The organism is Actinomyces urogenitalis DSM 15434, assembly GCF_000159035.1.
In the GTDB taxonomy this organism is placed as follows: domain Bacteria; phylum Actinomycetota; class Actinomycetes; order Actinomycetales; family Actinomycetaceae; genus Actinomyces; species Actinomyces urogenitalis.
In genome coordinates this window covers 303027-350727 of the sequence record NZ_DS999576.1, presented here as the reverse complement: position 1 = coordinate 350727, position 47701 = coordinate 303027, and the positions used below count along the sequence as shown (strand labels likewise).

Genomic DNA, 47701 nt, shown 5'->3' with positions numbered 1-47701 from the left:
CGCCTCCCAGGTCCCGCTCACGGTTCCGGACGACCCCTGCCGTGTGCTGCTCAGCGCCACCGGGCTGGTGGCCCGGGTGGCTGGCGCCGAGGCAGTCCCACGTACCGGGGAGCGGCAGCGTCACGACGCGCTGACCAGCCAGGTGCCGACGACGGCGCGCAGCCGAGTCGGCGTCGTCACCGACACGGGGCGGCTGGTGGTCATGGAGGTGCTCTCCACTCCCGAGGTGCCTCGTCTGGAGGGGGCGCCGTCACTGGCTGGGGGCCAGCCCGTGGGCCTGCTCGTGGACCTGGAGCCCGGTGAGACAGTGGTCGGGCTCGTTCCTGTGGGCGAGGCCCAACGCGAGCCCGTTGTGCTGGCGACGGCCGGCGGCGTCATCAAGCGGGTCAAGCCGGGCGATGAGCCCGCACGTGGCGAGAGCTGGGAGGTCATCTCCCTGGCCGACGGCGACCGTGTGGTCTTCGCCGGTATCGCAGCGGACACGGATGTGCTCACCTTGGTCACCGATGACGCCCAGCTCCTCCGCTTTGAGGCCTCAAAGGTCCGCCCTCAGGGACGCGGGGCCGCGGGCATGGCGGGGATCAGCCTGCACGAGGGTGCCCGGGTCATCGCCGGGGCATCGGTTCCGGCCGAGCTGCTCGCCGAGGCCGTCGTCGTCACGATCGCCGACGCCGAGGGGGCCCTGCCGGGGATGGACTCGGGCTCTGTCAAGGTCACTCCGCTGGACCGTTACCCGGCTAAGGGACGGGCTACCGGCGGTGTGCGTGCCCAGCGCTTCCTTCGCGGCGAGGACCAGCTGGTGGTTGCCTGGGTGGGTGTTGGCCCTGCGCGCGCGGTCGGCAGCGGCGGCCAGGGGGTGGCCCTGCCGGAGGTTGACGAGCGCCGAGACGCCTCGGGAACGGCGTTGTCCGCACCTGTGGCGGCTGTGGGGTAGCGCCGGCGGGCAAGACGGCGGGCGGGCAAGACGACGGAACACGGATTCACCTCTCGACCGCACTCAAACATGATCAAGCACTAGCGTCCATGACCTGAGTGCGCTAGACTGTACACATGTTCGAACCAGCGCGTGCATCTAGCCGCCAGTCTCACCCTGCTGAGGCTGGCCGAAGCAGCACGCCCCTGCTCGTCAGCTGCCATGGGTCAGAACGCCAGGATGAGGTCCTGGACGCATTGGCTCAGGTGCCGCACTGGCTGGGCTCATTGAACGGATCGTCTCCTGCGCCACCTGGCCGGACCATGCCGCCCGGGCAGGCGGTCCTGAGGCTCTCGACCTAACCACAGAGCCCGCCACCGGCGTCGACCCGGGTGAGACGGACCTTTTCCGCTCGGTCAGTCTTAGCCCTGGCCAGGCGATGGCCGCGGCTGAGGCGCTGGCGCACCTGAGCCTGGATGCACTCAGCGAGCTGATCGCTGCCTGCGGCCGGCTCGCCTCGTGGGCCTCCTTCACCCAGGCGCTCCTGATCGCAATGAGGGTCTGCTGGGCGAGCTAGTTCCAGGTCTGCCTCTTCCCGGCGAGCCCGATCCGGGCCGGCTCCTGCCCGATGGCGTGCCGCTTGAACCTCTCCTCGCGAGCCTGAGTCAGCTCGTCGGCTCGACGAGCCCCTGGTGGACGCCCGCTGGTCACCCACCCGTCATCTTTCCCCCAGGTCTCAAGGTCCATATCAACGTCATGGCCCCCATCGACCAGCTTGCAGCCGCCGCCTTGGCAGCAAGCCCTTGCCCTGCTGCTAGCCCACCGGGTGACGCCACGCTGGCCTCCGGCTCGCCCGGCTGGCCCAGCACGCCCAGCATCGGCAATATCGAGGCCAGTACCGTCATGCCCAGCGCCGCCACCCCCAACGCCACCACACCCAACACGGTCATGCCCAGCGCCGCCACACCTGATGCCGCTGCCTCTAGTGCGACCCTGACCGCCGGGGGACGCAGCACGCCCGTTCCTGCCGTGATCGCCGTTGCCTTGGCCGCTGGCGGTACCTGGCGACGCCTACTCACTGACCCGGTCACCGGCGTCGTCCTGGACGTCGGACGCACCCGTTACCGTCCTCCGGCCGCGCTCGCCGACGCCGTACGAGCCCGGGATCTCACCTGCACCCACCCTGGTTGTCAGGTTCCCGCAGCACGCTGCGACATCGACCATATCCAGCCCTGGAGCGAGGGCGGGACCACCAGCCTGGATAACCTCACGGCACTGTGCGAGGCCCATCACCGCCTCAAGCACACTCCGGCTTGGTCCCTCACCCGCACGCAGGAGGGCTCCCTGGAGTGGCACACTCCCAGCCGCACCAGGTACCGCCGTACCCCGAACGGCACCATCACCGTCCTTCCACGCCGTGTCGGTCCTCGGCACCATCACCAGCCGGCCATGATCCTCCCCACCGGCGTCTCGCAGGCGCTGACCGACGCCGTCATCAACGAGCTCGAACGAGGGCTGCTTCAGGCCGCGCCGCACTCACCCACCAGGCCGCCCCGGCTAGAGAGTCGCGGTCCACGTCCTGGCGAGCCCATCGGGGCCTGGAGCACCAGGCCTCTGCCACCTGTCCTCCATCAGCTCGGCTCGCAGCGCTACTGGATGAGGTGATTCCCTTCTGATCAGGTGATTGTCTCCTGCCAGACGCCCGATCAGGCCTCCCAGCTCAACGCCCAGCCAGACCGCTATCTAGACATCCAGACCGTAGAGAATCGAGCCACGCGTCGGGACGAACCCCAGCTCGCGATACAGGTCAACAGCCCCGGTCGGGTCATCAGAGTCGACCCCGGCGGCCGCGTACTCCATCCCGTCGCGTTGGTAGGCGCGCATGGCCGCCGTCAAGAGCGCAGGGGCGACCCCGCGGCTGCGATAGTCCGCCAGGGCTCCCAGCATGTCGGTGTAGCCCTCACGCCAGCCCAGCGCCTCCCAGTCCTGCTCGTAGCGTCCCGAACGCAGGTACCCGGCCACCCTGGCCCGGTCGCCAGAACGATCCACCGCGATGAAGCTCCACTCCGGGGCGAAGTAGGCACGCCCGGCACGCCATTCCTCCAGGCTCACCGAAGCGGCGCCAAAGCCCTCGGCATATGCCTGGTTATGGGCGCGGTGGGCGGCCTCGTCCAGCTCCTCGCTCCACGGCTCGATCGACAGGAACCCATCAAGATCCACCTCGGGGATCTCCACGTCCAGACGACGGCGCACCTCGCGGTACCACCGCCGCGCCGTGAAGCCCAGCTCGCGCATGTGCCCCTTCATGCGCTCATCGTCCTCCAGCACCGTGGTCACGACGTGGGCCGGCGCCGTCGCCGTCGTGCTCCCCGGATCCGCCCCGGCACGCTCAGCACCAATGAGGTGACGCGCCCGCTCCGCCTGCCAGTGAAGCAAGGCTCCGCCGATACCTCGACGGCGCCACTGCGGGTCGACGACCCCCGTCATCGAGGCGTAGATCTCGTGCGCAGGCCGAATACGAACCAGACCGAAGGCCCGCATGACGCCGTCGTCGTCACGCCCGGCGACCCCGGAGTAGGTGGGATCGAGAAAGTACTCGCTCGTCTCCTGCGCTGTCGTGCGGTAAGGAGGATCGTCCTGAGCCTCCGCCCGCGCGATCAGCTCGGCCAGCTCACCGTTATCCCCCAGCCCCAGAGGCAACCAGGTCAGCACCGAAGGCAGGGACGAACGGGGACCGGGGCGGAGCATGGACCAGGGGCCGAGCCCTGTGCGTCGCGACGTACCGTAAACGGGAACCATCTCGCCTCCTTCGCAGATCACGGGCCTGGGGAAACCTGCCGCCGAGGGCCGTCTTGACCCTGGGTTCAGCATGATGCCGCCGTGCACGAGGTCTCGACCAGGCCCTGGCCTGGGCACAGACCTCTCGCACGCGTGGAAGCAGGTTACCCGAGTCGTGTGTCGGTCCTGCTACGGCCCGGCCTGCCCAGACCGGCCCCGCCTCCCGATACCCGCGGGCCCGGCACCCGCAGTGCCGACCCACCGCCTCAGGCGTCGATGCGCTCGCGGTCGATGTCCTGAGCACCTTCAACGATGAAGTCTCGACGCGGCTCCACCGAGGAGCCCATGAGCAACTCGAAGACGTTCTCGGCCTCCAGCAACTCAGCCTCGTCACCCAGGGTGATCCTCCTGAGCGTGCGATGCTCGGGCTCCATCGTCGTCTCAGCCAGCTGGTGAGCGTCCATCTCCCCCAGGCCCTTGTAACGCTGAGGCTCCTTGAAACTGCGTCCCTGCTTCTCCAGCTTGCGCAACGTCCGGACGAGCTCGTCGTCGGAGTAGGTGTAGATCACTTCCTTCTTGCGCCGTCCCTGCGCCGAGACCTCGATGCGGTGCAGCGGAGGAACCGCCGCATAGACCCGCCCAGCCTCGATCATCGGTCGCATGTAACGGAAGAAGAGCGTGAGCAGCAGGGTGCGGATGTGGGCGCCGTCGACGTCCGCGTCCGTCATGAGAATGACCTTGCCGTAGCGCGCGGAGTCGAGGTCAAACGTGCGCCCCGACCCGGCTCCGACCACCTGGATGATGGCAGAGCACTCGGCGTTGCGCAGCATATCCGCCTGGGAAGCCTTCTGGACATTGAGGATCTTGCCGCGGATCGGCAGTAGAGCCTGGAACTCGGAGTTCCGGGCGTTCTTGGCCGTGCCCAGCGCCGAGTCGCCCTCGACGATGAACAGCTCTGAGGCGGCGACGTCGTCACTTCGGCAGTCCGCCAGCTTGGCCGGCAGGGTCGAGGTCTCCAGCGCCGTCTTACGGCGGGTGATCTCCTTGTGCATCCGCGCGCTGATGCGCGCACGCATCTCGCCGACGACCTTCTCCTGCAGCGCCCGGGACTGGGTCTTGAGGTCACGTTTGGAGGAGGTCAGCAGCGCGGTGAGCTCCTTCTCCACCACCTTGGCCACGATCTGACGGACCGGGGCGGTACCGAGCACCTCCTTGGTCTGTCCCTCGAACTGGGGCTCGGGCACGCGCACCGTCACCACGGCGGTCATGCCGGCCAGGATGTCGTCCTTCTCGATCTTGCCGTCGCGGGCGGTGACCTTGAGCGCGCGGGCGTTGGAGTCAATCTGCTTGCGCAGCACCTTGGTGACCGCCTGCTCGAAGCCGGTCAGGTGCGTACCGCCCATCGGGGTGGCAATGATGTTGACGAAGGAGCGCTCGATGGTGTCGTAGCCGATGCCCCAGCGCAGGGCGACGTCGACGCTGCAGGTGCGCTCGACCTCAACCGGCCGTAAGTGCCCGCTCTTCTTGTCCAGCTGCTGGACCGTCTCGGTGTAGGTCCCCTCCCCCGTCAGGCGGAAGGTGTCCGTCACCGAGGCGTCGGTCGCCAGGAAGTCGACGAAGTCCCGGGTCCCGCCCTTGGCCAGGAAGACCTCACTGCCCTCAGGCGCCTGGGTCTGCGAGGCGAACAGGTCGCTGGCTTCTTCCGTCGCGTTCTTCGCGCTGGCGCGCAAGGCGGGGTCGTCACCCGCGGCCCCCGAGCCCGACGGCGCAGCCTTCTCCGCCCGGGCGGCCTCCTCCGCGCTGCGCTCGTCAGTCAGAGTCAGGCTCAACCCAGGAACCAGGAAGCTGGTCTGGCGCAGCCGAGCCCGCAGCGCCGCGGCGTCGTACTCGCTCGGCCGAGGAAAGATTTGCGGGTCAGCCCAGTAGCGCACGCGCGTGCCGCTCACGCCCCGCTTGACCTTGCCGATCACCCGTAGCTCCGAGGCCTCGGTGTACTCGGTGAAAGGGGTATCCGGCCTGGGGTGAGCGGGATCGGGGTCGTCAAAGACGCCGGGGACCCCGCGGTGGAAGCTCATCGCGTAGGTCTTGCCGCCACGGTCCACGGCCACATCCATCCGCTCGGACAGAGCGTTGACCACCGAGGCGCCTACTCCGTGCAGGCCTCCGGCCGCGCCGTAGGAGCCACCGCCGAATTTTCCGCCCGCGTGCAGCTTGGTGTAGACCAGCTCGACGCCGGTCAGCCCGGATCCAGGCTCGACGTCAACAGGCACGCCACGTCCGTTGTCGCGGACCTCAATGGAGCCGTCCTCATGGACCGTCACCGCGATCGAGTCGCCGTAGCCCTCCAATGCCTCGTCGACGGAGTTGTCGATGATCTCCCACACGCAGTGCATGAGGCCCCGCTGGTCAGTGGAGCCGATATACATGCCGGGACGCTTGCGGACCGCCTCGAGCCCCTCCAGGACAGAGAGGTGACGGGCGGAGTAGGAGCTAGAGGAGTCGGCCACGTCCGAAACCTAGCCGATTGGCCCCCGCCCGTCTCACAGCCCGGCCTGCGGTGTTCGCCTCAGGCGCACCGCGTGCGCCAGGGGCGGAAAGCGGTGCCTCGTGGGGCAGAGCAGAAGGCGAGTGTGGTGTTGTAAGGACATGAGCCAGACAAGCACCCCAAGCCTGACGCAGGCACCTCAGGCCCCGGAGGTCCAGGATGCCTCCGCGACCGAGACGACGAGCCGGCGTCCCCTGACCACTGCAGACCGCTGTGACGTCTGCGGGGCCCAGGCCTTCATCCGCGTCGTGCTGGCCAGCGGCGAGCTGCTCTTCTGCGGTCACCACGGCCACGCTCACATGAGCGCGCTGGAGAAGCAGGCCCTGTTCATCCAGGACGAAACAAGCCAGCTGGCTGCCGACCTCTGAGTCGCAATCCGCTGCACGGGGATCACGACGCCGGCCAGACCAGCACGGTCCTGATCAGCACGGTCCCTCGGTCCCCAGTCATGATGACGACGGCGGGGCCGTCACCCGATCGGGTGACGGCCCCGCCGTCGTCTCACTGGCCGAGCCACTGGCCCAGCCAGTCCCGGTAGTCCTCAGTCCAGGTAATCGCGCAGCACCTGGCTGCGCGAGGGGTGACGCAGCTTCGACATGGTCTTGGACTCGATCTGGCGGATACGCTCACGCGTGACGCCGTAGACCTTGCCGATCTCGTCCAGGGTCTTGGGCTGGCCGTCAGTCAGCCCGAAACGCATGGACACCACGCCGGCCTCACGCTCGGACAGGGTGTCGAGAACCGCGTGCAGCTGCTCCTGCAGGAGCGTGAAGCTCACCGCGTCAGCCGGCACCACGGCCTCCGAGTCCTCGATGAGGTCACCGAACTCGCTGTCTCCGTCCTCGCCGAGCGGGGTGTGCAGCGAGATCGGCTCACGACCGTACTTCTGGACCTCGATCACCTTCTCCGGCGTCATGTCCAGCTCAACGGCCAGCTCCTCCGGGGTGGGCTCGCGGCCCAGGTCCTGGAGCATCTGACGCTGGACGCGAGCCAGCTTGTTGATGACCTCGACCATGTGGACCGGGATACGAATCGTGCGAGCCTGGTCCGCCATCGCGCGAGTGATGGCCTGGCGGATCCACCAGGTGGCGTAGGTGGAGAACTTGAAGCCCTTGGTGTAGTCGAACTTCTCCACCGCGCGGATCAGGCCCAGGTTGCCTTCCTGGATGAGGTCGAGGAAGAGCATGCCGCGACCGGTGTAGCGCTTGGCCAGAGAGACCACGAGGCGGAGGTTGGCCTCCAGCAGGTGGTTCTTGGCGCGCTGGCCGTCGTTAGAGATCCAGTGGAGCTCACGGCGGTACTTTGCGTCCAGCTCATTGCCCTCGGTACCCAGCAGGTACTCGGCATACATCCCGGCCTCGATGCGCTTGGCCAGCTCCACCTCCTCAGCAGCGTTGAGCAGGGCGACCTTACCGATCTGCTTGAGGTAGTCCTTGACCGGGTCAGCCGTCGCACCGGCGGTGACAACCTTCTGCGCGGGCTCGTCGCCCTCGTCGGAGTCCGAGACGGTGTAGGAACCATCCTTCTCCTTGGAGGAGGACTTGCGCTTGCCTGACTTCTTGGCCGCCGCCTTCTCGGCCTCCTCACGGCGCATGCGCTCCAGCTCACCGGTCAGCGCAGCGATCGAGGGGCTCATCTTGATGCCCTTGATGACCCAGCCTCGGAAGATGTAGCCGTTGTGGGTCAGGAAGTCACGGGCGACAACCGGCTCCTCCTCGTCAGGCACGACGAAGCGAGGCACCGGGCCGTGGCCGTAGGGTGCCAGGGTGATCGGGTTGTCCAAGGTACCGTCGCCGCTGATCTCCAGGCCCTCGACCGTCGTGCGCGAACGCACGTACAGCGTCGCACCGGGGGCCAGGCGCACACTCTTGAGACAGGCCGGGTTGTTGAAGGGGTGACGCTTGGAACCGTCACCGTCCTCCTCCAGCGTCACGTCCAGGTAGTAGTCGCGCAGCTCCGGGGCCGGCTCCGACTCAGACTCGTCCTCGTCGTCGGCCTCCGTCTCGGAGTCCTCCTCAAGGTCCTCGTCCTCATCGTCCTCGTCTGGGTCCTCAGCCTCGTCGTCGAACTCCTCGTCCTCGTCGAGGTCGAAGTCCTCGTGGTCCTCGGCGGTGTCGAGGTCGTCATCACCAAGGTCGCGGTGACGCGTAGCTGTGGAAGTAGCCACGGATTTCCTTTCACGTGGGCGGACGTCTCAGGCGGGAGCCGATGCTCGTGAGCTGCCTGCTCCCTACCGACGCTGCAGGCAACCGCTCAAGTGTAGCGTTTATTCCCATGAGCGATCTGTCTGACACGGCCCGCCTGGTCCGCGCGGGCGTCGACGCCCGCCTCGCCCAGGTCCTTCAAGAGCGCCGGGCACGTTATGAGGACCTGGGCGAGGCAGCCACCGAGCTGCTCGATGCTGCCGAGGTCCTCCTCAAGGGAGGCAAGCGAATGCGCGCCCTCCTGGCCGGGCTCGGGATCGCCCTGGACAGCCACGGCCCGGCGCGCACCGCCCTGCTGTCTAGTCCTTTGGTCGCTTCCGCCGGGGCGGCGCTGGAGCTTTACCAGGCCAGCGCCCTGGTGCACGACGACGTCATCGACGCCGCCCTGACCCGTCGCGGTGAACCGGCCGCCCACCGCCGTCTGGCGCAGGTGCACCGTGACCACGGCTGGCTCACCGAGCCACTGACCTTTGGTACCTCCGGCGCCATCCTGCTCGGGGACCTGCTGCTGTCGGCCTGTGGGGAGGAGATGGGCCACGCGGTAACTGAGGTGGGTGTGAGCCCTGCTGCCGCCACGGCTGCACGCCAGGCCTTTGACCGCATGACCAGCGAGGTCGCCGTCGGCCAGTACCTGGACCTGCGCAGCGAGGTCGTGCCGCTGCCGGGGCCCGAGGAGAACCCCGTCGAGGCTGGCCAGACCATGCACCGCAATGCCCTGGGGGTCGTGCGCCGCAAGTCAGCCAGGTACTCCGTCATGTACCCCCTGCTCATCGGGGCCCTGCTAGCGGGAGTCGACCCTGACTGTGCCCTGGCCGCCCGACTGGCGCAGTTCGGCGAGGAGGTCGGGATCGCCTTCCAGCTGCGCGATGACCTCCTCGGAGTCCTCGGCGACCCGCAGGTCACCGGCAAGCCGGTGGGCGATGACCTGCGCGAGGGCAAGCGCACCGTCCTGCTCGCACTGACCTGGCAGCGTGCTGGCCAAGAGGGCCGTGAGCTGCTGCGCTCCGTCCTGGCCAACCGCGAGGCCTCCAGCCAGGACATTGCCCAGGCCTGCTCTCTCATGCGCCAGTGCGGAGCAGTCCAGGCGCATGAGGAGGAGATCACGGCGCACCTGGAGGCTGCCCACGCCGCTCTGGACCGCGTCCCCGACGCCGAGCTGCCTGAGCCCAGCCGCGAGGCCCTCATTCAGGTAGCCCAGGCCCTGGGCACGCGCCAGGCCTGAGGGACCACGCCAGGCCCTGGGCACGCGCCAGGCCTCGGGACCCGCGCCGCGATCGCCTTCCACTGCCGCGTCCCACGCTCCGCGTCGCTTCAAGCCGATCGCGCCCAGTCATCGTAGACTCGCGGCGTGGTCACAGATCCCTTCATCGGTCGCTTGGTCGACTCTCGCTACGAGATCGTCGACCGTGTTGCGCGTGGAGGGATGGCCACCGTCTACCTCGCCCGTGACCGGCGTCTGGACCGGCGCGTCGCGCTGAAGGTGATGCACGCCCACCTGGCCGACTCCCCTGACTTCGTGGCTCGTTTCCGCCGCGAGGCACGGGCTGCCGCACGCCTGTCCAACCCCGGCGTCGTCGCCGTCTACGACCAGGGCACCGTCGACGGCCTGGCCTACCTGGTCATGGAGCTGGTCGAGGGATCGAACCTGCGCGTCCTGCTCGCCTCGGGCCCCGTCAGCGTCAAGGAGGCCCTGGAGCTGACGGCCCAGGTCCTGCATCCCTTAGGGGCCGCCCACCGCGCTGGCCTCATCCACCGCGATGTCAAGCCCGAGAACGTACTGCTTCCCGCCGACGGATCGGTGGCCAAGGTCGCCGACTTCGGTCTGGCCCGCGCCATCACCGAGGCGACCCAGACCACCACCGGCAACATCCTGGGCACGGTGGCCTACCTGGCTCCCGAGCTCATCACCAAGGGAGTGGCCACACCGCGCGCTGACGTCTTCTCCGTCGGCGTCATCCTCTATGAGCTGCTCACCGGGGTGCAGCCCTTCACTGCCGACTCCCCCATCCAGGTGGCCTACCGCACGGTCCACGAGGACGTGCCGGCCCCCTCGCTCCTCGTTCCTGGCCTGGCACCAGGCGTCGACGAGCTCGCCGCCGCGATGACCCGGCGGGAGAGCTCCTCACGCCTGGCCGACGCCGACGCCGCTCTAGCAGCAGTGCGAGAGGTCCTGGACTCCCTGTCCGAGGAGGAGTTAGCGGTGCGCCGCGGCGAGGACGGCACCGACCACAGCGACGCAGGAACCCGCACCGTCTCCCTGCCCATCGGTTCCATCGGCGGCGACGCCACCCGTGCGCTCGCGCGTGAGGCTGCCGTGACCCAGTCCCAGGAGACCGCCCCGGTCGCCGGTGCCCGCCGCACGCGCCGCCGCGCCGTGCTGGGGGCTGGCGTCCTCGTCCTGCTGGCCGGTGGCGTCACAGGTGCCTGGTACTTCGGTATCGGTCCGGGCCGGCGAGTCACCGTCCCTGACATCGCCGGGCTCAGCGAGGAGCAGGCCCGTGACACCCTCGTGGGCGCCGAGCTGGAGTGGGGCTCACCCGGCCGCGACTACTCCGACACCGTCCCGGCCGGAAGCGTCATCTCCGCCACCCCCGCCCCCGGCAGCTCCGTGCGCGTCGGGACGGCGATCACTGCCGTCATCTCGCGTGGGGTGGAGCAGAAGAAGGTTCCTGACGTCGTCGGCAAGCCCCAGGCGGAGGCCGAGAAGGCCGTCGAGGAGGCCGGGCTCAGCGTCGGAGCCGTCACGGAGGACTTCTCCGACGACGTCGCCGCCGGCGCCATCATCTCCTCCAGCCCGGCCTCGGGCGAGATGGTCAACCACTCCTCGGCCGTGGCCATGGTCGTGTCCAAGGGACGTCGCCCCGCCACGGTGCCGGACGTGACTGGCAAGAGCCTTGAGGAGGCGACCGCCGCCATCCAGGAGGCGGGCCTGACGCTGTCGGGTTCCACGGAGGCTTTCTCTGACGACGTCGCAGCGGGTCTGATCATCTCCTCCGACCCTGCCGCTGAGGCCGAGGGGTACTTCTACGGGGACTCCGTCAGCGTCGTCGTCTCCAAGGGACCTGAGATGGTCACGGTTCCTGAGGTCGTGTCCAAGAGCGAGGCTGATGCCAAGGCTGCTCTTGAGGCCGCGGGCCTCGTGGTCAGCGTCAACCGGATCCTGGGCGGGTTCTTCGGTACCGCACGCTCCACCGACCCGGCCGCGGGCACGAGCGTGCGCAAGGGATCCACGGTCACGCTCTACGTGGTCTGACCGCAGTGGTCTGACCCGACCACGTGGTCACCCGGCCTACTGCCGCAGCATCTCCGCGACCTCGAAGGCCATCTCCAGAGACTGCTGGTGGTTCAGGCGCGGGTCGACGAGGGTCTCGTAGCGCTCAGCCAGGCGACACTCGTCAATGTGCTCCCCGCCGCCCAGGACCTCGGTGACGTCGTCACCGGTGAGCTCGACGTGGATACCACCCGGTACCGTCCCCAGCTCACGGTGGACCTCGAAGAAGCCTCGCAGCTCGTCCATGATCGTGTCGAAACGACGGGTCTTGTACCCGTTGTCCGAGGTGATCGTGTTGCCGTGCATCGGGTCGGTCACCCAGGTCACCGGCCGCCCGTCCTCGCGCACCGCCTCGACCAGCGCCGGTAGGACCTCGCGGATGCGAGCCGCGCCCATCCGCGTGATGAAGGTCAGGCGCCCAGGATCACCCTGCGGGTTGAGGTGGTCGATGAGGTCAATGAGGTCCTGCGGCGTGGTGGTCGGGCCGACCTTGACACCGACGGGGTTGTGCACGCCCTCCAGGAGCGCCACGTGGGCGTCACGCGGCCCGCGGGTCCGCTCACCGACCCACAGCAGGTGCGCCGAGGTGTCGTACAGGCGGCCCGAGCGCGAGTCCTCGCGGATCATGGCGTCCTCGTACTCCAGCAGCAGCGCCTCGTGCGCGGCGTAGAAGTCGACCTGGCGCAGGGCGTCAAAGTCCACGCCCGCAGCCTCCATGAAGCGCATGGCGCGGTCGATCTCCTCGGCGAAGGACTCAAAGCGCTTGTAGGCCGGGTTGTCCGTGAAGCCTCGGTTCCAGGAGTGGACCTCGCGCAGGTCGGCGTAGCCACCCATCGTGAAGGCACGGATGAGGTTCAGGGTGGTGCCGGCACGCAGGTAGGCCTCGACCATGCGCTGGGGGTCCGGGACGCGGGCGGCGGACGTGAAGGCGTGGTCGTTGACGCAGTCGCCGCGGTAGGAGGGCAGGGTCACCCCGTCGCGAGTCTCCGTGTCCGCGCTGCGCGGCTTGGCGTACTGGCCCGCCATCCGGCCGATCTTGATAACGGGGGTCGAGGCACCGTAGGTCAGCACCGCCGCCATCTGGAGGATGGTCTGCAGCTTGAGACGGATGTTGTTAGCGGTGTTGTCATGGAAGGACTCGGCGCAGTCACCGCCCATGAGCACGAAGGCGTGACCGCGGCTGGCAGCGGCCATCTTCTCGCGCAGTGAGTCCACCTCACCGGCGAAGACGAGCGGCGGCCGGCTACGCAGGTCAGCAGCAGCGGCAGCCAGCGCCTCGGCGTCCGGATAGGGCGGCTGCTGGGCGGCGGGGTGCTCTCGCCAGCTGGCAGCGGTCCGGGGTACGTCGAGCTCATTCATCACGAGCGGCATCATACGTGCCCCACAGGCCAGGCCCCCGCCTCCCGCCATCTAGCGGGACGCAGGGGCCTGGACGCGCCAGAGCGGTCAGTCTCAGTGCTCGGGAGCGGTCTCGGCAGGATCGACCTTCTGGCCCAGCTCAGCCATGAGCTCGGTGAACCAGCTCTGGGTGATGTCGAAGGGCTTGGCTCCGGCGATCCGTGGGAAGGCGATCGCGCTGAGCCGGTCACCGTTCTCCTCGTCCTGGCCGATGACGCCGGACTCGCCCCGCAGGGCGCACTCCACAGCCAGGTCGCACATGGACTTGATGAGGTCCAGGTCCTCGGCGTTGGCATTGGTGGCACGCGAGTAGTAGCCAGACTTCTGCACCATGACCTTCTCGGCACCGATGAGGCTGGCGAAGCGCTTGGCGAACCACTGGCCGGGGTTGATGGTGTCGAGCTTGACGTGGCCGAAGGGGTCGCGCTGGACCTCCTCGCCGCGGGCCTCCATCTCCGCGATGATCTCGGGCACGCCGGCGCCCTCGGACAGGAAGATGTTGACGTTGCCCTGCTCGTCCATGATGGCCTTGAGACGCTCGGCCTCAGCAGCGAAGTCCAGCTTCATCTCGGGCAGGAAGACGGCGTGGACGTCCCAGCGCTCACGGGTCAGGCCCAGCGAGGGAGCCCACTTCTTGGTGTCCAGCAGCTCGTGGTAGCGCTTGGCGGTCTCAGCCGTGAGGTAGCCGCAGTTACGGCCCATGCACTCGTGGATGATGAGCATGCGGGGGTTGGAACGGTGCTCACCGATGACGTTGAAGGCGAAGCCAGCACCCTCCTCGGCCGCGGACCAGGCGCCCAGCGACTGACGGATCGGGATGATGTCGTTGTCGATGGTCTTGGGCAGGCCGACGACGGTGAGCTCGTAGTCGTGCTCGTGGAGGTAGGCCGCCAGGTCAGCGGCCGTGGTGTTGGTGTCGTCTCCACCGATGGTGTGCAGGACGTCCACGCCGTCCTTGCGCAGCTGCTCGGCAGCGAACTCCAGGGGGTTGACACCCTCGACCACCAGGCCGCGCTCCACCAGGTTCTTGGCGTTGGTGAGCTTGACACGCGAGTTGCCGATCGGCGAGCCGCCGAACTCACGCAGGATGCCGGCGTTCTTGCGGCCCTCCTCGTCGATGACGATGTAGTTGCCAGTGAGCAGACCGTGGTAGCCGTACTGGTAGGCGATGATCTCGACCTCAGGAGCGACCTCGGTGTAGCGCTCGATAAGGTCGCCGACAGCGGCGGACAGGCAGGGGGCGAAACCGCCCGCAGTGAGCAGGGCGACGCGACGGATCGACATCGAGAACCTTTCGGAGGAGGTAACGGTGACCCGTCCCGGGCACGTGCCACGGGACGGCAGGGCGCGGACCAGGCCGCACCAGGGCCATTCTACGCGGCCCCCGCGTCACTTACTCCTCGGACGAAGGGCCCGGCTGCGCCGTCGGCTCCTGGGGAGGCTCGGGAACCACGAGCTCAGGAGCCGGACGACCACCGGGAGCCGCCACCGGGGCGGCCGCCGGACGCCGCGCGGCCTGCTCGGCCAGCATCTGCGCAACAACCTCCTCGGCGCTGGCGTGCTCGGCGTCCATGGCCTTCTTCACGTCGGCGGCGTACAGGTCCACGTACTCCTGGCCAGACAGCGCCATGAGGCAGTACATGATCTCGTCGGTGATCGAACGCAGCACGAAGCGGTCGTTCTCCAGGCCGGTGTAGCGGGTGAAGTCCATCGGCTCACCGATGACGATGCCCACCCGGTGCCGGGTCGAGGGCACGGCCTGCCCGATGGGCTGGGCGAGGTTGGAGCCGATCATCGCCACCGGGACCACCGGCGCCCCCGTGGCCAGAGCCACACGCGCCACCCCGGTCTTGCCGCGGTAAAGCCTGCCGTCAGGGCTGCGGGTGCCCTCGGGGTAGATGCCGAAGAGCTCGCCAGCGCGCAGTCGGTCAATTCCCGCCTGGAGCGCCGCCTGGGAGGCGCGCCCGCCCGAGCGGTCCACCGGGATGGTGCCCACGGCCGTCATGAAGCTCTTCACGGCCCAGCCCTTGACACCTTTGCCGGTGAAGTAGTCGGACTTGCCGATGAAGGCGACCTCACGGTCGATGAGCAGGGGCAGGAAGAAGGAGTCGATCACCGCCAGGTGGTTGGAGGCCAGGATCGCAGGACCCTGGGCAGGGATGTTCTCCTCACCACGGATCCACGGCTGGTACAGAATCTCCATGGCCGGGCCGACTGCCGCCTTGATGCCTCGGTATCCCACGGGACCTCCTGTACTGGGTAAGACAGCGCGGTCCTGGACCGGCCGCTTGGTCGAGTCTAGCCTCAGAGCGTGGTCGCCTCCGAGATTCCGTCCTCCGCGTTCGCCGGCGCCACCCAGGCTTCCTTCGAGTCCATGGGCACGCCCCTGCAGGAGACGACCTTCGTCGTGGTCGACCTGGAGACTACCGGAGCCGGTCCGGGCTCCCACACCATCACTGAGATCGGCGCCGTGCGCGTGCGTGGCGGGCAGGTGGAGGACGAGCTGTCCACACTCGTCAACCCCGGGCGAGCCATCCCGGCACAGATCACCGTGCTCACCGGCATCACCAACGCCATGGTGGCCGGCGCCCCGCCCGTGCCCGAGGCGCTGGAGCGGTTCCTCCAGTGGGCACGGCTGTGGGAGGAGGAGACCGTCCTGGTGGCACACAACGCCCGCTTCGACGTCGGACACCTGCGTGGGGCGGCGCGTGCGCTCGAGCTCGACTGGCACGAGCCCCGCGTACTGGACACCCTCGCCCTGGCGCGGCGGGCCTGGACGCGCAGCGAGGTCCCCAACCACCGGCTGGCCACCCTGGCCTCCTTCGTCGGTTCCCCCACCAGGCCCACGCACCGAGCGCTGGACGATGCCAGGGCCACCGTCGACGTCCTCCACGCCGCCCTGGAGGTACTCGGCCCCCTGGGAGTGACGCATCTGGAGGACCTGGCCACAGCCACAGACCCGGTGCCTGCCAGGCGCCGGGCCAAGAGCCGGCTCGCCCAGGACCTGCCGACCAGCCCGGGGGTCTACCAGTTCCTGTCCGCCGCCGGGCAGGTGCTTTACGTGGGCAGCGCCGTCGACCTGCGCCGGCGGGTGCGCTCCTACTTCACCGCCGCCGAGAAGCGCACGCGGGTGACCCAGATGCTGGATACCACCGTGCAGGTGCGCGCCATCCCCACACCTACCGAGGTTGAGGCGCGTGTGCGCGAGCTGCGGCTCATCGCCGAGCTTGACCCGCCAGTCAACCGCCGGTCACGCTCCCCGCGCCGCCAGCCCTGGCTCCACCTGGTCAGAGGTTCCCACCCTCACCTGGCCGGGACCACCGTGCTGCCCACGAGCGAGGTGGGCAGCGCCGTCGGCCCCTTCTCCTCCCGGCACTCGCTCTCGCAGGCCCAGCGCGCGGTGGAGTGTGCACTCGGGCTACGCGCCTGGCACGACCAGGCCGCGCGCAGCCAGGAGATCCTTCAGGCGCTGGCGGAGCAGATTGATCTTGTCGCGGTGCCGGCGCTGGAGCAGGTCGCCCGGCTCTCGGCGGCCGAGCGCTACGAGGAGGCAGGTCTGTGGACGACGCGCCTGCGCAGCCTGCTGGCCGCGGCCCGACGGGCGGACCAGGTGCGGCCTCTTCTGAGCTGCCCGCACCTCATCGCCGCCCGACGGCGCAGCGGCGGTAGCTGGGAGCTGGTCTGCGTGCGCTGGGGACGGCTGGCGGGGTCCGCCGTCACGCCACCGGGCGCTGACCCGCGCCCCATGGTCGCCTCGCTGCGCGCCACCGCTCAGGTGGTCAGCCGTCCCGAACGCGTGGGGCAGGACACAAGCGTGGAGGAGACCCTGGTACTGGCTGACTGGGTGCTCGACGACGGCGCCCGGCTGGTCGAGGTCGAGGGGCCCACCGAGGTGCTCACCTGGCCAGTGGGCAGCGCAGCGCGCTACCGCAAGGTGCTGGCCTCGCGCGACTGACCCGCCGCTCAGCCCGCGGCGACGACGGCGCCCGAGCGAGCCTGGAGCGCCTTGGTCACGCCCTCCTGCAGGCTCATGGGGTCCAGCGGACGAGCGACGATGGCCTGGGCACGGGCCCAGGCAGACAGCCAGGCGTCCTGGGGACGGGCCGTCAGGAGCAGGACCGGCGGACGCACGTCCAGCTCCGTGAGCAGCTCGTGGGCCAGCCCCATACCTCCCAGCTTCTTGGCCTCCGCGTCCAGCACGAGCAGGTCGAAGGGCTTCAGGCCCTGGGCCTGGCGGTCCTTGATCGCCAGGCGCACGCCCTCGGCCGTGGCCACCTCGGTCCAGCTCACCAGGGGAAGGCCCTTGGCGGGGCGACGACCGACGCCGGTGATGACCTCCTGACGCACGCTGGCGTCGTCGGAGAAGACGAGGAGCTCAAGGCGGGTGGTGGCGTCCTGGTCGGTCATAGTTCCTCCGGATGGTGCTGGCTGATGCCGTGCGGGCGGGTGCCGACGGCGCGTCGGGCGCCGTGGGTTGCGCGGTCAGTGTAATCACGATCGGCCCCTAGCACCTGCGGCCATCACAGACTATGATCAATAGCGTTCAACACCTCAGATCGTTCTATCGAACTGAGGTCGTCGCTCAACGAAAGGCAGGTCAGTCATGGCCGTGTACACGCTCCCCGAGCTCCCCTACGACTACGCCGCCCTGGAGCCCCACATCTCCGGCAAGATCATGGAGCTCCACCACGACAAGCACCACGCCACCTACGTCGCCGGCGCCAACGCCGCGCTGGAGAAGCTTCAGGCTGCTCGTGAGGCCGGCGACCACGCCGCGATCAACCTGCTGGAGAAAAACCTGGCCTTCAACCTCGGTGGCCACATCAACCACTCGATCTTCTGGAAGAACCTCTCCCCCAACGGTGGAGGCGAGCCCGAGGGCGAGCTGGCCGAGGCTATCAAGGACTCCTTCGGCTCCTTCGAGAAGTTCAAGGCGCAGTTCACCGCCAACGCACTGGGCATCCAGGGCTCGGGCTGGTCCGTGCTCGCCTATGACTCGGTGTCCGGCAAGCTGGTGACCTTCCAGCTCTTCGACCAGCAGGGCAACGTGCCCGTGGGCACCATCCCGCTGTTCCAGGTGGACATGTGGGAGCACGCCTTCTACCTCGACTACCTCAACGTCAAGGCGGACTACGTCAAGGCCATCTGGAACATCGCCAACTGGCAGGACGTCGCCGAGCGTCTGGCCACCGCGACCTCCCAGGCCTCCGGCCTCATCGTGCGCTGAGCCCAGTATCTGGCCCACCGTGACAGGGACGGGGCTGGTCACCACCTGTGGTGACCAGCCCCGTCTTGTCGTACGTGACGTCGTCGGCGCCGCGCGCCTCTGGGCGTCAGAGCTCCTGCTCGACGTCGACGACGTAGGCCTGGGCAGGTGCCGAGGCCGCGCCGTTCTCACCGGCCGAGGCCGGGATGAGGATGGCCACGCGCGAGCCCACCGGCACGCCGACCAGGCCTGTCAGGCCCGGCGCGTTCGCCATCGAGACCGTCTGAGGCTGTCCCACGTCCCAGGTTGACTGGGTCGAGGAGTTGTCCCAGGAGGTAAAGGCCATGTGCATCAGCAGCGAGGACTCAGCCGTGATCTGAGGTCCGCTGCCACGGGCTACGACGATCGTCTCCACCTCAGTCGGCTCCGCAGCGCCGTCGTTGACACTGATCGTGGCGGCCCCGCCCAGGTCCCCGCTGACCGTGATACCGCGGTCAGCCAGGGCCTGCTCGCCTTCCATCGTCGCGTCGGCCGTGCCGGCGGCCAGCTCGTCGGAGGAGCCCGTCCCTGCGATCTCGACGACGAAGACCAACGGCCCGGACACACCGTTGGAGGAGGAGTCACCATAGGCCTGGTCCGCGGGGATCGACATGACGACGCGGTCACCCACGTGCAGCCCCACCAGCCCGCAGCGCCATCCGGTGATGACCTGGTCAAGACCGAAGGTTGTCACCGACCCACGCTGGTAGGAGGAGTCGAAGACCGTGTCCGATCCCCACTGCCAGCCGGCATAGCTCACCGTGACGTAGTCAGCCTCCTTCACCTCCTCGCCGTTGCCCTGGCTCAGCGTCTTGACCGTGAGGTTGGCCGGTGCGTCCTTGCCGCTCCAGGTCAGGGTCGGCTGGTTACCGGCCTCGCCGTTGACGGTCGGCAGGGCGTCAGAGTCCTTGTCAATGGTCAGGCTGGAGCACTCCTGGACGCCAGAAGCCGTGGCTGCGGCGGTTGCCGAGGCGCTGGCCTGGGCCGAGGAGGAGCCGGAGCCCGAGCACCCGGCCAGCGTCAGGCAGGCGGTGAGGGCGAGAGCGGACAGAGTCAGTGGCGCAGGACGCACGTAGTCTCCTAGACGTTGGTGAGATGAGGTCCGGGCAGCTGGGCTCAGTGGAAGGACTCGCCGCAGGCGCAGGTGCCGACGGCGTTCGGGTTGTCGATCGTGAAGCCCTGCTTCTCGATGGAGTCCGCGAAGTCGATCGTCGCGCCGGACAGGTAGGGCACGCTCATGCGATCGACGACGACCTCAACCTCGCTCATCTCCTGCGAGCCGGTCGGGAAGGCACGGACGGCGTCGCCATCCAGCACACGCTCGTCAAAGTAGAGCTGGTAGACCAGGCCGGAGCAGCCACCGGGCTGGACGGCTACACGCAGGCGAAGGTCGTCGCGGCCCTCCTGGGCCAGCAGGCTCGCCACCTTGGCGGCAGCCACCTGGGTGAGGATGACCTCGTGCTCAGGCACCTCGGTCTGGGGGGCGTCGGTGGGGGTTGTCTCGGCCATGGTCTTCTCCTCGTTCAGGGTCGCTTCCGCAGCGGGCGCCACGGACCGCCTGTGCCAACACGGCAGCACAGTGACTTGTTCCCGCCCACCCTACGTCCTGCCACAGCCTGACCCCACGTGACGGCACTCACCGTCGCCCGCGCCAGGAGCCGGGCAGTCGGGGCTCAGGCCAGGGTGACGAGCTCGAGGTAGTCCTCGCTCCACAGGTCCTCGTCCCCGTCCGGCAGCAGGAGCACCCGGTCAGGGTTGAGCGCCTCGACCGCGCCCTCGTCGTGCGTGACCAGGACGACGGCGCCTGTGAAGGTCCCCAGCGCCCGCAGGATCTCCTCGCGGCTGGCCGGGTCGAGGTTGTTGGTCGGTTCGTCCAGCAGGAGCACGTTGGCCGAGGAGACCACGAGGATCGCCAGGGCCAGGCGGGTCTTCTCCCCGCCGGAGAGCACGGCAGCCGGCTTGTCCGCGTCCGCCCCCGAGAAGAGGAAGGAACCCAGCACGCTGCGCACCTGCGTGTCATCCATCTGCGGCGCGGCCGAGCGCAGGTTCTCCACCACCGTGCGCGAGGTGTCAATGGTCTCGTGCTCCTGGGCGTAGTAACCGATCTTGAGCCCGTGCCCGGCGATGACCTCACCGGAGTCCGGCTGCTCCACTCCCCCCAGCAGCCGCAGCAGGGTCGTCTTCCCGGCGCCGTTGAGCCCGAGGACCACCACGCGGCTGCCTCGGTCGATCGCCAGGTCCACCCCGGCAAAGACCTCCAGCGAGCCGTAGGCCTTGGACAGCCCTGTGGCACGCAGGGGCGTCTTGCCGCAAGGCGCAGGGTCAGGGAAGCGCAGGTGAGCCACCTTCTCCGCCGTGCGCTCCTCCTCCAGTCCCTCCATGAGACGGTCAGCGCGCCGCAGCATCTGCTGGGCAGCCACGGCCTTGGTGGCCTTGGCACGCATCTTCTCTCCCTGAGCGCGCAGGGCGGCGGCCTTCTTCTCAGCGTTGGCCCGCTCCTTACGACGGCGAGCCTCGTCCTCGGCACGCTGGCGCAGGTAGGCGTCCCACCCCAGGTGGTAGACGTCCAGCACCCCACGGTTGGCGTCCAGGTACATCACCTGGTTGACGGTGTCGCGCAGCAGCTCGACGTCGTGCGAGATGACGATGAAGCCACCGGCATAGGTCCGCAGGTGGTCACGCAGCCACAGGATCGAGTCGTGGTCCAGGTGGTTGGTCGGCTCGTCCAGCAGGAGGGTGTCAGGCTGCTGGAAGAGCACCCGGGCCAGCTCGACGCGTCGTCGCTGGCCACCGGACAGGGTCCCGATCTCCTGATCCAGGACCCTGTCCGGCAGGCCCAGCGCCGCTGAGATGCGTGCCGCCTCCGAGGCAGCCGCGTACCCGCCGGCCATGGTGAACTCGTGGTCGAGCCGGGTGTAGCGGTCCAGGGCCTTGGCCTGGGCGTCGCCAGAGGTGGTGGAGATCTTCTCCTCCGCCTTACGGATACGCGCCAGCAGGGCGTCGATCCCGCGGGCAGACAGGATCCGGTCCCGTGCGATCTCCGTCAGGTCACCGACCTTGGTGTCCTGGGGCAGATAGCCCACCGAGCCGTTGCAGCTGATGGTGCCCTCGTACTCCACCGCCTCCAGGCCGTGGCGCTCGTCGGCGTCGGCGACGGTGCGCGAGGTGCCCTGCGCCACCGACTGGGCGGCGAGCAGCTTGGTCATCGTCGTCTTGCCGGCGCCGTTGCGTCCCACCAGCCCGACGCGCATCCCCTTGTCCACGCGGTAGCTGGCTCCCGCGACGAGCTGACGGGCGCCGATACGCATGGTGAGGTCCTGGACGTTGATCACCCCGCCATGCTACGGGGTGGAACCAGGTGCTCCCCACCCGGTCAGTCCCACCACAGCCAGGTCCCCGGCTCCCCCCAGCTCCACTGGCGCCGGATCACGGAGATCTCGTCCGGGCAGGCCCGGGCGTCCAGGCCGTATCGTTCCTCCACCATCTGCCACACCTGCTGGCAGCAGCAGCCCTCCTCGTGATCGTCGTCGATCTCCAGATCCAGCAGGTCCGGATCTGCCACCCACAGCGCCTCGACCGTCACGCGCTCGTCACTGCGCTGAGGGCCGATGCCGTAGCCCGACAGCCGCACCCGGCCCGAGGCCGAGGCACAGGCGCGTAGGAGGCAGCCCAGGCTGGGCCCCAGGTTCTGCCGGTCCTCCAGCTGGCGGGCCGGCAAGATCTCCAGCAGGCGCCTGGCAGCCGAGGGCCCCATGTCATGGAAAGGGGTGTAGTCGTCAACAGGCCCTTCCTTGTCGATATGCCCCTGCGGAGCAATGCCAAAGCGCCCGGGGATCATGGTGGAGCGCAGCTCATCGCGCGCACCGGCAAGGACCTCCCAGACCCCGGCGCGCACGCTCCATCCCCGTGGGCCGTAGAGCCCCTCCTCCTCAGTCGCACGGCCCCCTGGCGCGGACTGCCGAGAGCTGGCGGGTGCTGCGGTGTGTACTGACATGGCTCCTCCTTGAGCGTGCGCGGCGACCTCGTGCCGCCGTCGCCACTACCGTGCCCCATCGGGCCGGCTCGCTGCAGGGCGCCTGTGGACGGTCGCTCGCCACCCTGTTGCGGGGAGCACCTGTGGAGCCCGAGCCCCTCATATCCTCGTCCGCTACCCTCGTTGGTGCGCGGGCGCCCGTCCAGCGCATTTTCGATCCTGCCCCACCCGCTGGAGACACTGTCATGGCAACCACAACCTCGAGCCCCGAGGCGATCCTCGACGCCGTCGGCGGCCCGGGCAATATCGCCCACCTCACCCACTGCGCCACCCGGCTGCGCTTTGAGCTCAACGACGCCTCGATCGTCGATACCCCGACCGTGGAGAAGATCCCAGGCGTCATGGGCGCCGTCCCACAGTCAGGCAACCGGTACCAGATCATCATCGGCGGCACCGTCCAGTCGATGTACGAGTCGATCATGGCCCTGCCCGCGATGAAGGACGCTGGCGCCACGACGGGCTCGGCCGCCAAGAGCAACGACGAGATCAAGGCCGCCGCCCGCGCCAGCGGCATCCGCGGCCGCTTTGCCTGGGTGGACTCCTTCTTCGAGTTCCTCTCTGACTCCTTCCGCCCGCTCATCGGCGCGCTGCTGGGCGCCTCGATCTTCATCACCTTCATGGCGCTCATGGGCACCCTGGGCGTCATCGGCAACTGGGCGGACTCACGTGTCACCCTGGAGCCCACCTGGGCCTACCTCAACCTGACCTGGCGGGCAGTGTTCTACTTCCTGCCCCTCATGGTCGCCTACAACGCCTCCAAGAAGCTGGGGGCGGACCCGTGGGTCGGTTTCGCGGTCATGGGCTTCACCATGCTGCCGGGCTTTGCCTCGCTGGGCCTGACTGACGCGGCCCACCAGATCACCTTCCTGGGCTCTGAGATCACGCAGGTCACCCTCTTCGGTCACCTGCCGCTGACGATCTTCGACTACAACTCCCAGGTCTTCCCGCCCCTGCTCATGGCAGCGGTGCTCGGCCCGTTGACGAAGTGGCTGAAGAAGTTCGTCCCCGCCGACGTCCAGCTCATCTTCGTGCCCTTCATCGCCATGCTCATCATGATTCCGCTCACGAGCTTCATCCTGGGCCCGATCGGCGTGTACGTGGGCGCGGGCCTGTCCAAGGTCCTGCTGGCGATCAACAACGTCAGCCCCTTCATCTTCTGCCTTCTCATCCCGCTGGCCTACCCCTTCATGGTGCCGCTGGGCCTGCACTGGCCGATCAACGCCGTCATGCTGCTCAACATCCAGCAGAACGGCTTCGACTTCATCCAGGGCCCCATGGGCGCCTGGAACTTCGCCTGCTTCGGAGCCACCGCCGGCGTGCTGGTCCTGGCCGTGCGGCACAAGGAGAAGGACATGCGCGTGACCGCCACCGGCGCCCTGTTCGCCGGACTGGTCGGCGGCATCTCCGAGCCGAGCCTGTACGGCATCCACCTGCGCTACAAGCGCATCTACCCCCGCCTGCTGGTGGGCTGCGTGGTCGGAGGCGTCATCCAGGGCGTCTTCGGCGGCGTGACCACGAACGCCTTCGTGTTCACCTCGCTGCTGACCATCCCGGCCTTCTCCAACATCCCGGTCTACGCCGTCAGCGTCCTGGCCGCCTTCTTCACTGCCATGGTGCTCGTCATCATCTCGGACTACCGCACGAGCGAGGACCGCGCCGAGGTTGACGCCATCGCCGCCCAGAACGAGGCCGACGCCACCCTGGAGGCTGCCCAGGCTGCGGCCGCCCAGGAGCCGGCCACGACCGCCCTCACCCCTGGCGCCGTCACCGAGCTGGTGGCGCCCCTGTCCGGCACGGTCATGGCCGTCGAGGACGTCGCTGACCCGGTCTTCGCCTCCGGGGCGCTGGGCAAGGGGGCCGGCATCGAGCCGGCGGGCGACGTCGTCGTCACGGCTCCGGCCGCAGGCACCGTGGTTGTGGCGCCCTCCTCCGGCCACGCCTACGGCATCGCGCTGGACAACGGCGTCGAGATCCTGGTCCACGTGGGCATCGACACCGTCAACCTGGAGGGCCAGGGCTTCGATGTGCGGGTCAGCCAGGGGGACCGCGTGGAGGCTGGCCAGGAGCTGGTCCGGGTGGACCGTGCCGTCATTGAGGAGGCCGGCTACCCGCTGACCACCCCGGTGCTGGTGACCAACACCGCCGCTTTCGCCGACGTCGAGCTCATCGCCTCTGGTGAGGTGGCCGCCGGCCAGCCGCTGCTGCGCATCACCGCCCAGAGCGAGGAGTAACCCACCAGCGAGCCCACCAGCCCGCCTCCCCCCCCCCGCCGGCCCGCCGGATCAGTTCCGGCGGGCCGCGTGCTCTTGTCACGAGTCAGTGGACCTGTCACCATGGACGTGCTGGCTGTCACAGCGTCGTGCGTCAGCACCCAGGCTCCGCCCGGCTGCCAGGGGGGGGGACGCGCTCCAAGGAGGCCACCATGTCAACCCACAGCCCTGCGTCATCATCCCGCCTGGCATCCTCAAGCCCGCTGACCTCCCTCCCACCACGCTCCGCGGCTCCGACCTGGACTCGCAGCGTGTACTGGGTGGCGCTTGCGGCCGCCTGGCTGGTGTAGCTACCCAACCTCCTCCAGCTCCACCTGCCCGACGGCGGCTGGTCGCCCCTGTTCGTGCTCTCCCCGCTCCTGGGGCTGGTCGCCCTCGCCATGGCGCTGTGGACGCGGGCCTGGGGCAAGGCCGCGCTCGCCCTGGTCCTTGGCGTGGGGGCCTCCTGGATCCTGGTGACCGGCAGCTACCTCATCGAGATGCTCCTCGCCTCTGCCTAGAGGCAGTGCCCGGCCGGCACCCCGTCGATGCCCGGCCTGCGGCCTACCGGCGTCACTCGCGTCGTCTCAGTGCCCCTGGGCCGTGAGCGCCGGATGCTGCGGCAGCGTCTTGAGGGCGAGCGTGGCCACCAGGCAGGCAGGAGCGCCAGGGTGGCGGCTCCGGCCGCACCACCAGCCAGCATGAGGGGGAAGATGTCTCCCCCACGCCATCCGGCAGCCAGGCTCAGCGCTATAGCCGCCACCTTCGCCACCGCCGGTACCACGGCCAGCACACTGTCCATCACCTCGCTCTGCCCGCCCGCCAGCTCCAGCGCGTGCGTCTGCAGACCGAGCAGCCGCCAGGTCAGGACGAATGCGATGAATCCGGCCACCGAGGCACACAGCAGCGGCAGGCGGCTGGAACCCGGCGCCTGGTCCTCCTGCATCTCCTGAGGGTCCTCAGCAGCACGGTAGAAGGCTCCGGCGGGCGGCGAGCCGTAGAAACCGGACAAGGCTGCGGCGCTGCCGGCCGCAGCAGGGCCAGGAGCACGCCACCGGTCATGACGACGACGGCGATGTACCAGCCGGAGGCCTCATGAAACCACACCAGGTGCTGCAGGCCCCGCATGAGGGCGAAGGTCAGCGCCGTCACCGCCCCGGCGAGCAGGCCGTAGGAGACCGCGACCGTATAGGTCCGCGGGGTCGCTCCGCCGCTCATCTCAGCTCCTGACCCGTAGCTCCCAGAAGGCGACGGCGGCTGCCGCAGCCACGTTGAGGGAGTCCACGGCTCCGGCCATCGGGATGCGCACGACGGCGTCGGCCGCCGCGATCGTGCGCGGCGCGAGTCCGTCCCCCTCGGTCCCCAGTACCACGGCCACGCGCGAGTCCGCCCCGCTACAAGCCGGGGAGGCGGAGAACTCCCCCAGGCTCACCGAGTCCTCACTCAGTGCCAGGGCCGCCACGGTGAATCCTCCGGCGTGCAGCTCGTCCAGGGCCGGCCAGTGGTCGATCCGCGTCCACGGGACCTGGAAGACCGTTCCCATCGAGACCCGCACGCTGCGCCGGTACAGAGGGTCGGCGCAGTGCGGGGTCACCAGCACGGCGTCGATCCCCAGGGCGGCGGCGCTGCGGAAGGCGGCGCCGACGTTGGTGTGATCCACCAGGTCCTCCAGCACCGCCACGCGCCTAGCCCCCGCTCCCCCGCGCGCCGAGGCGAGGAGCTCGCCGACGCTGGGAAGAGCAGGCCGGTTCATCGCCGCCAGGGCGCCACGGTGAAGGTGGAAGCCCGTGATCGACTCCAGCAAGGGCTCAGGTGCGATGAAGACCGGGACGCCCCCGCCGTCGTCACGCCCCTGGCAGCCGGTAGCGGCGGCGATGACGGGACGCAGCTCGTCGTACCAGCGCGGCGCCATGAGGAAGGAGCGCGGGGCGTGCCCAGCCTCCACGGCACGCACGATCACCTTGGAGGACTCGGCCATGTACAGGCCGCGCTCGGTCTCCAGACGGCGCCGCAGGGCGACGTCAGTCAGGCTCGTGTAATCGGCCAGGCGGGGGTCGTCGACGTCGTCGAGCTCGATGATCACGCCCGGTCCCCTGACGCCGCGCTCTCCTCGTCCGCCGGGCCGGAGAACTGGCTCTGGTAGAGCTCGAAATAGGCACCGTGACGCGCCATGAGCTCGTCATGGCTGCCCTGCTCCACGATGTCACCGTGCTCCATGACCAGGATGACGTCGGCATCGCGGATCGTGGACAGGCGGTGAGCGATGACGAAGCTCGTCCGTCCCTGCCGCAGCCCCACCATGGCCTTTTGCACCAGCAGCTCGGTGCGTGTGTCCACCGAGCTGGTGGCCTCATCCAGGACGAGGATCTGCCGGTCGGCCAGGAAGGCACGGGCGATGGTGATCAGCTGCTTCTCACCGGCCGAGACCCCAGAGCCGGAATCGTCGATCACTGTGTCGTAGCCCTGGGGCAGGGCGCGGATGATGTGGTCGACGCTGGCCGCCCTGGCCGCAGCGAGCACCTGCTCCTGGCTCGCGCTGGCCGCCCCGAAGGTGATGTTCTCGCGGATCGTGCCCTCGAAGAGCCAGGTGTCCTGGAGGACCATGCCGATCTGCTCACGCAGCTCGCCCCGTGCCACATCGCGGTTGTCCACGCCGTCCAGGCTGATGGTGCCGGACTGGGGATCGTAGAAGCGCAGCAGCAGGTTGACCAAGGTGGTCTTGCCCGCGCCCGTCGGGCCGACGATCGCCACCGTCTGACCAGGCTCGACCGTGAGGTTGAGGTCCGTGATGAGCTCGGTGTCCGGGGTGTAGGAGAAGCGGACGTGGTCAAAGACCACGCGACCGCACACCCGCTCAGGCAGCAGGCGGTCCTGGGTGTCCTCGCTCTCCTCGGGTGCGTCCAGCACCTCGAAGACCCGCTCGGCGCTGGCCGCGCCGGACTGCAGGAGGTTGGCCATGGAGGCCAGCTGCGTGATGGGCTGGGTGAACTGCTGGGAGTACTGGATGAAGGCCTGCACATCTCCCAGCGTCATCGCTCCCTGCGTGATGCGGATACCACCAACCACCGCGATGATGACGAAGTTGAGGTTGGAGACCACACGCATCGCCGGCTGGATGGTCCCCGAGATCCACTGGGCCTTGTAGGAACCCTCGTACAGGCGGTTGTTGGCCTGCTCGAACAGGTCCGCGAAGGTCTCCTCCGAGTTGAACAGCGCCACGGCCTCGTGCCCGGTGAAGGCCTCCTCCACCACGCCCGAGACCTCACCGGTGGCCTTCCACTGCTGGGTGAAGTGCGGCTTGGCCTGGCGCGCGATGAGGACGGAGATGATCATCGCCAGCGGGATGGTCACCACTGCCACCAACGTCAGCTGCCAGGAGACGGTGAGCATCATCGCGAAGACGCCGATGACGGTGATGATGGAGTTGAAGGCCTGGGACAGGGTCTGCTGGAGGGTCTGGGAGACGTTGTCGACGTCGTTGGTGACCCGGGAGAGCATGTCGCCGCGGCTGCCACGGTCGATGTAGGACAGCGGCACCCGGGCCAGCTTGGCCTCGACCTCTCCACGCATCCGGCTCGCCGTGCGCTGGACGACGCCGGCCAGGATACGTCCCTGGAGCCACAGGAAGACCGCCGAGGTGAGGTAGAGGGCCAGTACCTGGGCCAGCACGATGAGCAGGGCGCGCGTGTCCAGCCCCTGACCCACGACCACGTCGTAGGCCGAGAGCATGGAGACGTAGGTGTCCTGCCCGGCGGCGCGCAGGGCGGCCACGAGCTGGTCCCCACTCATCCCGGCCGGAAGCCCCAGGTGTCCCAGCAAGGTACCGATGACGCCTTCGAAGATGAGGTTCGTGGCGCGTGCCAGCACCTTGGGAGCCAGCACGTTGAGCACCACGGAGACGGCTGTCAGGGCGATGACCAGGCCGATCCGCCAGCGCTCAGGACGCAGCTCGTGGATGAGCCGCTTCCAGGTGGCGGAGAAGTTGCGCGCCTTCATCCCCGGCGCGAGGGTACGGGGTCCGGGTCCGGCGCTCATGCTGCCTCCTCCGCGCTGATCTGGGACAGGACGATCTCGGCGTAGGTCGGGCAGGTGTCCATGAGCTCCTCATGGCGTCCGATGCCGACCACGTGCCCCTCGTCAAGGACCACGATCTGGTCCGCTCCGCGGATCGAGGCCACGCGCTGAGCCACCACCAGCAGGGTGGCCCCGTCAGTGGCCTCCGGCAGGCCCGCACGCAGACGTGCGTCCGTGGCGTAGTCCAGGGCCGAGAAGGAGTCGTCGAAGATGTAGACGCCGGCCGGGCGCACCAAGGCCCGGGCGATGGCCAGGCGCTGGCGCTGGCCACCGGAGAAGTTGACGCCTCCCTGGTCCACCTCGTGGTCCAGGCCGTCGTCGAGCTGGCGGACGAAGTCGGCCGCCTGGGCGGCCTCCAGGGCCGCCCACAGCTCATCGTCCGTGGCGTCGCTCTTGCCGTGGCGCAGGGTAGAGCGGATCGTGCCGGAGAACAGGAAGGCCTTCTGCGGCACCGTGGCCACAACCGAGCGCAGCTCGGCGAGGTCGAGGTCACGCACGTCGACGCCGTCGATGCTCACCCGCCCCTCGGTGGCGTCCAGGAGCCGGGGCAGCAGGCCCACCAGCGTGGTCTTGCCCGATCCTGTGGAGCCGATGACGGCCGTCATCGTGCCGGGAGCCATCTCTAGGTCGATCTCGGCCAGGACTCGCGAGGCCGCCCCGGGGTAACGGAAGGTGACCTTGTCCAGACGCACGCGGCGTCCTCGGCCCGGACCCTCGGCGGCCGGCAGCGTCTGAGGGCTGGCCGGGGAGGAGATCGCCGGGTGGACGGCCATGACCTCACCGATGCGGTCAGCAGCCACCTGGGCACGTGGCAGGAGGGTGACCAGCATGACGGCGATGAGGACGGAGAAGAGGATCTGCATGATGTAATTGAGGAAGGCGGTCAGGTCGCCCACCTCCATGCCGCCCGAGGAGATGCGCTGTCCCCCGAACCACATGACGGCGATCGTGGCCAGGTTCATGATGAGCATGACGCTCGGCATGAGCAGGGCGAAGAGCCGGCCGATCGCCAGGGACGTCGTCGTCAGGTCCTGGTTGGCCCGGTCAAAGACCTCCCGGCGCTGGCGCTGGCGCACGAAGGCGCGGATGACGCGCACGCCCTGGATCTGCTCGCGCATGACGAGGTTGACGCGGTCGATGCGCGACTGCATCGACTTAAAGTGTGGCAGCAGCCGACTCATCAGCAGCCCGACCACCACGAGCAGCAGAGGGATGAGGACCAGCAGCAGGGCGGACAGCGGGGCGTCCACGCGCAGGGCCATGATCGTGCCGCCCACGAGCATGATCGGTGCCATGAGCATCATGGAGGCGATCATGAAGACGACCATCTGGATCTGCTGGACGTCATTGGTGGAGCGGGTCACCAGCGAGGGAGCGCCGAAGCGCGAGACCTCCTCGGTGTTGAAGCGCTGGACGTGGTTGAAGACGTCAGCGCGCATCGCCCGGCCCAGTCCCATGGAGGCCTTGGCCGCTAGGTAGGTACCGATCACCGCGGAGACTCCCTGAAGCGCGGTGATTGCGAGCATCTGCCCGCCCAGCACCCAGATCCGGTCCGTGTCCCCGGCCACCACGCCGTCGTTGATGATGTCAGCGTTGAGCGTGGGAAGGGACAGGGCGGCGATCGTCTCCACGACCTTGAGAGCCAGGACTGCGAGCAGCGAGGGCCAGTACGGCCTCAGATAGTGACGCAGAGTTCGAAAGAGCACAGCGGGCAGGCTAGAGCACTCACCTGACGATTTCCTGAGCACTCCGGCCCTGCCCACCGTGATCTGGCAGTCAGTCCTTAGTGAGCGGCGTGGGAGCCGCCTGTCGGACGCTCCTCCGTGGCCTCCTGGGAGGCCGAGGCCACCTCGCCACGTGCCTGGGCCAGGGCCTCCTCCGGGGTCTGGAGGTTCGTCTCGGCCAGGTCAGAGGCGATGGACAGGGCGTCGTCCATACCGGACAGGTCGACTCCCACCTCATCCGCACTCTCGGGAGCCGCGGGCGAGCCGCCAGACTTGCCGCCCAGGGCACCGGCGATCCCGTCCAGGGCAGCCGTGAACTCGGTCGGCACGATCCACATCTTGGAGGAGTTGCCGTTGGCGATCTTGGGCAGGGTCTGCAGGTACTGGTAGGCCAGCAGCTTGGGGTCAGCGTTGCCGCGGTGAATGGCGTCAAAGACCTGCAGGATCGCGCGGGACTCACCCTGAGCCTTGAGGATGGCGGACTGGGCCTGGCCCTCAGCACGCAGGATGGCGGACTGCTTGTCACCCTCGGCGGTGAGGATCTGGGACTGCTTGACACCCTCGGCGGTCAGGATCGCGGCACGACGGTCACGCTCGGCGCGCATCTGCTGCTCCATGGCACCCTGGATGGAGGCCGGCGGATCGATCGACTTCAGCTCGACGTTGGACACGCGGATGCCCCAGCGTCCGGTGGCCTGGTCCAGCACCCCGCGCAGCTGGCCGTTGATCTGGTCGCGGCTGGTCAGCGTCTGCTCCAGGTCCATGGCGCCGATGACGTTACGCAACGTAGTCACCGTCAACTGCTCAATGGCCTGCAGATAGCTGGCGATCTCGTAGGTGGCGCGCTTGGGGTCGGTGACCTGGTAGTAGATGACCGAGTCAATGGACACCACGAGGTTGTCGGAGGTGATCACCGGCTGGGGCGGGAAGGAGACGACCTGCTCACGCAGGTCCACCGTCGAGCGCACCCGGTCGATGAAGGGGACAAGGAAGTGCATGCCAGCGCCGTACTCGGCCTGGAACTTGCCCAGACGCTCCACGATGATCGCGTAGGACTGCGGCACGATCCGCACTGCCTTGGCGATAGCGACGATGACGAACAGGGCCACGAGGGCCAGGACAACAAGAGGGACGATCTGCAGTCCCGCGAATGAACTCATGAGGAGCCTTTCAGGCAGTGCGGTGGTCAGGACGTGGTCAGGGCTTGAGGATCGAACCGGTCAGGGCATCGCTCTCATACGGGCTGGACGACGGCGACGGCCCCGTCGATGGCGACGACGCGTACCTGGGCACCGGTAGCCAGCCGCGCCTCCTGGGGACCAGAACGCGCCGGGTCCGGGTCAGCCAGGCGCGCGCTCCACTCCTCACCTCCCAGCCGTACTCGTCCTCCGTGGGCGTCGACGACGGTGAGAGCAACCGCCTCACGGCCCACCAGGGCCTCGGCGTTGGTACGCATGTCCGGCGTGGTCGCCCGCAGGTGCCGCTTGGCCCAGGGACGGACCAGGACGAGCAGCAACGTGGACACCAGGGCGAAGACGACCACCTGCAGCCAGAAGGGTCCGCCCAGCGCCGCCGTCACCGCCGCTCCGAGCGCTCCCCCGGCGAACATGAGGAAGGTCAGGTCCACGGTCAGGGTCTCAATCACCCCCAGGACGAGGGCGCCTCCAACCCACCACAACCAGTCCATCAGGGCCTCCTTGCTCGCTCGTGCGTGTCTTGAGGGTTCAGGGTCTGTCTAGTGCCTGCCTGAGCGGACGCCCAGCAGGTCCTTGCCGCGTGCGGCGTAGCGGCCCCGGTCCACCGTGACCTCCAGGGGCAGGCCGAAGGTGGTGGACATGACCTCGTCGGTCAGGACCTCCTCCAGGGGACCCTGCCCCGCGATCATTCCCTCGCGCAGGGCCAGGGCGTGGGTGAATCCGACCGGGATCTCCTCCAGGTGGTGGGTCACCAGCACCATGGTGGGCGAGCCGGGAGCCGAGATGATCTCGCTCAGGGCCGCCAGAAGCAGCTCACGTCCTGCCACGTCCAGGCCCGAGGCCGGCTCGTCCAGGATGAGCAGCTCGGGGTCGGGCATGAGTGCGCGTGCGATCTCCACGCGCTTGCGCTCACCGGAGGACAGGCTGCCCCAGCGGCGGTCCGCCAGCTCCTCGACCCCGAGGGCACCCAGCAGGGCCCGCGCACGCTCGACGTCGAAGTCGTCATACTCCTCGCGCCACACACCGATCGTGCCGTAGGAGGCGGACAGCACCACGGACTCCACGGTCTCGCTCTCCAGCACGGACTGCGCCAACGCCGAGGAGGTCAGCCCGATGCGCGGGCGCAGCTCAGTCACGTCCACACGCCCCATGCGCTCGCCGAGCACGTCCACCGTGCCTGAGGAAGGGAAGAGCCTGGCTGCGGCGATACGGGAGATCGTGGTCTTTCCCGCACCGTTGGGGCCCAGCAGCACCCAGTGCTGCCCCTCGGTGACGCTCCAGGTAACATGGGACAGGATCTGGTGACTGCCACGGTGGAGGCAGACGTCGTCGAGGTGCAGCACGCTGGTCATGGCCCCACCCTATCGTGCGGACGTGACCTGGGTCCCACACCTGACAGGGCGTGGGACCCAGGTCACGTCCGCGCTGGTCCTCCTCGTTAGGCTCCCGCCCATGTCCCCTCTGGTTCTTCCCGTGAGCGTCCTGCTCGCCCTGTGGGCGCCTGTCCCCTCCTCGATCGGGCTGGCCCTGGTCCAGGGGCCCGACGCCGTGCACGAGGTCGCGGACCCAGGACCTGGCGGTCTCGGGCTCGTCAGCCTGGAGACATGGCTCGCGCGCACTGGCGCGCTGCGACGCTGCGCCGCGGTCCTGCCGAGCCCGGCAGATCCCCTGCCCGGCCTGGCAGCCGCGCTGGAGGCTGGCGAGGGCGTACTGGTTGAGACCGCAACCCGGCGCCTGCTGCTGGTCCCGCAGCCCTCCGGGGCCTCGGTGCACTGGCACGCCGAGGAGCTCACCGCCGCCGTCCCACCCTTTGACGCCGCCCACGCGCGTCGCACCACCTACCAGGCCACCGAGGAGGCCATCACGGCACTGACCGAGCTGGACCTGGCTCGCGAACGCCCCGATCTGGCTGAGGAGCTCACCGACCTCATCACCGCGGTCCTAGACCCCCGTCTCATCCCGCCGTCGCTAGAGCCTCGCCGTCGTGAGCTGCTGGAGCGGTCCCTGCGGCTAGCGGCGATCTGCGAGCTTGCTCTGAGTGACGACGGCGCCGCGGCGACGGCGGCGCAGGCCCAGCGGCGCCGACAGGTCCTGCGCCCTCTGCTGGCTGTGGCGCGCCAGGGCGTGGCCGCAGCGACCGAGAGCTGGGCCGTGTAGGAGCGCAGCCCTGCTCGGTTGCCAGCAGCCCCTCAGCCCTTGGGGTGGGCCAGCGCCCACTCGTAGACGTCCATGGTCTGGGTGGCAATCGCGGACCAGGAGAAGTGCTCCTCAACGCGCCGTCGGGCCGCTGCCCCCATCCGGGAGGCAAGCTCGGCATCCGTGACCAGCGCGGTCAGGCGCTCAGCCAGGTCGGCCGCGAAGCGCTCGGGGTCCGTCGGCGTGCCGGTGCCGTCGGTGAGCTGGTCGATTGGCACGAGGTAACCGGTCTCGCCGTCGACGATGACGTCCGGGATGCCGCCGGTGGCCGAGCCGACCACCGGCAGGCCCATCGCCATGGCCTCCAGGTTGACGATGCCCAGCGGCTCGTAGACCGAGGGGCACACGAAGACGTCGGAGGAGGCCAGCACAGCCTGCAGCTCACGGTGGGGCAGCATCTCCTCGATGAGGATGACGCCGGTCCGCGTGGCCTGGAGCCCGGCCACAGCCTGATCAACCTCCGCCTTGATCTCCGGGGTGTCCGGGGCGCCGGCGCACAGGATGACCTGGACCTGCTCGGGCAGCTGGGCGACGGCGCGCAGCAGGTGGGGCAGCCCCTTCTGGCGCGTGATACGGCCGACGAAGACGATCGTGGGCCGGCCGGTCTCGATCCCGAAGCGAGCACGGACCCGCACCGCCAGCTCCTCGAAGGCGGCGTCCGTGGGGCGGGCCCAGTCGGCCAGGTCAATGCCGTTGTGGACGACCTTGACACGCTGCGGGTCCACAGCCGGGTAGGAGCGCAGGATGTCCTCACGCATGCCGTGGGAAACGGCGATGACGGCGCTGGCCCCCTCGTAGGCCTGAGCCTCGGCCCAGGAGGACAGGGCGTAGCCACCGCCGAGCTGCTCGGCCTTCCACGGGCGCATCGGCTCCAGGGAGTGGGCCGAGACCACGTGAGGAATGCCGTGCAGCAGGCCAGCCAGGTGACCGGCCAGGTTGGCGTACCAGGTGTGGGAGTGGACGATGTCAGCCCCTTCCACGTCCGCCACCATGGTCAGGTCCACCCCGAAGGTGCGCAGCGCCGCGTTGGCGCCAGCCAGCTCCGGCAGCTCGGCGTAGCCGGTGACCCCAGGATCGGCGCCCTCGGTACCAGGCTCGCGAGGGCCACCAAAGGCGTGGACCCGCACGTCCGCCACCGGACGCAGGACCTTGGCCAGCTCATTGACGTGGACGCCGGCACCGCCGTAGATGAAGGGCGGGTACTCCTTGGTCAGCAGGTCGACCCTCATGGTCCTCATCTCTTCCTCGTGGGGCACTGCGGGTGCCAGGGTGGGTATCGAGTCGTGGTGAGCGGCCGAGCGGGTGGCAGGCAACGCCGTCCGGCCCTCCCCTCAGACGGTATCGGCTCTGGCGCCCCGCCGTGCCGCTTTCGTCCTGACGAAAACCGTTCATGATCCTGTCACGCCATTTGCCCACCTAGGTCCTGCCGGGCCCTCTACGCTGGCCCCATGGCGTACCCACGAGTCCTCGCAATCATCCTCGCCGGCGGTGAAGGCAAGCGCCTGATGCCCCTGACGGTTGACCGTGCCAAGCCGGCTGTGCCCTTCGGCGGCATCTACCGGCTCATCGACTTCTCCCTGTCGAACATGATCAACTCTGGTTTCCTCAAGGTGGTTGTGCTGACTCAGTACAAGTCCCACTCGCTGGACCGCCACATCGCCAAGACCTGGCGGATGAGCGACATGCTAGGCAACTACATTGCCCCGGTCCCCGCTCAGCAGCGCGTAGGCAAGCACTGGTTCCTGGGCAGCGCGGACGCCATCTACCAGTCCCTCAACCTGCTCGACGACGAGCGGCCGGACTACGTGGTCATCACCGGCGCGGACAACATCTACCGCATGGACTTCTCCCAGATGCTGGAGCACCACATCGCCTCGGGCCTGCCGTGCACCGTGGCCGGCATCCGCCAGCCCAAGGCGCTGGCCAACCAGTTCGGCGTCATCGAGACCGACCCGGCGGACAAGGGCAAGATCAAGGCCTTCGTGGAGAAGCCCCAGTCCACCCCGGGCCTGCCCGACTCCCCCGACGAGGTCCTGGCCTCGATGGGCAACTACATCATGAACGCCGACGCCCTCCTGGACGCGGTCACCGTCGACGCCGCGGACGAGTCCTCTAAGCACGATATGGGCGGCAATATCGTCCCCTGGTTCGTCGCACGCGGAGCGGCCGGGGTCTACGACTTCAAGGACAACGAGGTTCCTGGTGCCTCCGAGCGCGACCGCGACTACTGGCGCGACGTGGGTACTGTGGACGCCTTCTACGACGCCCACCAGGACCTCATCTCGGTCACCCCGGTCTTCAACCTCTACAACGACCGCTGGCCGCTGTTCGCCGGCTACACCAACTCCATGCCGCCGGCCAAGTTCGTCTACGGCTACCACGAGCGCCTGGGCCACGCGGTGGACTCGATCGTCTCCCCCGGCGTCATCGTCTCCGGTGGTGAGGTCATCTCCTCGGTGCTCTCCCCGGGCGTGCGCGTCAACTCCTGGTCCTCGGTGCGCGAGTCCGTGCTCATGGACGGGGTGAACGTGGGACGCAACACCGTGGTCAACCGCGCCATCCTGGACAAGTACGTCCACGTGGAGGAGGGCGCGATGGTCGGTATCGACCCCGAGCACGACCGGGAACGTGGCTTCACCGTCACCGAGTCTGGGATCACCGTGGTCGCCAAGGGGCAGACTGTCACGCGCTGAGCAGCTGCGGCGTCTCACGCTCACGGCCTCGTCGTCTCACAACACGACGGGGCCGTTAGCATCGGCACATGAGCAACGCGACCAGCGCACCGGCTGCCCCCTCCCCGCGAGTCTCTGGGCTCCGCGCCACCGGCCTGCTGGCGCAGGCGGGCCCGGGTCTGCTGGTGATGGACGTGGACTCCACGCTCATCGAGCAGGAGGTCATTGAGCTCATTGCCGAGAGGGCCGGCACCCGCGAGCAGGTCGCCGCGGTCACGGCCCGGGCCATGCGTGGAGAGCTGGACTTCGCCGCCTCCCTGCGTGAGCGCGTGGCCACGCTGCGTGGCGTACCGGAGACGGTCTTTGCCGAGGTGCTGGCTGAGGTCCGTCCCACCCGTGGCGCGGCCGGGCTCATCAACGAGCTGCACGCACGCGGCTGCCGGGTGGGCGTGGTCTCCGGGGGTTTTGAGGAGGTGGTGGTCCCGCTGGCCGAGCGCCTGGGGATCGACCACGTCGCCGCCAACCGCCTGGAGGTCCGCGACGGTCACCTCACCGGCCAGGTCCTGGGCCGGATCGTGGACCGGCAGGAGAAGGTGCGCTGCCTGCGCCAGTGGGCCAGGCAGGACGGTGTCGAGCTCTCCCGCACGGTCGCGGTGGGCGACGGCGCCAACGACCTGGGCATGATCGCCACCGCTGGGTTGGGGGTGGCCTTCTGTGCCAAGCCGGTCGTCGTCGAGCAGGCGCCGGCGGCCGTGCACGTGCGTGACCTGCGCGCCGTCCTGGAGCTCCTCTAGCTCAGCTGGTCATGAGGATCTCGGTCAGACGGGCCCGGCCGGGGCCCAGCTCGGACCAGGAGACCGGGACCGAGAGCACCAGCGCCGTGGCTGGCGGGATGCCGAACTCGATCTGCCGGGCCAGGTCGCTTGCGCCCTCGTCCAGCTCATAGGCCAGGATCGAGGTCGTGGGCTCATGCCCCACCACGACGACGCTACGCACCTCCTCGTCCAGCACGGTGAGCTGTTCCAGGACCCTGGCCGAGCTGCCCATGTAGAGGACCTCCTCCACCCGTGTGTCCCGGGGACGCAGCCGGTCGCGCACAGGGCGGGCCGTCTGGCGAGTACGCGCTGCCGGGGAGACGAGCAGGAGGTCGAGGCTAGCGATCCGGCTGCCCAGCTGCTTGGCCAGGTCAGCCGCCATCTGCTCGCCGTGCTCGGTCAGCGGTCGCTCGGCGTCGGACATGCCCCGGGCCGCCTTGGAGTGGCGCACGAGCACGAGGGTGCGCTCGTCCGGCTGGCTCGTCATGGGCTCGTCAGCGCTCACAGCGTTCTCAGTCACCCGGCCAGGATACGCGAGCGGCTAGGCGCGGGAGGTGACGAGAGCGGTGGTCACACCAGGCTGGCCCCGCCGTCGGCGTGCAGCACCTCACCGGTCGTGGCCGGCAACCAGCTGGACAGCAGTGCCACCGCCGTGCGCGCCACAGGGCTCGGGTCGCCCGCGTCCCAGCCCAGCGGCGCCCGGCTCTCCCACGCCTGAGCCAGCTGGTCAAAACCGGGGATCGCACCCCCCGCCGTCGTCCGCAGGGGCCCTGCGGACAGGGCGTTGACACGAACCCCGCGGGGCCCCTGTTCCACCGCCAGGCCCCTCACACTGGCCTCCAGCGCCGCCTTGAGCGGTCCCATCCAGCCGTAGCCGGGCACGACCCTGCCTGACTCGAAAGTGAGGGCCAGCACCGCTGACCCAGGCACCAAGAGCGGGCTGAGAGCCCCCACCAGCGCCGGCAGCGAGGTCACCGAGACTGTGAGCGCGCGCTCCAGATCCGACTGCCAGGAGGCCAGGCCGGCGGCGCTCGCTCCGGCCTGCCCCTCCCCGGCACCAGGCGCGGCCGAATCGGACGGGCTCAGATGATCTCCCAGCAGGCCGGGAGCAGCCTGGGCCACTGAGTGGACCACGCCGTCCAGCGTGTCCACACCCAGACCGCGCAGCTGCGCCTCCAGGCCGCTCAGCGCCTCGGCGTCGGTCAGGTCCAGCGCCAGCACCGGGACCTCACCCAGGCCGGCTCCGGCGGCAACCCGCTCAGTCACCCGCAGCGCCCGTGGCGGCGAGCTCAGCACCAGGCGGGCGCCCTGCGCGCCAGCCTCGCGTGCCACGGCTGTGGCGATCGAGGAAGGACGCAGCACACCGGTGACCAGGACGGTGCGCCCGTCCAGCAGACCCGTCATCGTCCCATCCCCATCCCGCCGTCCACCGGCACGATCGCGCCGGTGACGTAGGAGGCCTGCGGGCTGGCCAGGAAACGGACGACGGCGGCCACCTCCTCAGCCCGTCCCAGCCGGCCCATCGGGATCTGGGCAAGGTAGGACTCACGCGCCGGCTGGCTCAGACCGGCCGTCATCGGCGTGTCCACGAACCCGGGGGCCACGGCATTGACCGTGATGCCCCGAGGCGCGACCTCCCGGGCCAGGCTGCGCGTGAGCCCCTCGATCCCGCCCTTGGACGCACCGTAGGCCGCTAGTCCCGTGCCCCCGCGGGCCGCGATCACGGAGGAGACCAGGATGATCCGGCCGCTGCGTCGGCGCAGCATGCCGGGCAGAACCGCACGCACTACCGTGAAGGCACCGGTAAGGTTGGTCTCCACCGTGGTCTGCCACGTCTCGTCACTGGTGCGCATGGCCAGCGCGTCCACGGCCACCCCGGCCGCACACACGAGGACCTCGACTCCCCCGGCCTCCTCCAGCCGGGCAGCCGCGGCCCGCACAGCGCCGGCCTCGGTGACGTCAACGCTGCATCCCCTCACGCCCTCCGGCGCCGCGCCGCTGCGTGACCAGCCCACTACCTGGTCACCGGCCTGGCGCAGCGCCCCGGCCACCGCCGCCCCGATGCCGCCAGAGGCACCGGTGACCAGCGCCGTCGGGGACGCGAGAGCACCGTCGTTCCTCACACCACTCACGACTACCAGCCTACGTGTGCCAGAGTGTGCGCGTGACGCACGCCCCCACCTCGCAACCTGCCGACCCGGCCCAGCTCGGCCTCGCCCCGCTCGGCGTCAGCCCGCTACGCATTGGCCCAATTACGGTTGGCGTGCCCGTCGAGCTCGCCCCGATGGCTGGCGTCACCAACGCCTCCTTCCGCCGCCTGTGCCGGGAGCAGGGCGAGAGCGCCCTGCCCGCTCACGCTCGCCCGGCAGCCGCCGGCCCGCTGCCTACCGACGACGGCGGCCTGCTCGCCCCAGCAGGTCTGTACGTCACCGAGATGGTCACCACGCGCGCGCTGGTCGAGCGCAATGACAAGACCCTGGCCATGGTGCGCACCGACCCCACTGAGCGCGTGCGCTCCATCCAGCTCTACGGGGTGGACCCGGTTATCGCTGGGAAGGCCGCGCGCATCCTCGTCGAGGAGGACCTGGCTGACCACATTGACCTCAACTTCGGCTGCCCGGTGCCCAAGGTGACCCGCAAAGGTGGTGGGGCGGCGCTGCCGTGGAAGAAGGACCTGCTGCACGCAATCCTGCGCGAGGTGGTGCGCGGAGCCGAGGAGGGGGTGCGTCTGGGCCGGCGCGAGCGCGAGGTGCCGGTGACCGTCAAGATGCGCATCGGCGTCGACGAGGAGCATGAGACCTATCTCGACGCCGCCCGCGCCGCCCAGGACGCCGGGGTCGCGGCCCTGGCCCTGCACGGGCGTACGGCCCGCCAGCACTACGCAGGCAAGGCGGACTGGTCCGCGATCGCGCGTCTGAAGGAGGCCTGCCGGATTCCTGTGCTGGGTAACGGGGACACCTGGACTGGTAGCCACGCGCTGGAGATGATGAGGCAGACGGGCTGTGACGGCGTGGTCGTGGGCCGGGGGTGTCAGGGCCGGCCCTGGCTGTTCGCTGACATCGTCCACGCCCTGTCCGGCTCCGTCGAGCGCACCCACCCGGACCTGGACGCCGTCATCGCCACGATCCGCGCCCACGCGCGCCTGCTGGCTGCCGAGCTCGGCGAGGACCGGGGCGTACGTGACCTGCGTAAGCACATTGGCTGGTACCTCAAGGGGTATCCGGTGGGCGGGCAGGCCCGTGGGGATCTGATGAAGGTCTCCTCACTCGCCGAGCTCGACGCCGGGCTGGAGGCCATGCGCGCACGCCTGCCCGAGCAGGTGCTCTACCCCGGCGAGACCGTGGAGGGACCGCGAGGGCGGGCCGGCACGCCCAAGCGTCCGCACCTGCCCGACGGCTGGCTGGACTCGCCCTACCTCAGCCAGGACCAGCGCGTGCTGCTGCTCCAGGCCGAGTCAGACGTCTCCGGAGGCTGACCCTGCCTGGCTGCCCACCACTGCGGCCTCATGCCGGGCCGGCGCGCACAGGGCGGCCGCGATCGCCGTCGTCGCCGGGATGGCGAGCACCAGCCCGATCGAGGAGACCAGCGTGCGCACGATCTCCTCGGCGATCTCACCGCTGAGCAGCGTGTCCACCACGGAGCGGTCAATGAGGGCGGCCGCCAGGATAAGTGGCAGGGCGGTGCCTGCGTAGGCGAAGGCCAGGGTGTAGACGGTGGAGGCGATGTGGTCGCGGCCGATCCGCATCCCACCGGTCAGCAGACGTGCTCGGCTGAGCGTGGGGTTGGCGGCGTGCAGCTCCCACACGGCCGAGGCCTGGGTGATGGTGACGTCATTGAGGACGCCGAGCCCAGCGATCACCATCCCGCAGGTCAGCAGTGAGGTCAGGCTCAGGCCCGGCACGATCGCGGTCAGCGTCAGGGCGTCCTCACCCACCGCGCCGGTGAGGTTGGCGGCGTCCACGCCCCACAGCGCCAGCACCACCGTGATGACGACGCCTGCCAGCGTGCCCAGCAGCGCCGTCGTCGTGCGGACGCTGACGCCGTGGGCGACGTAGACGGCGAGCAGCATCATGGCCACCGAGCCCACGAGGGTGACCAGGAGCGGAGGGTGGAGCGCGAGCAGCGCGGGGATCATGAAGCGCAGGAGCACGCCGGTGGCCAGCACCAGGCCGAGGACGGCGCGCAGGCCCTTGAGTCCGGCCACCGCCACGACGAGCACGAGGTAGGCCACGGCGAGAGCGCCAACCGGCAGCTGGCGGTCGTAGTCGACGAAGACGTAAGGGGTCCCGCCAGCCAGCGCCTGAGCGGTGTACATGACCCGCATCCGGTCCCCGACCTGGGCCGCCGGCAGGGACTCGGCAGGCACGTGGACGGGGACCACGAGGCCGCGTCCCTCACCCGAGGTGATCTCGGCGCACACGGCGTCGCCCAGGAGCGAGCCGTCGCTGATCCCGCCCAGGCTCGCTGCCGACTCGGCGCAGGAGGAGACCTGCGTGGCGGTGACACGGGCCGTGGCCAGGCTGGCGCCCTCGGCCGCAAAGGGCTGGGAGCCGATGGCCTCCACGCGCCCGGGCCACAGCACCGCGATGCCGAGGAGCGTGGCCAGGACCAGGGGGACGACGAGGGCCGCGAGCACGATCCGCACACGCCGGGACTCGCCTGGCGCCAGCCTCAGTGGCCCGCCGTGGTCGTGGGCGTGGCCGGCGGCGCGTCTGAGGCCAGGGGTACGGGGCTCGGTGCTCATCTGTCCATCATGCCTGACCGCTCACTCACGCTCTCCCACCCACGCCCCGCCTCAACCGGGGGTTGATGCTGAGGAGGTCAGCAGCCGATGAGGCGCTCAGCCAGGTAACGCTCCACGCCCTCCAGCGGGATGCGCTCCTGAGCCATGGTGTCGCGCTCACGCACCGTGACGGCGCCGTCCTGCGGAGAGTCGAAGTCGTAGGTGATGCAGAAGGGGGTGCCGATCTCATCCTGACGGCGGTAGCGCCGGCCCACAGCACCGGCGTCGTCGTAGTCGACGTTCCAGGTTCGGCGCAGGCGCGCAGCCAGCTCCTTGGCCGGACCAGTCAGCTCCTCCTTGCGGCTCAGCGGCAGGACGGCGGCCTTGACCGGCGCCAGGCGCGGGTCGAGCTTGAGCAGCACACGGGTGTCCACGCCACCCTTGGTGTTGGGAGCCTCATCCTCGGTGTAGGCCTCCACCAGGAAGGCCATGAGGGAGCGGGTCAGTCCCGCCGAGGGCTCGATGACGTAGGGGGTCCAGCGCTCGTTCTTGGTCTGGTCGAAGTAGGACAGGTCCTTGCCCGAGTGCTCGGCGTGGGTGCTCAGGTCGAAGTCCGTGCGGTTGGCGATGCCCTCCAGCTCGCCCCACTCGCTGCCCTGGAAGCCGAAGCGGTACTCCAGGTCCACCGTGCGCTTGGAGTAGTGGGAGAGCTTCTCAGCGGGGTGCTCGTAGAGGCGGAGGTTGTCCTCCTTGATTCCCAGGCCCGTGTACCAAGCCTTGCGGTAGTCGATCCAGTACTGGTGCCACTCCTCGTCCGTGCCCGGCTCGCAGAAGAACTCCAGCTCCATCTGCTCGAACTCGCGGGTACGGAAGATGAAGTTGCCCGGGGTGATCTCGTTGCGGAAGGACTTGCCCACCTGGCCGATGCCAAAGGGCGGCTTCTTGCGCGCCGCGCTCATGACGTTGGCGAAGTTGATGAAGATGCCCTGGGCGGTCTCGGGACGCAGGTAGTGCAGGCCCGCCTCGTCATCCACCGGACCGAGGAAGGTCTTGAGCAGACCAGAGAAGGCGCGAGGCTCGGTGAACTGGCCGCGGGTGCCGCAGTTGGGGCACACGAGCTGGTCAAGGCTGACGGAGTCGGGGTCCTCGATGCCGTGCTTGGCGGCGTATGCCTCCTGCAGCTCGTCCTCACGCAGGCGCTTGTGGCAGGAGGTGCACTCGATGAGCGGGTCAGTGAAGGCCTTGACGTGACCGGAGGCAACCCAGGTCTCGCGCGGCAGGATGACGGAGGAGTCCAGGCCCACGACGTCGTCGCGCGAGCGGACCATGTACTGCCACCACTGACGCTTGATGTTCTCCTTGAGCTCGACGCCCAGCGGGCCGTAGTCCCAGGCCGAGCGGGTTCCGCCGTAGATCTCACCGCACGGGAAGACGAAGCCGCGGCGCTTGGCGAGGTTGATGACGTTGTCGAGGGTGGAGGAGGTCTTGGCCACCATGTTCTCCTGCAAGTCGTTGTCCGCACCTGGTTGGTGGGAACGAGTGGGGTCAGTCTAGAGGCAGTATGGCGCCACCTCGTAGCGGCGTCCATTTGACACTCCCCACCCACTTGATGAAAATGATTCCCATGAACATCACCCAGTCCCACGTCCGACACGCCCTCGCCACGGTCAGCGCCCTCGCCCTCGGCGGCGCCCTGACCGCCTGCGCCGCCCTGTCCCCCTCCTCGCAGTCCGCTTCCGCCACCGCCACCGGCACCACCGCCGCCGACGGCCGGATCCAGGTGGCCGCCTCCTTCTACCCCATCCAGTACCTGGCCCAGGCCATCGGCGGGGAGCACGTCGACGCTGCCGCGGTCACCCCTACCAACGTCGAGCCGCATGACTACGAGCTCTCCCCCCGCGACGTCACCTCCTTGAGCGGCAAGGCGGCCATCCTCTACGTCTCCGGCTTCCAGCCCTCCCTTGACGACGCCGTTGCCCAGGTCTCCGGCCCCACCGTCACCGATCTGGCCAGCGCCGTGAACCTGGTCCACCACGACGGCGTGAGCGAGGACCATGACCACGGCGAGGACGAGGACGGGCAGGAGAGCCACGACCACGACGACGAGGCCACCGAGGCCCTCGACCCGCACTTCTGGCTCGACCCGGTCAGGATGAAGGCGGCCGCAAGCGCCGTCGCCCAGGCCCTGGCCGCCGTCGACCCGGATCACGCCTCCGACTACGAGGCCAACCTCGCCACGCTGACCGACACCCTGACCACGCTGGATGACTCCTACACCACGGGCCTGGCCCAGTGCGAGCGCACCACCTTCGTCACCGCCCATGCCGCTTTCGGCTACCTCGCCGACCGCTACCACCTCACCCAGGCCTCGGTCTCCGGCATCGACCCCGACGCCGAGCCCAGCCCGGCTGAGATCGCGGCGATCAAGACGATCGTGGCCCGCACCGGCACCACCACGGTCTTCACCGAGGCACTCCTCTCCCCCAAGACGACCCAGGCCCTGGCCGCTGAGACGGGGACGACGACGGCGGTGCTCGACCCTGTGGAGTCAGTACCCGAGTCCGGTGACTACACTGAGGCCATGACCACCAACCTCTCCCAGCTGCGCACCGCTCTGGGGTGCCAGTGAGCGCCGCTCGGCACGACCCGGATCCCGTCGTCGTCGAGGACGCCTCCGTGGTCCTTGGTTCCACCCTCATCCTGTCCGGTATCAACCTCACCGTGGCAGCCGGGCAGTCCGTGGCGCTGCTGGGGGCCAACGGCTCAGGCAAGTCCACGCTGGTCAAGACGGTCTTGGGTCTGAACCCTCTGTGGGCCGGTTGCGTACGTCTGTTCGGTCATGACGTCACCCACCGCTGTGGTGTGGCCTGGAACCGCGTGGGCTACGTGCCCCAGCGTGTGGGCGCCTCCTCGGGTGTGCCTGCCACGGCGCTGGAGGTCGTGCGCTCGGGCCTACTTGACTCTCGTCATCCTTTCGCCGACCGGGGCCGCAGAGCGCGCGAGCGGGCGCTAGCCGCCCTGGACGCGGTAGGCCTGGCTGATCGCGCGGGCGACCACGTCCAGGTCTTCTCCGGCGGCCAGTCCCAGCGCGTCCTCATCGCCCGTGCCCTGGTGCGTGACCCTGACCTGCTCATCCTGGACGAGCCCCTGGCGGGTATCGACCGCGCCTCGCGCGAGGCGCTCGCACGCATCCTGACCACCCTGCGTGAGCGGGGGCTGACGCTGCTGACCGTCCTGCACGAGATGGGTGAGCTGGCTGACGTCGTCGAGCGCGCCGTCGTCCTGTCGGAGGGACGAGTGATCTCTGACGGGCCGGCCTCCGCGCTCGCCCCGGCCCACCACGACCACGGTGAGCACGACGTCGTCGGCCACGACCACCTCGACGACTGCGAGCACGAGCACCCGCACGGTGACGCCGCCCCCGCTCGCCACCACGCCCCGGACCTGTCCGGCCCGCTCGGCGTGCACTCGCACTAAGGAACGCCGTGAACGAGCTCATCGACACCTGCTCGCAGATGTTCTCCAGCCTGCTCATGCAGCGTGCGCTCATCGTGGCCGTCCTGGTCGGCGTGTCCGCGCCAGTGGTGGGCACCTACCTGGTCCAGCGTGGTCTGGCGCTGCTGGGAGACGGGATCGGGCATATCGCGCTGACCGGAGTAGCCCTGGGCTGGCTGGCCGGAGCCGCCGCCAACGTCTCCCCGCACGACGCCTGGGCAATCCCCGGCGCCATCATCGCCTCCGTGCTCGGCGCCGTCCTCATCGAGGTCATCCGGGCCCGCGGCCGCACCCGCGGGGACGTGGCGCTCGCGATCCTCTTCTACGGCGGTATCGCCGGCGGCGTCATCCTCATCAAGGTCGCCGGAGGCACGACGACGAACCTCACCTCCTACCTCTTCGGCTCCATCGCCACGGTGAGCGTGGCCGACGCCTGGTTCACCATCGCGCTGGCCGCCGTCGTGCTGGCCGTGGGCCTGGGCCTGCGCGGTCCTCTGTTCGCCCTGTGCCACGACGAGGAGTTCGCCCGTGCCATCGGGCTGCCCACCGGCGTGCTCAACGTGCTGGTCGCCGTGGTCGCGGCGCTGACGGTCTCGGTGTCGATGCGGGTGGTGGGCGCCCTGCTGGTCAGCGCCGTCATGATCGTGCCAGTGGCGGTGGCCCAGCTCGTCTCGCACTCGTTCTCGCGCACCATGGGACTGGCCATGGTCATCGGTGTGGCCGCCTGCGTGAGCGGGCTGGTCATCACCTACGTCGTGGCGGCCTCTCCAGGAGCCATGATCGTCGTCGAGCTCGTGGTGCTCTACGCCGTGGTCGCCGTGGCGACCGGCCTGGGCCGTTACCTGCGCAAAGCGGGCCGCAAGGAGGCCTCAGCATGAGATCAACCTGGCAACGCGCCGCCGTGCGCGACATCCTGGAGCGCACCGAGGAGTTCCGCTCCGCCCAACAGATCCACGCCGCCCTGGAGGCGGAGGGGACCAAGGTGGGGCTGGCCACCGTCTACCGCAACCTCACCGCGCTGGCCGAGGCCGGTGAGGTGGACCAGGTGCGCAGCGACGAGGAGGTGCTCTACCGACGCTGCGAGGGCAGCGAGCACCACCACCACATCGTGTGCCGGCGCTGCGGGCACACCGTGGAGGTCGCTGGTGGCGAGCTGGAGGAGTGGATCGCGCGCGTGTCCGCCCAGGCGGGCTTCACGCAGATGGAGCACACGGCCGAGTTCTTCGGGGTGTGCGCCTCCTGTAGCAAGGACTGAGTGGCTCAGGCCTGGACCTGGTCCACCGCCCCACCAAAGCGCCGGTCGCGCTCGGCGTAGGCCTGGCAGGCCTTCCACAGCTGCGTGCGGTCGAACTCGGGCCAGGGCAGGGGCGAGAAGTACAGCTCAGCGTAGGCCGCCTCCCACATGAGGAAGTTTGAGGTCCGCTGCTCCCCACCGGTGCGGATCATGAGGTCTACCTCCCGCATCGTGGGCGAGTACAGGTGACGGGCCACGGTCCTCTCCCCCACCGCGGAGGCCTTGAGGTGCCCGGCGGCCACCTCCTGGGCGATCGCGCGGGCGGCGTCGGCGATCTCCGCCCTGCCTCCGTAGTTGAGGCACATGTTGAGCACCATGGTCTCGTTGCCGGCGGTCAGCCGCTCGGCGCGGCGGACCTCCTCCAGGACGGACTTCCACAGCCGCGGCTCGCGACCCACCCACCTCACCTGCACGCCCCAGGCGCGCAGGTCCTCGGTCTGGGCGCGCAGCACCTGGCGGGTAAAGCCCATGAGGAAGCGGACCTCGGCCGGTGAGCGGCGCCAGTTCTCGGTGGAGAAGGCATAGACGCTCAGCTCCTTGATCCCGATCTCCACCGCCCCGGCAATGACGTCCATCATGGTGGACTCCCCCGCCCGGTGGCCCTCGGTGCGCGGCAGCCCTCGGGCATTAGCCCACCGACCGTTGCCATCCATCACGCAGGCCACGTGCGCGGGCACGGCAGCGGCCGCCAGCGCCGGCGGCCTCAGTCCCGGTCGGTGCAGCGGCACGCGGTCCTCAGCGGCGTCATCCCCACGCGGGGCAGGTGTGCTGGTCATCTCAGGTCCTTTCCACCAGTGCCAGAGAGCGTAGACGACGCTCCAGGTGCCAGGTCACGTAGGCCGAGACCAGGCCCGAGGCCGCCGAGCGCTCACGGGG

General features: G+C 69.2%; 42 protein-coding genes and 1 pseudogene. 17 read left to right on the top strand and 26 right to left on the bottom strand.

Translation table 11 applies throughout. From position 1 onward, the window contains the following. Together HMPREF0058_RS09680 and HMPREF0058_RS09675 are read left to right on the top strand one after the other, a co-directional pair. The coding region (locus HMPREF0058_RS09680; protein ID WP_006549612.1) for a DNA gyrase C-terminal beta-propeller domain-containing protein at window positions 1-934 on the top strand (934 nt) is incomplete at its 5' end. A gap of 735 nt (window positions 935-1669) precedes the next feature. Beyond that, window positions 1670-2578: an HNH endonuclease signature motif containing protein gene (locus HMPREF0058_RS09675; RefSeq protein ID WP_006549609.1), complete on the top strand. Its 909-nt coding sequence runs from the start codon at window positions 1670-1672 to the stop codon at window positions 2576-2578. Between the two features lie 78 nt (window positions 2579-2656). On the opposite strand, the gene HMPREF0058_RS09670 is transcribed toward HMPREF0058_RS09675, so the two are convergent. Together HMPREF0058_RS09670 and HMPREF0058_RS09665 are read right to left on the bottom strand one after the other, a co-directional pair. Next, window positions 2657-3712: a GNAT family N-acetyltransferase gene (locus HMPREF0058_RS09670; protein ID WP_024036231.1), complete on the bottom strand. Its 1056-nt coding sequence runs from the start codon at window positions 3710-3712 to the stop codon at window positions 2657-2659. Window positions 3713-3957: 245 nt separating this feature from the next. Continuing rightward, entirely contained in the window at window positions 3958-6198 is a 2241-nt protein-coding gene (locus HMPREF0058_RS09665) for a DNA gyrase/topoisomerase IV subunit B (RefSeq protein ID WP_006549607.1), read from the bottom strand. 139 nt (window positions 6199-6337) lie between these two features. Between HMPREF0058_RS09665 and HMPREF0058_RS09660 the strand changes: the two genes are divergently transcribed. Further along, window positions 6338-6604 carry a DUF7455 domain-containing protein gene (locus tag HMPREF0058_RS09660; RefSeq protein WP_024036230.1) on the top strand — a complete coding sequence of 89 codons (267 nt, stop codon included), beginning with the start codon at window positions 6338-6340 and terminating at the stop codon, window positions 6602-6604. A 173-nt stretch (window positions 6605-6777) separates the two neighbouring features. Here HMPREF0058_RS09660 and HMPREF0058_RS13260 read toward each other — a convergent pair whose 3' ends face one another. Continuing rightward, window positions 6778-8403 (bottom strand): RNA polymerase sigma factor, encoded by a 1626-nt coding sequence (locus HMPREF0058_RS13260; RefSeq protein ID WP_006549605.1) that lies wholly within the window; start codon window positions 8401-8403, stop codon window positions 6778-6780. A gap of 107 nt (window positions 8404-8510) precedes the next feature. On the opposite strand from HMPREF0058_RS13260, the gene HMPREF0058_RS09650 reads away from it, so the two are divergent. Further along, window positions 8511-9662: a polyprenyl synthetase family protein gene (locus HMPREF0058_RS09650; protein ID WP_040319866.1), complete on the top strand. Its 1152-nt coding sequence runs from the start codon at window positions 8511-8513 to the stop codon at window positions 9660-9662. Between the two features lie 126 nt (window positions 9663-9788). Then, window positions 9789-11693, top strand: a complete 1905-nt coding sequence (pknB, locus tag HMPREF0058_RS09645; RefSeq protein WP_006549603.1) for a Stk1 family PASTA domain-containing Ser/Thr kinase — start codon at window positions 9789-9791, stop codon at window positions 11691-11693. A 36-nt stretch (window positions 11694-11729) separates the two neighbouring features. Here pknB and HMPREF0058_RS09640 read toward each other — a convergent pair whose 3' ends face one another. From HMPREF0058_RS09640 to HMPREF0058_RS09630, 3 genes are all read right to left on the bottom strand, one after another. Then, entirely contained in the window at window positions 11730-13070 is a 1341-nt protein-coding gene (locus HMPREF0058_RS09640) for a class II 3-deoxy-7-phosphoheptulonate synthase (protein WP_229082924.1), read from the bottom strand. Window positions 13071-13163: 93 nt separating this feature from the next. After that, window positions 13164-14393 carry a pyrophosphate--fructose-6-phosphate 1-phosphotransferase gene (locus tag HMPREF0058_RS09635; RefSeq protein ID WP_006549601.1) on the bottom strand — a complete coding sequence of 410 codons (1230 nt, stop codon included), beginning with the start codon at window positions 14391-14393 and terminating at the stop codon, window positions 13164-13166. A gap of 109 nt (window positions 14394-14502) precedes the next feature. After that, on the bottom strand, window positions 14503-15351 hold the full coding sequence (locus HMPREF0058_RS09630; RefSeq protein ID WP_024034963.1) for a lysophospholipid acyltransferase family protein: 849 nt from the start codon (window positions 15349-15351) through the stop codon (window positions 14503-14505). 69 nt (window positions 15352-15420) lie between these two features. Here HMPREF0058_RS09630 and HMPREF0058_RS09625 point away from each other — a divergent pair, with 69 nt between their 5' ends. Further along, window positions 15421-17064: a DEDD exonuclease domain-containing protein gene (locus HMPREF0058_RS09625; RefSeq protein ID WP_006549599.1), complete on the top strand. Its 1644-nt coding sequence runs from the start codon at window positions 15421-15423 to the stop codon at window positions 17062-17064. A gap of 8 nt (window positions 17065-17072) precedes the next feature. On the opposite strand, the gene HMPREF0058_RS09620 is transcribed toward HMPREF0058_RS09625, so the two are convergent. Then, on the bottom strand, window positions 17073-17516 hold the full coding sequence (locus HMPREF0058_RS09620; RefSeq protein WP_006549598.1) for a response regulator: 444 nt from the start codon (window positions 17514-17516) through the stop codon (window positions 17073-17075). 196 nt (window positions 17517-17712) lie between these two features. On the opposite strand from HMPREF0058_RS09620, the gene HMPREF0058_RS09615 reads away from it, so the two are divergent. After that, window positions 17713-18336, top strand: a complete 624-nt coding sequence (locus HMPREF0058_RS09615) for a superoxide dismutase (RefSeq protein WP_006549597.1) — start codon at window positions 17713-17715, stop codon at window positions 18334-18336. Between the two features lie 106 nt (window positions 18337-18442). Here HMPREF0058_RS09615 and HMPREF0058_RS09610 read toward each other — a convergent pair whose 3' ends face one another. The 4 genes from HMPREF0058_RS09610 to HMPREF0058_RS09595 form a co-directional block, all read right to left on the bottom strand. Beyond that, a complete protein-coding gene (locus HMPREF0058_RS09610; protein ID WP_006549596.1) occupies window positions 18443-19426 on the bottom strand; it encodes an FKBP-type peptidyl-prolyl cis-trans isomerase in 984 nt (327 codons plus the stop codon). 44 nt (window positions 19427-19470) lie between these two features. After that, window positions 19471-19863 (bottom strand): HesB/IscA family protein, encoded by a 393-nt coding sequence (locus HMPREF0058_RS09605; RefSeq protein ID WP_024034975.1) that lies wholly within the window; start codon window positions 19861-19863, stop codon window positions 19471-19473. 164 nt (window positions 19864-20027) lie between these two features. After that, window positions 20028-21686 carry an ABC-F family ATP-binding cassette domain-containing protein gene (locus HMPREF0058_RS09600; RefSeq protein WP_006549594.1) on the bottom strand — a complete coding sequence of 553 codons (1659 nt, stop codon included), beginning with the start codon at window positions 21684-21686 and terminating at the stop codon, window positions 20028-20030. 41 nt (window positions 21687-21727) lie between these two features. After that, complete coding sequence (locus HMPREF0058_RS09595) at window positions 21728-22348, bottom strand: hypothetical protein (RefSeq protein ID WP_040319865.1); 621 nt, start codon at window positions 22346-22348, stop codon at window positions 21728-21730. Window positions 22349-22572: 224 nt separating this feature from the next. Here HMPREF0058_RS09595 and HMPREF0058_RS09590 point away from each other — a divergent pair, with 224 nt between their 5' ends. Continuing rightward, the gene (locus tag HMPREF0058_RS09590) at window positions 22573-24618 is read left to right on the top strand and encodes a glucose PTS transporter subunit IIA (protein WP_006549592.1); all 2046 of its coding nucleotides are present in this window, start codon (window positions 22573-22575) and stop codon (window positions 24616-24618) included. Between the two features lie 383 nt (window positions 24619-25001). After that, window positions 25002-25157: a hypothetical protein gene (locus tag HMPREF0058_RS12845; RefSeq protein WP_024035463.1), complete on the top strand. Its 156-nt coding sequence runs from the start codon at window positions 25002-25004 to the stop codon at window positions 25155-25157. Here HMPREF0058_RS12845 and HMPREF0058_RS09580 read toward each other — a convergent pair. The 7 genes from HMPREF0058_RS09580 to HMPREF0058_RS09550 form a co-directional block, all read right to left on the bottom strand. Then, window positions 25154-25648: a chloride channel protein gene (locus tag HMPREF0058_RS09580; protein WP_034234786.1), complete on the bottom strand. Its 495-nt coding sequence runs from the start codon at window positions 25646-25648 to the stop codon at window positions 25154-25156. The genes HMPREF0058_RS12845 and HMPREF0058_RS09580 overlap by 4 nt on opposite strands. Before the next feature lie 207 nt (window positions 25649-25855). After that, window positions 25856-26719, bottom strand: a complete 864-nt coding sequence (locus HMPREF0058_RS09575) for a TrmH family RNA methyltransferase (RefSeq protein WP_006549588.1) — start codon at window positions 26717-26719, stop codon at window positions 25856-25858. Further along, on the bottom strand, window positions 26716-28671 hold the full coding sequence (locus HMPREF0058_RS09570; protein WP_048683984.1) for an ABC transporter transmembrane domain-containing protein: 1956 nt from the start codon (window positions 28669-28671) through the stop codon (window positions 26716-26718). The genes HMPREF0058_RS09575 and HMPREF0058_RS09570 overlap by 4 nt, the downstream gene beginning before the upstream one ends. Then, a complete protein-coding gene (locus HMPREF0058_RS09565) occupies window positions 28668-30416 on the bottom strand; it encodes an ABC transporter ATP-binding protein (RefSeq protein ID WP_006549586.1) in 1749 nt (582 codons plus the stop codon). The genes HMPREF0058_RS09570 and HMPREF0058_RS09565 overlap by 4 nt, the downstream gene beginning before the upstream one ends. Before the next feature lie 77 nt (window positions 30417-30493). Continuing rightward, a complete protein-coding gene (locus HMPREF0058_RS09560; RefSeq protein ID WP_006549585.1) occupies window positions 30494-31594 on the bottom strand; it encodes an SPFH domain-containing protein in 1101 nt (366 codons plus the stop codon). A gap of 74 nt (window positions 31595-31668) precedes the next feature. Further along, entirely contained in the window at window positions 31669-32121 is a 453-nt protein-coding gene (locus tag HMPREF0058_RS09555; RefSeq protein ID WP_006549584.1) for an NfeD family protein, read from the bottom strand. 48 nt (window positions 32122-32169) lie between these two features. Further along, on the bottom strand, window positions 32170-32982 hold the full coding sequence (locus tag HMPREF0058_RS09550; RefSeq protein WP_006549583.1) for an ABC transporter ATP-binding protein: 813 nt from the start codon (window positions 32980-32982) through the stop codon (window positions 32170-32172). A 100-nt stretch (window positions 32983-33082) separates the two neighbouring features. Between HMPREF0058_RS09550 and HMPREF0058_RS09545 the strand changes: the two genes are divergently transcribed. Next, window positions 33083-33787 carry an Rv1486c family protein gene (locus tag HMPREF0058_RS09545; protein ID WP_040319864.1) on the top strand — a complete coding sequence of 235 codons (705 nt, stop codon included), beginning with the start codon at window positions 33083-33085 and terminating at the stop codon, window positions 33785-33787. Between the two features lie 32 nt (window positions 33788-33819). Here the strand turns inward: HMPREF0058_RS09545 and glgA are convergent, their stop codons facing one another. Next, window positions 33820-35055 carry a glycogen synthase gene (gene glgA / locus HMPREF0058_RS09540; protein WP_040319924.1) on the bottom strand — a complete coding sequence of 412 codons (1236 nt, stop codon included), beginning with the start codon at window positions 35053-35055 and terminating at the stop codon, window positions 33820-33822. 219 nt (window positions 35056-35274) lie between these two features. Here glgA and HMPREF0058_RS09535 point away from each other — a divergent pair, with 219 nt between their 5' ends. Continuing rightward, the gene (locus HMPREF0058_RS09535; protein ID WP_006549580.1) at window positions 35275-36519 is read left to right on the top strand and encodes a glucose-1-phosphate adenylyltransferase; all 1245 of its coding nucleotides are present in this window, start codon (window positions 35275-35277) and stop codon (window positions 36517-36519) included. A gap of 68 nt (window positions 36520-36587) precedes the next feature. Then, window positions 36588-37292: a phosphoserine phosphatase SerB gene (gene serB / locus HMPREF0058_RS09530; RefSeq protein ID WP_006549579.1), complete on the top strand. Its 705-nt coding sequence runs from the start codon at window positions 36588-36590 to the stop codon at window positions 37290-37292. Between the two features lies 1 nt (window position 37293). On the opposite strand, the gene HMPREF0058_RS09525 is transcribed toward serB, so the two are convergent. Genes HMPREF0058_RS09525 through HMPREF0058_RS09515 form a run of 3 tightly spaced genes read right to left on the bottom strand, consistent with a single transcriptional unit; the run spans window position 37294 to window position 39436 of the window. Next, window positions 37294-37833: a SixA phosphatase family protein gene (locus HMPREF0058_RS09525; RefSeq protein WP_231550169.1), complete on the bottom strand. Its 540-nt coding sequence runs from the start codon at window positions 37831-37833 to the stop codon at window positions 37294-37296. 50 nt (window positions 37834-37883) lie between these two features. Then, window positions 37884-38717: an SDR family oxidoreductase gene (locus HMPREF0058_RS09520; protein ID WP_006549577.1), complete on the bottom strand. Its 834-nt coding sequence runs from the start codon at window positions 38715-38717 to the stop codon at window positions 37884-37886. Further along, the gene (locus HMPREF0058_RS09515) at window positions 38714-39436 is read right to left on the bottom strand and encodes an SDR family oxidoreductase (protein ID WP_006549576.1); all 723 of its coding nucleotides are present in this window, start codon (window positions 39434-39436) and stop codon (window positions 38714-38716) included. Before HMPREF0058_RS09515 ends, HMPREF0058_RS09520 begins: the two co-directional genes overlap by 4 nt. Before the next feature lie 35 nt (window positions 39437-39471). Here HMPREF0058_RS09515 and dusB point away from each other — a divergent pair, with 35 nt between their 5' ends. Continuing rightward, window positions 39472-40788, top strand: a complete 1317-nt coding sequence (dusB, locus tag HMPREF0058_RS09510) for a tRNA dihydrouridine synthase DusB (protein WP_006549575.1) — start codon at window positions 39472-39474, stop codon at window positions 40786-40788. Here the strand turns inward: dusB and HMPREF0058_RS09505 are convergent. Together HMPREF0058_RS09505 and HMPREF0058_RS09500 are read right to left on the bottom strand one after the other, a co-directional pair. Beyond that, window positions 40768-42057, bottom strand: a complete 1290-nt coding sequence (locus HMPREF0058_RS09505) for a YibE/F family protein (RefSeq protein ID WP_006549574.1) — start codon at window positions 42055-42057, stop codon at window positions 40768-40770. The two genes, dusB and HMPREF0058_RS09505, sit on opposite strands and share 21 nt — an antisense overlap. A 77-nt stretch (window positions 42058-42134) precedes the next feature. After that, on the bottom strand, window positions 42135-43529 hold the full coding sequence (locus tag HMPREF0058_RS09500; protein WP_024034531.1) for a glycine--tRNA ligase: 1395 nt from the start codon (window positions 43527-43529) through the stop codon (window positions 42135-42137). A gap of 122 nt (window positions 43530-43651) precedes the next feature. On the opposite strand from HMPREF0058_RS09500, the gene HMPREF0058_RS09495 reads away from it, so the two are divergent. The 4 genes from HMPREF0058_RS09495 to HMPREF0058_RS09480 are packed head-to-tail and all read left to right on the top strand — an operon-like array spanning window position 43652 to window position 46786. After that, window positions 43652-44665, top strand: coding sequence for a metal ABC transporter solute-binding protein, Zn/Mn family (locus HMPREF0058_RS09495; RefSeq protein WP_040319862.1), 1014 nt, complete (start codon window positions 43652-43654; stop codon window positions 44663-44665). Next, complete coding sequence (locus HMPREF0058_RS09490; RefSeq protein ID WP_006549571.1) at window positions 44662-45513, top strand: metal ABC transporter ATP-binding protein; 852 nt, start codon at window positions 44662-44664, stop codon at window positions 45511-45513. The genes HMPREF0058_RS09495 and HMPREF0058_RS09490 overlap by 4 nt, the downstream gene beginning before the upstream one ends. Window positions 45514-45551: 38 nt before the next feature. Further along, window positions 45552-46409 carry a metal ABC transporter permease gene (locus HMPREF0058_RS09485; protein ID WP_193390338.1) on the top strand — a complete coding sequence of 286 codons (858 nt, stop codon included), beginning with the start codon at window positions 45552-45554 and terminating at the stop codon, window positions 46407-46409. Beyond that, entirely contained in the window at window positions 46406-46786 is a 381-nt protein-coding gene (locus HMPREF0058_RS09480) for a Fur family transcriptional regulator (RefSeq protein ID WP_006549569.1), read from the top strand. Before HMPREF0058_RS09485 ends, HMPREF0058_RS09480 begins: the two co-directional genes overlap by 4 nt. 5 nt (window positions 46787-46791) lie before the next feature. Here the strand turns inward: HMPREF0058_RS09480 and uppS are convergent, their stop codons facing one another. Both uppS and HMPREF0058_RS13435 read right to left on the bottom strand, forming a co-directional pair. Then, a complete protein-coding gene (gene uppS, locus HMPREF0058_RS09475) occupies window positions 46792-47601 on the bottom strand; it encodes a polyprenyl diphosphate synthase (RefSeq protein ID WP_006549568.1) in 810 nt (269 codons plus the stop codon). 1 nt (window position 47602) lies between these two features. Further along, window positions 47603-47701, bottom strand: a pseudogene (locus HMPREF0058_RS13435) (DNA repair protein RecO); the annotation flags it as partial.

What these genes read in the sequence shown, in the direction of transcription:
- HMPREF0058_RS09485 (WP_193390338.1), top strand. Translation starts at nt 45,552, where the DNA reads ATGTTCTCCAGCCTGCTCATGCAGCGTGCGCTCATCGTGGCCGTCCTG.
- HMPREF0058_RS09650 (WP_040319866.1), top strand. Translation starts at nt 8,511, where the DNA reads ATGAGCGATCTGTCTGACACGGCCCGCCTGGTCCGCGCGGGCGTCGAC.
- HMPREF0058_RS09660 (WP_024036230.1), top strand. Translation starts at nt 6,338, where the DNA reads ATGAGCCAGACAAGCACCCCAAGCCTGACGCAGGCACCTCAGGCCCCG.
- uppS (WP_006549568.1), bottom strand. Translation starts at nt 47,601, where the DNA reads ATGACCAGCACACCTGCCCCGCGTGGGGATGACGCCGCTGAGGACCGC.
- HMPREF0058_RS09590 (WP_006549592.1), top strand. Translation starts at nt 22,573, where the DNA reads ATGGCAACCACAACCTCGAGCCCCGAGGCGATCCTCGACGCCGTCGGC.
- HMPREF0058_RS09605 (WP_024034975.1), bottom strand. Translation starts at nt 19,863, where the DNA reads ATGGCCGAGACAACCCCCACCGACGCCCCCCAGACCGAGGTGCCTGAG.
- HMPREF0058_RS09495 (WP_040319862.1), top strand. Translation starts at nt 43,652, where the DNA reads ATGATTCCCATGAACATCACCCAGTCCCACGTCCGACACGCCCTCGCC.
- HMPREF0058_RS09635 (WP_006549601.1), bottom strand. Translation starts at nt 14,393, where the DNA reads ATGTCGATCCGTCGCGTCGCCCTGCTCACTGCGGGCGGTTTCGCCCCC.
- HMPREF0058_RS09670 (WP_024036231.1), bottom strand. Translation starts at nt 3,712, where the DNA reads ATGGTTCCCGTTTACGGTACGTCGCGACGCACAGGGCTCGGCCCCTGG.
- HMPREF0058_RS09620 (WP_006549598.1), bottom strand. Translation starts at nt 17,516, where the DNA reads ATGACCGACCAGGACGCCACCACCCGCCTTGAGCTCCTCGTCTTCTCC.
- HMPREF0058_RS09615 (WP_006549597.1), top strand. Translation starts at nt 17,713, where the DNA reads ATGGCCGTGTACACGCTCCCCGAGCTCCCCTACGACTACGCCGCCCTG.
- HMPREF0058_RS09675 (WP_006549609.1), top strand. Translation starts at nt 1,670, where the DNA reads ATGGCCCCCATCGACCAGCTTGCAGCCGCCGCCTTGGCAGCAAGCCCT.
- HMPREF0058_RS09550 (WP_006549583.1), bottom strand. Translation starts at nt 32,982, where the DNA reads ATGACCAGCGTGCTGCACCTCGACGACGTCTGCCTCCACCGTGGCAGT.
- HMPREF0058_RS09570 (WP_048683984.1), bottom strand. Translation starts at nt 28,671, where the DNA reads ATGAGCGCCGGACCCGGACCCCGTACCCTCGCGCCGGGGATGAAGGCG.
- HMPREF0058_RS09535 (WP_006549580.1), top strand. Translation starts at nt 35,275, where the DNA reads ATGGCGTACCCACGAGTCCTCGCAATCATCCTCGCCGGCGGTGAAGGC.
- HMPREF0058_RS09595 (WP_040319865.1), bottom strand. Translation starts at nt 22,348, where the DNA reads ATGTCAGTACACACCGCAGCACCCGCCAGCTCTCGGCAGTCCGCGCCA.
- HMPREF0058_RS09505 (WP_006549574.1), bottom strand. Translation starts at nt 42,057, where the DNA reads ATGAGCACCGAGCCCCGTACCCCTGGCCTCAGACGCGCCGCCGGCCAC.
- HMPREF0058_RS09480 (WP_006549569.1), top strand. Translation starts at nt 46,406, where the DNA reads ATGAGATCAACCTGGCAACGCGCCGCCGTGCGCGACATCCTGGAGCGC.
- HMPREF0058_RS09545 (WP_040319864.1), top strand. Translation starts at nt 33,083, where the DNA reads ATGTCCCCTCTGGTTCTTCCCGTGAGCGTCCTGCTCGCCCTGTGGGCG.
- HMPREF0058_RS09560 (WP_006549585.1), bottom strand. Translation starts at nt 31,594, where the DNA reads ATGAGTTCATTCGCGGGACTGCAGATCGTCCCTCTTGTTGTCCTGGCC.
- serB (WP_006549579.1), top strand. Translation starts at nt 36,588, where the DNA reads ATGAGCAACGCGACCAGCGCACCGGCTGCCCCCTCCCCGCGAGTCTCT.
- glgA (WP_040319924.1), bottom strand. Translation starts at nt 35,055, where the DNA reads ATGAGGGTCGACCTGCTGACCAAGGAGTACCCGCCCTTCATCTACGGC.
- HMPREF0058_RS09555 (WP_006549584.1), bottom strand. Translation starts at nt 32,121, where the DNA reads ATGGACTGGTTGTGGTGGGTTGGAGGCGCCCTCGTCCTGGGGGTGATT.
- HMPREF0058_RS09520 (WP_006549577.1), bottom strand. Translation starts at nt 38,717, where the DNA reads ATGACGGGTCTGCTGGACGGGCGCACCGTCCTGGTCACCGGTGTGCTG.
- HMPREF0058_RS09640 (WP_229082924.1), bottom strand. Translation starts at nt 13,070, where the DNA reads ATGAATGAGCTCGACGTACCCCGGACCGCTGCCAGCTGGCGAGAGCAC.